Here is a 57,671-nt window from a genome sequence, read left to right as displayed (position 1 = left end):
TTGGCAATGCGCTCAAACATATTTTCAGCTTCATCATTTTTGTTTTGCCCCCAAAGTTCAAAAGCTTTTTGCATGCCATTTTCATAATTCCCTTGTGCAAACGTCATCGTTTGACTCAAAAGGAAAAAGATAAAAATTTTAGTAAGTGTGTTCATAATTTCTACATATTGATTGTTGGGTCAAATATCTGAAGGACTGTTTTGCTTTTAAAAAATTAATCACCGAATTGTATTTTTTGAATGACGAACTGTAATTATTAAAAAAAAGAGTAACTTATTACTATACTTTCCTACTTATCATGTATCAAAACAATCATAAAAAACACGACACGATGAAAAACTTAGTATTTATTTCAACATTATTCTTTTTTGTTTTTGGCCTGAATGCCCAGGACAAGCGGTTGAAAGGCATAGAAAAAGAGCTAAACAAAGTGCTAGAATACACCAATAGCCCAGGCTTCGCAGTAGCTGTAGTTGAAGGTAATAATGTTGTTTATGCCAAAGGTTTTGGTTATAGGGATTACGAAAATAAAGTCCCTGTAGATGCTAATACCTTATTTGCAATTGGTTCAACATCGAAGGCATTTACCTCTGCCATTTTGGGCATTTTACGTGACAAAGACGAACTGTCTTTCGATGATAATCCGAGAAAGTTTATACCTGAGCTTGAGTTTTATAATGATGATATGAATGACCACTTGATTATAAAAGATCTTATGCGACACAGTAGTGGACTCCCGAGACATGACGGTTCTTGGTACTTTTTCCCATCTCACGATAAAGATAGTCTCATTCAACGTTTGAAATATCATGAGCCTTTCACAGGAATCAGACAACAGTGGTATTACAATAACTTTGGCTTTTTAATACAAGGGGTGATAGCTGAAAAAATAACTGGTAAAAGCTGGGAGGAAACTATCAATGATTATTTCTTTGAGCCTCTAAATATGAATAGATCAAATACTTCCATCGCAGAAATGAAATCCAGTTCTAATGCTGCTTTCGGTTATCAATTAAAAGAAAACGATGTTATCAGTAAAATGGATTACTATGATATTGCTGGTATGTCTCCAGCAGGAAGTATTAATAGTAGTGTCAATGATATGTCCAAATGGTTAATTACTTGGATTAACGATGGTAAGTATAATGAACAAGACATCATCCCAGAAAATTATATCAACGAAGCCATGAGTTCGCAAATGATCGTTGGAGGGAACATTCCAGATGATGAATTTCCAGATATTCATTTTGCAAACTATGGTTATGGCTGGATGTTGCAGTCTTATAAAGGTCATTACCGTGTTGAGCATGGCGGAAACATCGATGGTTTTTCCGCCAATGTCGCTTTTTTTCCAAGTGACAAGGTGGGCATCGTAGTTTTGGCAAATCAAAATGGATCGGCAGTACCCTCGTTAGTGCGAAACATCATGGCAGATCGAATGATTGGTGCTGAAAAAACTGATTGGGCTGAACGATACAAGGAACGATTAGACAAAGGCAAAAAAGAACAAGAAGAAGCTAAAAAAGAATCGTCATCTTCAAAGGTCAAAAATACTAAGCCTTCACATATCAACTTAGACTACACAGGTTCTTATAATAATGATGGCTACGGAACGTTTGATATCTATGTTGAAAATGATTCGTTGTTTTCGAAAATCAATAATGATAAGGTGTATTTGCACCATTTTCATTATGATGTTTTTGAACTTGTTGATGTCGTTGAAAACAAAGTAGATACCACACAATATGGTAATGCTATAAAAGTGAACTTTAGCACCAATGATGCTGGTGATATTTCTGATGCTAAAATTAAAATTGAACCAACTTTAGAGGCTATAACATTCAAAAGAACACCAAAAACAATTGATGTCGATTCTAAAACTTTGGAATTATATCCAGGTGATTATGAATTAGCTGGCACCACTATTAAAGTCTACATTAAAGAAGACATACTCTACCTTTTTGTACCTGGCCAACCCGAATATGAGTTGATAGCCACAGATACTCATAAATTTTCATTTAAGACACTGGAAGGATTTAAAGTTGAGTTTATTGAAGCAGACAATGGTGACATTATAGAACTAAAAGCGATCCAACCTAACGGTGCCTTCATCGCAAAAAAGAAATAATGACGACATAAAAACAGATTAAAAAAACACTTCTTGGGAAGTGTTTTTTTAATCTATTTCAGCTAGTACTTTATCGGTCGCCCACTGTATGGCAGTTTCAAGATTATTGAACCTTTTAATTTTTTTATGGAAGAACAAGTTTTCAATGACGACATTGAGAATACTACTTTGCGTGTAACCCACCACTCCATAAGCTTTTAACTCATAACTATTCTTAAAAAAATTAAGCCAATCGTTTGGTTTTACCGAATATGAATGGATACGGTGTGAAATGTATACAAGATCACTACCATCAGTATTTAAGTAAGTGGTCACATCATTAACAATTTGTTTCGCATGATCTTCCCATGTAAAAGTTATACCATCGTTAATTTCAGAAACAACGAAACGCTTAAAAACATAAACATGACCGAAAGAATATTCGAATTCCTTCAAAATGTTCTCATAATAAATAGTATCTCTCAGGCGTAACATATAAACAAGTTAAGAAATAATGTTTAAAAGCAAAGTGTTTTACAAGTTTTCCGCAAGCGATTATTCTTAAGCAATTAAGAGACAAGTCAATGGTAAAACAAAAAAAGAAGCACCAATTAACATGGTGCTTCTGAATCATTATTGAAAGGTGATTTTATTTCACATCCATCAATTCTACATCAAACACTAACGTTGCGTTAGGAGGAATAACGCCACCAGCGCCAGCGGAACCATAGGCTAAATCACTCGGGATGACCAATCGCGCTTTATCACCAACATTTAGTAAACAGATCCCTTCATCCCAGCCTGGAATTACCTGACCTACACCTACTTGAAAATCTAATGGTGCATTACGTTTGTAAGAAGAATCGAATACTGTACCATCGGCTAATTGTCCTTTATAATGTACAGAGACCATTTTGCCAGCTTCAGCTGGTTTTCCATCTCCCTTTTGTATGATTTTATAACGCAACCCGCTTTTGGTTTCTTCAAATCCTGCTACTAATTTATCTAATTCAGCACGAGCGGCTTCACGTTCTGCTGCTACTCTCTTTTCTCGTGCTCCTTCAAAAGTTCTGAATGCCTCAACAGCATTAAAGTTTTCAGCTTCGGTACCTACTCTTACTATTTCTAAAGTTTCAATTTCATCACCTTGAGCGATCGCATCAACAACATCTTGCCCTTCGATAACTTTTCCAAATACGGTATGGTTATTATCCAACCATGGTGTCTCAACATGTGTAATAAAGAATTGACTACCATTAGTCCCTGGTCCTGCATTAGCCATGGACAATACACCAGGACCATCATGCTTCAAATCAGGATGGAATTCATCATCAAATTTATAACCTGGATTTCCGGTTCCAGTGCCTTGAGGACATCCGCCTTGAATCATAAAATCTGGAATGACTCTATGAAATTTTAAGCCATCATAATAAGGGGTTCCCTGAGGTTTAACGGCATTTTCTAAATTTCCTTCAGCTAATGCCACGAAATTACCTACGGTTCCTGGTGTTTTTTGATATTCTAAAGCGACTAATATGTCACCTTTATTGGTGTTGAATTTTGCGTATAATCCGTCTTGCATGGTGTTTTATTTTATTTAGTTTGCAAAGATAGGAAACTCAAAGATAAGAGCGAAGTTTGTTTGCGTATTTGGAATTCGCGAGACTTAAGGTTAGATTTGTCGAAACGTTGAACCTATGAATTTTATCACCAAACTCAAAGCCGCATTTGGAAATCCTGCAGCCATGCAAAAAACTCATGTCGATAATCACACGGAAGCTATTATTAACGATATCGAACATCAACCCTTTGCCTTGTCCGATGACAATGTCTTGTATGCTGGTCTCAATGAACTAGGTGGTTATTTCTTTTTTCAAACGGTCATAGTTGGGACATTCCATACGAAGACAAAAAATGGCGCCACTTTAAAACTTATTGGTAATGATTTTGAATTACTTTTAAATTCAGATATGATGGAATTGGAATCAGACCATTCCAATGTTTCTAATCGCAGTATTTCTAAAATAGATTTTCAGCTTGAAGAAATTGATGTTGTCAAAATCGACAAATCCAAGATTGAGCAACTCATTCTAAATTGCAAAAAGGATACAATTACTTTTGAGAGGTACCACGGTGATGAAGAAGAATAACTTAATTAGCGACTTCACTGATAAATTTGATACGGTATAGGCGTAATTCCTCATCATCATAATCTCCGTCAAACTCCTCTATAGCGACATCAATTTTATCCGTTTCAGACTCCATAAAATAATCGTGGATTTCCTCTTGTTGATCTTCATCCAAAATTTCATCCAACCAATAGTCGATGTTCAGTTTGGTACCAGAATAGACAATAGCCTCCATTTCTTTGATGAAATCCGGCATAGACATGCCTTTGGAAGATGCGATATCTGTTAATGGTAGTTTTCGATCAACATTTTGAATGATATATAATTTGATAGCTGAATTTGACCCAGTACTTTTTACGACGAAATCGTCTGGACGAGCGATGTCGTTATCCTCGACATATTTTGCTATCAGGTCTATAAAATCCTGACCGTATTTTTTAGCTTTTCCATCACCAACGCCATGCACATTACTTAATTCTTCAAGTGAGATTGGGTATTTTAAAGCCATATCTTCCAAGGATGGATCCTGAAATATCACAAAAGGTGGCACACCGAGGCTTTGCGCATTCTTTTTACGTAAATCCTTGAGCATTTTCATCAAGGTTTCATCTGCAACACCACCGCCACCTTTTGCTGCGGTCACGATCGCATCGTCAGACTCCTCATCAAACACGTGATCCTCCGTCATCATAAAGGATTCAGGCGATTTTATATAGTCTTTACCTTCTTTTGATAATCGCAATACACCATAGGTCTCTATATCTTTCTTGAGATAGCCAGCCACCAATAATTGTCGGATCAGCGCCATCCAGTAGCGTTTGTCTTTATCCTTTCCAATGCCAAAAAATGGCTGGGCATCCGTTTTGTGTGACGCAATGAGTGCGTTGGTTTTACCCACCAAAACTTGTACTAAGTCTTTTGATTTATATTTTTCATTGGTTTGCTGCACTGTCTTTAACAATGTCAGCACTTGATCTTGTGCCTCGTGTTGCTTTTTAGGGTTACGAACATTATCGTCCATATCACCTCCTTCACCCGTTTCATTGTCAAATTCCTCACCAAAATAATGTAAAATGAATTTTCTTCTTGAAATAGAGCTCTCCGCAAAAGCCACAACCTCCTGTAAAAGCGCGTGTCCAATTTCTTGTTCAGCCACGGGTTTTCCTGACATAAATTTCTCTAGCTTCTCTATGTCCTTGTAGGCGTAATAAGCGAGGCAATGTCCTTCACCACCATCACGACCTGCTCGTCCCGTTTCTTGATAGTAACTTTCAATACTCTTAGGAATATCATGATGAACTACAAACCGCACATCTGGCTTGTCAATTCCCATTCCGAAGGCTATGGTGGCCACAACCACATCACAATCTTCCATAAGGAACATATCTTGATGCTTTACTCTCGTTTTTGGATCTAAGCCTGCGTGATAAGGAACGGCCTTGATACCGTTGACTTGTAATACTTGAGCTAATTCTTCTACACGTTTACGACTCAAACAATAAACAATACCAGATTTACCCTCATTTTTCTTTATAAATCTAATGATATCAGCATCAACATTTTTAGTTTTAGGACGTATTTCATAATAGAGGTTTGGTCTATTAAAGGACGCTTTAAACGTTTTAGCATTCTGAATGTCCAAACTCTTCAAAATATCCTCTTGAACTTTAGGAGTTGCTGTTGCGGTTAATCCAATGATCGGAATATTTTCACCAATACGCTTGATAATATGTCTTAAATTTCGGTATTCTGGTCTAAAATCGTGTCCCCATTCACTGATACAGTGCGCTTCGTCAACTGCCATAAATGAAATCGTTACAGACCTTAAAAACTCGACATGCTCTTCTTTTGTTAAAGATTCTGGTGCGACGTATAATAACTTGGTCACACCATTTTTAATATCTTCTTTAACACGTTTGACTTCCGTTTTATTAAGTGAAGAATTTAAAACATGCGCTACGCCTTCCTCGTTGGAAACGCCTCTTATAGCGTCCACCTGATTTTTCATCAAAGCAATAAGCGGTGAAACAATAATCGCAGTTCCTTCTTTTATTAGTGCGGGCAATTGGTAACACAAAGATTTCCCACCACCTGTTGGCATAATAACAAATACATCCTCACCTGCAACAACACTTTTTATAACACTCTCTTGAAGTCCTTTAAATTTTGTAAAACCGAAGTATTGTTTAAGAGCAGAATGTATATCAATTTCTTTTATACTCATTAATCCCTATTAGTATTTTTGATACATTTGCACAAGACTAAAGATAACAATTTCTTTAAACCCATCAAACTCAAAAAAAATTAATTTTGAACAGTAAACAATCCATTCTCGATACGGCAAAAAAAACCATAGATTTAGAGAGAGATGCCATTGCTAATTTGAGTGCACTTTTAACCGATGACTTTGCTGAAGCAGTCTCTTTGATGTATGAATCTAAAGGTCGAATTATTATAACAGGAATTGGAAAAAGCGCCATTATTGCTAATAAAATTGTGGCCACTTTAAACTCTACAGGAACACCTGCTGTTTTTATGCATGCCGCAGATGCTATACATGGTGATTTAGGCTTGATTTTAGAAGATGATGTTGTCATCTGTATCTCTAAGAGTGGAAATACGCCTGAGATTAAGGTATTGGTGCCTTTGATAAAGAATGCCCATAATAAAATGATAGCGATCACCGGTAATGATCAATCATTTTTAGCCCAACAATCGGATTATGTTCTCAACACCTTTGTAGAACAAGAGGCTTGTCCGAACAATCTTGCACCTACCACCAGCACCACTGCTCAATTAGTGATGGGAGATGCCTTGGCCGTTTGTTTATTAGAATTAAGAGGGTTTTCTAGTAAGGATTTTGCGAAATACCATCCAGGAGGAGCGCTTGGTAAACGCTTATATTTGCGGGTTAGTGACTTGTCCTCAATAAATCAAAAACCTGCTGTAGCACTCACAACATCTGCCAAAGAGGTTATTGTTGAAATTTCGGAAAAAATGCTTGGTGTTACAGCTGTTGTTGATCAAGATAAAATAGTTGGTATCATCACTGATGGTGATTTAAGGCGAATGCTATCTAAAAGTAACGAATTCATACATTTAACAGCGAAGGACATCATGAGTGAAAACCCTAAGCGTATCGATGAAAATGCCATGGCTATAGATGCTATGGAACTCATGGAAGCCAATGGAATTTCACAATTACTAGTTGAAAAAGACGGCAATTATGCAGGCGTTATCCATATTCATGATTTGATAAAAGAAGGGATCATATAATGGCAAAAAAGAACACAGACGACATGTCATTTTTAGACCATCTTGAAGATTTGAGATGGCACTTGATTAGAATTTGCTTGGGTGTATTGATAAGTGCTACAGTAGCCTTTATCTTTAGTAGATCCATTTTTAAATATATTATTTTAGCACCTAAACAAATGGATTTTCCCACGTATAAGTGGTTATGCAAAGCTTCGGAATATATTGGTATCAATGACACCACGTTTTGTGCTGCTGAATTTCCATTTATCATCCAAAGTAGAGAAATGTCTGGTCAGTTTTCTGCAGATATTTGGACTTCCATTTATGCTGGATTTGTGATTGCTTTTCCTTATGTCATTTACCAATTCTGGAGTTTTATAAGTCCAGGCTTGCATCCAGGAGAGCGAAAACATTCACGAGGTTTTATTATCATCACCTCCATACTCTTTTTTATTGGAGTGCTTTTTGGCTATTACATTGTCACACCATTATCGATAAACTTTTTGGCGAACTACAGTGTGAGTCCGGAGATTTCAAATGAATTCGATATCAGTTCATACATCGCACTCATCCGATCCTCTGCCCTAGCATCTGGATTTGTATTCGAACTGCCAATTATCATTTATTTTCTAACTAAAATAGGATTGGTCACGCCTCAAGGCATGAAAAAATACAGGAAATTTGCCTTGGTCATTGTATTGATTTTATCGGCAATTATCACGCCTCCAGATTTAGCGAGCCAGATTATTGTGGCAATTCCTATATTGGTTCTCTACCAAGTCAGTATTTACATTTCAAAAGTTGTGATTAAAAAACAAAATAAAAAACAAAACGCCCATGTCTGATATCGTTTCTGAATTTAATGCCTATCGTTCTAAAATGAACGAGGCCATCTTGGCTGATAATAACAAAGTTATTAAGCGTATCTTCAATCTTGACACCAATGCTTTTACAGAAGGTGCCTTAGACAAAAAGACCAAAGAGTTATTGGGACTGGTCGCATCTATGGTATTAAGATGTGACGACTGTGTGAAGTATCATTTAGAAGCCAGTTATAAAGCTGGCCTAAGCAAGGAAGAAGTTGTTGAAGCGCTCAGTATTGCGAACCTTATTGGCGGTACTATCGTTATTCCGCATTTAAGAAGAGCCTATGAATACTGGGATGCCTTAGAAAACGAGCGTTAAACTTTTAATAAACTAAAATATAAGTCTTTTGGATTTTATTATTTTAGCAGCCATCAACGTCAGTAATGAAAAGATTAAGAGCCGATAATTTAATGAAGTCCTACAACGGACGAAAAGTGGTTAAGGATGTTTCTTTGGAAGTTAACCAAGGAGAAATCGTTGGACTTCTTGGTCCGAATGGTGCCGGAAAAACAACGTCTTTTTATATGATTGTTGGACTTATCAAACCGAATGGTGGTTCTATCTTTCTAGATGGCACCAACATTACTAGCTACCCGATGTACAAACGCGCCCAAAACGGCATTGGTTATTTAGCACAGGAAGCTTCCGTATTTCGAAAGTTGAGTATTGAAGATAACATATTGAGTGTCCTCCAAATGACAAAGCTTAGTAAAAAAGCGCAACAAAATAAGATGGAGTCTCTGATTGAAGAATTTAGTTTAGGGCATATTAGAAAAAATCGTGGTGATTTATTATCTGGAGGTGAGCGACGTCGTACCGAAATTGCAAGGGCTCTGGCTACAGATCCTGATTTTATTTTGTTGGATGAACCATTTGCTGGCGTAGATCCCGTTGCTGTTGAAGACATTCAAAGAATTGTTGCGCAACTTAAAAAGAAAAATATTGGTATTCTTATTACCGATCACAACGTTCAAGAAACACTTGCCATTACAGACAGGACTTATTTGATGTTTGAAGGAAGTATTCTTAAAGCGGGTGAACCCGAAGAGCTAGCCAGTGATGAAATGGTCCGAAAAGTATATCTCGGTCAGAACTTCGAGCTAAGAAAGAAGAAGTTACACTTTTAAATCCGAGTTGGTGACACCTGCAACGATCAATAGTACACCAATTATTGATACCATCACAGCACCTAAGTAAAGCTTATACCTCCTATCCAATCGTTCTATCTTAACACTTGAAAAACGAAACAGCATTGCTGCAATGACCAATGCCATTATTCCCGACAAGACATAAAAAAGTGCCATGACATCTTTTACTTCTTAACAGCTTCTGCCTGCAACTTTGATTTTCGCTCTTGTTCAGCCAATAGCTTTTTTTGATAACGGCTCTGCACCACATCAACAATCACTAATACAGCTAACACAAAATAAAACGTTGTTTTACTCATTGGTACAATCTCATTTCCGAAGAGCTTTATATGCGCTAAATGACCACCTTCTGTCACTAACATAATACCCACAATAAACAAAATAAAGAGTCCTAAAACCTCATACATTCTATTTTTTGCTAAAAAGGTAGAAATTCTATCCGCCAATAGGAGCATCAATAAACCGCTAAGCACGATGGCAATGGCCATGACAATAAAAGCAGTCGTCTTATTTTCAATATCATTCGTTAAACCTATAGCGGCCAAAATAGAATCAAAGGAAAAGACCAAGTTCATTATCACGATACTTGTGATTACAGCGTTTGCAGATTTGATCCGTTTGCCATTGGTATTAGCCACATCATGAGTCAAATCATGGTTAGAGATCATATGCCATATTTCCTTAATAGCCGTGTAAATTATAAATCCGCCTCCAGCAAGGACAATCAAACTATGACCGTTGAACGCAACATCCACAATATCATCAATCTTACCTGTCAAAAATGAAAACGGTTCTTGAAAGAAATCAATAATCGATACCAAAACGAATAACAGTACGATTCTTAAAGCAATTGCGATCAAAATACCTACTTTCCGAACGCGTTTTTGATCAGATTCTGGTGCCTTTTTGGATTCTAATGAAATATAGAGTAGGTTATCAAATCCTAATACCGCTTGGAGTAACACAAGCATGAGTAATGTAAAAATGACTTCTAACATAAATCGTTACGCTTTTGTAGTTAAATTATCAATGAGTGAAATTAAAATATAGATCAAGATGATCAAAGGAATGGCTGTAAAGTGCAAAATTAGCAATAGTGTTAATGCCAAGGCCAGCAAAATATACCTGTATTTATTCTTATTGAAACTAAAATCCTTGAATTTGAGTGCCAATAATTTAATGTTTGAATTTAATAAATAGCAACTAAGGCAAGTCAAAAAGATCAGAAACCACTGATTGAGAATTATTGCAGTCACCCAGTTTTGATGCTGAAATTCAATAATTAAAGGTAATGACATGATGAGTAAGGCATTCGCAGGTGTTGGTAGCCCTTTGAAATACGTTTGTTGTTCATCATCAATATTAAATTTTGCCAATCGGTAGCCAGAGGCTAATGTGATAAAGAGTCCTACAAAAGCCACGATTGGAATGTAATGATCTAACGGCGCATTCCATTCTTCAACGGTGGCAATTTCCGGTGCATCACTACTGAGTAACAGCAATTTGTACATCACAATTCCGGGCACCAATCCACTCGTCACCATGTCTGCCAAAGAATCTAATTGCACACCTAATTCACTTTGTACATGTAATTTTCTGGCCAACAAGCCATCAAAAAAATCAAAAAATATTCCTAGAAACACAAAGATAGCTGCGTATATAAAATTATTATGAACAGCAAAGATGGCGGCTATACTTCCGCAGAGCAAATTCAGGAGTGTTACAAAATTAGGAATGAATTTTTTTATAGCCATTTGAAAGATTTCTGTAAAAATAGGAAACTATTTACGACTAATGCAAGTCTCATACAATATCTACCCTCTTTTGAAGTTTAATAGGTGAAAAATATTGTGCATCTTTGTAAAAATTTTTGCTATTGAAAAAATATATATTCATTGTTTCGACTTTGATGACTTTTTTTTGTTCTGCTCAAACCAAATATTCTAATGAATTTTTGAATATAGGTGTGGATGCAGCAGCACTCGGTATGAGCAATAGTGTGGTCTCACATACTGCAGACGTGAATTCGGGTTATTGGAATCCAGCTGGATTGGTACACTTAGAAGACAATCAACTAGCCTTATTACATTCAAGTTATTTTGCCAATATTGCTAATTACAATTATATCGCTTTCGCTAAACCATTAGATGACAGAAGCACTGTTGGCTTATCCTTAATTCGATTCGGAGTTGATGACATCCTTGACACCACACAGCTCATTGATGATCAAGGCAACATCAATTACGACCGTATCAGTTTATTCTCTACAGCCGATTACGCACTCACGTTTTCATATGCTCGAAAGTTAGCTTTGGACGGTTTTAGTTATGGTGTTAATGCTAAAGTTGTACGTCGAATTATCGGTGATTTTGCCAATTCTTGGGGATTTGGATTGGATGCTGGTATTCAATTTGAATCCAAAAACAATTGGAAATTTGGTGTGATGGCGCGTGATATCACGACGACTTTCAATGCTTGGTCTTTCGACGAAGATAAACTTGCCGATATCCAAAATGCTATAGAAGGTCAAAATCAAACCGTCCCTGAAAGTACGGAACTCACAATTCCGAAGCTTCAAATTGGCATGTCCAAAAAATTTATTTTTCATTACGATTATTCCTTGTTAGCATCTTTCGACTTAAATCTGCGTTTTGAACAAAATAATGATATCATCTCCACCTCTTTTGCCAGTGTAAATCCTGCTTTGGGATTTGAGTTCGGTTATACCGACTTAGTATTTCTGAGAGGTGGCGTTGGAAACTTTCAAAATGAATTACAACTCGACAATTCTGAAGACCTCACATTTCAACCAAGCCTTGGTTTAGGATTTAAATACAGAGGCATTCAAATTGATTATGCCTTTACAGATATTGGTGACCAAAGTGCTGCTTTGTATTCCAACGTCTTTTCGTTAAAAGTCGATTTTAGTATCTTTAGATAGTGAAGAACATATTACTAGCCTTACTTACCGGAATATTATTGGCAATTGGATGGCCAACTTACGGGTTTCCAATGTTCTTGTTCTTCGGGTTTGTCCCACTGTTATTCGCTGAAAAACAATTGAGAACATCCGAACTCAAAAGGCAAGGACTCCGTGTGTTCGGACTGGCATATCTTGCTTTTTTCGTTTGGAATGTCACAACCACAAGTTGGTTGCGACATGCTAGTTTATTTGGAGCTAGTTTTGCCGTATTTGTCAACACAGGTTTGATGGCATTATTGATATTATTTTATCACAAATATGCTAAACGACAGACACAAAACAGAGCCTTGCTATTTTTAGTGACCTTATGGATTAGTTTTGAAAAGCTTCATTTGTTATGGGAATTTTCTTGGCCATGGCTCAACCTAGGCAATGGCTTTTCTGAATATACAAATTGGGTGCAATGGTATGAATACACAGGTACTTTTGGAGGCACCTTGTGGGTATGGATTCTCAATGTTGTTCTTTTTAAAGGCCTTTTATTATATCGTAAGGATCGTTCTAAATTAAAGCCTATAATTTTCACAACTGCCGGCTGCCTGCTTATCCCAATTATTGTGTCTTTCGTGATTTTAAAGACCTACAAACACGACGGCAAAACGGTGAATGTGATTGCCTTACAACCAAATATTGATCCCTATTCTGAAAAATATAATATGACGAATATTAAATTTTTGGAATTATTTAAAGAACTATCGAATGCAAAGATTACGGATTCCACAGATTTTATTATTGCTCCGGAAACGTTTTTTGCAGAAAGCACGCCTTTAAATCAATTTGATAATTCGCTGTTAAAACACCGATTGCAAAGCTATGCTCGAGAACATTCTAATGTCAATATTATAGCAGGCATATCGTTTATAGATTGGTTTCACGACAAATCTAGGATAAGAAAAGAAACGAATACCTATAAATTCAGACCAGACACTTGGTACGACGATTACAATTCGGCCATACTCATCAATACCTTAGATAGCATACCGCAGTACAACAAATCTAAATTAGTTGTAGGTGTTGAGAACTTTCCTTACCAAAGCATTCTCAAACCCATTATAGGTGATGCCATGATTGACCTTGGTGGTACCATTGCAATGAAAACCACACAAGATTATCGGAGCGTGTTTTCGTCATCTAACGAAGAATTTCAGGCAGCTCCTATTATTTGTTACGAATCTGTTTATGGTGAATTTGTTACTGGTTATGTGAGAAACGGTGCGAATTTTTTAGCGATTGTCACCAATGACGCTTGGTGGAATGAAACACAAGGTCACAAACAGCATTTAAGTTATGCAAAATTGAGAGCGGTTGAAACAAGGCGCGATATTGTGAGGAGTGCTAACACCGGAATTTCGGCAATAATTAATGCGAAAGGGGAAATTACAGATCAATTAGCATACAACGAAAAAGGCGCGCTTTCTGGTCAACTTACTACAAACGAGCAAATGACTTTTTATGTTTTAGCTGGCGATTATATCGCTAGAATCAGTTTTTTTATTTTGATCTTTATTTTCTTAATAGGATTCTTCAGAAGACCGAGAACCACACTTTAAGTGCTTATTGACCTCTATAATACAAAATTGTACTTAAGGTTTTTACAACAATATTGATATCTAGAAAAACACTTCTGTGCTTGATATAGTACAAGTCGTATTGCAATTTGGTAAGACTATCATCAACTGAAGAACCATATCTTGTATTGACTTGCGCCCAACCAGTCAATCCAGGTTTTACGATATGTCGGGTTTCATAAAACGGAATAATTCTAGACAATTCATTTACAAAAAATGGCCGTTCGGGACGCGGACCAATAATACTCATATCACCACGTAAGACATTAATAAACTGCGGAAATTCATCAATTCTTGACCGTCTTAAAAACATCCCGAATTTGGTGATTCTGGTGTCATTCTTCTGTGCCCATTTTGCACCACCCTCTTCAGCGTTCACCACCATACTTCTTAATTTTACAATCTGAAAAAGTTTGCCGTTTTGTCCAACGCGCTCCTGAAAATAGAAAATAGGTCCTTTATTGGCTATGGCATTTCCGAGTATTATCAACGGTAATAGGCAGACACCTATGATTAAACCAAGAATAGAAAAAATGATATCAAAACCTCTTTGGAAGGTTAGATACAAGGTGTTCTGATTGCTTCTACTAAATGGAAAATATTTGTAAAAATCCTTTCCTACGAATTGAATAGGAACTCTATACGTGATTTCCTCGAATACTTGAGTATACTCACGAATCGTAAAACCTTTATCTAATAATGCGATAAGGTCGTGATAAATTTCTGGTGTTATCGTTTCAGAATTATAACTAGCTACTAAGATTTCTGAAATCTTTTCCTCTCTAATGACATCTAATAACTTTGAAGGCTCGAATTCTCTTAACCCTCTAAATTTAATCGGTGAATCTACTTCTGGTTCTGAGTTGATAAATCCTACTATCTTATAATTAGGATCCGATTGATTCAGTGGTTTAATGATATTCTCGATATTGGATATTTCACCTACCAATAGTACTTTCTTATAAAATCTAGGTGTAGATATAAATGCAATATAGGCCCATCTCCAAAAAAAGATCATGACTATAAACACCAAATAAAAATATAGAATCTGTAGTCGTTGTTCTGGAAGAAAAGGCGTTAACACAGGGGTTAACAAGTAAAATAAGACCGTAGTAGAGGCTGTTAATACAATATTTCTAAAGGTCACATCCAATTTACTGGATTTTTGCAAATCGTAAATTTCAAAAATAGTACCAAAAACGGTCATATAAAAGGCCAAAACAATCAATGGACTAGCATTATCACGTTCAATGGTGAGGTAGTCGTAATCTAGAGTCGTTTGAAGAATATACAGTCCTAAAAAAACGACACAGATATCCATGATTCTCAAAAGAATCTTACGTTCAGAAATTTCGAAATGAATATCTTTTTTAAGGCTCATTGGCTTGTTCGGGATCTTGTGTAAATATAATAAGTTATATCATTTTTTAAGAAAAATCATGGTTTAAGATATGTATCCATAAGGGTTTTATATGTTTCCAATCTAATTTTTCTGCCTGATTTCGGGCTGCACTGATCATCGCTTGACGGCTTTCGGAATTTTGCAGGACACCTAAGATGGCATTCGTCATTCCTTCAACATTTTCAGGTTCTACAAGAAGTCCGGTTTGCTGATCTTCTATTAAATAAGGGATGCCACCGACATTAGTTGAAACTATTGGAAAGCCCAAAGCCATAGCCTCTACTACTGATAATGGCATGTTATCAAAATTGGTGGTATTTAAAAATACATTGTAATCTTTTGATAATGCCACCCAATCCTCTTTCGACAATTTACCTGTAAATTTTACACTTAATTTGAGAGTCTCAGCCAACGCCATCACCTCCTTGAGACTTCCATCACTATCCGGTCCAACCATACAAAGTTCTGCATTTTTATAAGTCTTTTTAAGCTGATTAAGAACTTTGACAGCCATACTGGGATTATAGATTTTTGAAAAGGACCGAACCCACAACAATTTTGGCACCACATACGCCTTTTGTTCAAAAGGGTACTTCTTAATTTCAATAGTGTTGGGAATATGTATGAGATTATCAATACCGAAATCCTCAAAAGCACGTTTTATATACAAGGAAGGCGCCACATTAAAATGCGCATTTTCAAAAAGTGACCGAGACTTTTTTGGATGCGATTGTAATCGGGTTGGTAAATTACCTCCATGTAAAATCGTGATATACGGTAATTTTAGATACTGGCATAAGTGACCGATTATCCAAGCGTAATAGAAGTTTTGAGTGCTATAAGTATCAATCAGAACAGCATCGGTTGATTTAGCATGAATGACACATGAGAAGACCATGTCAATTAACCGTCTCAGCTTATTGGTTCTTGAAGAAGCATAGCGTACCGAATAGCCTTCCTTTTCCAATAAAGGACCCAAGACTTGTATTCCAGATGGATTAGACTTGCGGTTCTTTAAGTTGTTTCCTATGTAAAGGATGTTTTTCATTAACGACATTCAAAAGACACAATGCATATATAAAAGCTGGTGCAGCTAAACGCATGGATGAGTGATTTATAGTTAGAAACCAAAAGGTTAAAAATGCATAGAAAAAATAGTTCCGTTTGTTAAAGGATCGTAATTCGAGTGGTTTGAAAATTAAAATAATTAAAATGATAACACCTAACATCCCATGTTCAGCTAGAGTTCTTCCAAACTCGCTATGAGACACGACACCTTGCCCTTCATCTTCAATACGCTGATCTTTCGCACGACTCGATCCAATACCAAAAAAGGGATTGGAAATAAACCCTTCTAATTCTTCTTGTAACAATTCGGATCGACCCGTTGTAATATCTTCTTTTTGCTTGCCTAAATGATCTTTATTAGCATATCGTAAATCAATATAACCATCGGTTTGATTTGAACTGATCACCCAAGTCATAAGCATACTGAAGGCAAATACCATTGACAAAATGAGGACCTGATTTTTTTTTCTTTTAGAAATTACAGAAAAATAGATCAACACAAAGGCAACTATTGTAAGAAGCGCGGTAATGACTCCTCCTCGACTGAACGTCACAATAGCTCGGAATGATATACCGCAAAGAATAATGATATTAACAATTTTTAATCCTAAACTCGTCGATTTCGTAAACAACCTCACTGCTACAAGAAACATTCCCAATCCCAAAATAGTAGAAACCTGATTGGCTCCCCAACCACCAGAGGCGGCTCTATTAGATCCTGTTCCAGATAGTACATCTCTAACACTAGGATTATAAAGAAAAATATAAACCGTATTCGCAACAATAGGTAACAATATGTACAGCAGTATCCTATGAAGCTGCTTCATTGTGATCCGCCGTTCATAACAAAACAAAGCTGCCACTCCCAGGCATACGGGACCACTTAACACAAAAGCTATATTGGTTCTAAAATTGGCATCAAAACTGAGGGTCGTTGAGGCCACAAAAATAGAGGGTATCAGCAACATGAGATACATAAAATACGGATAACCTCTACCTGATATCCCTTTATAAAACATGCCCATAATCATAAATAATATCACCAAATACTTACCAGCCTCATAGGAAATAGAACCTCTGGTCATCCGCAGTAATATTTCAGCTCCAACAAAATAAGCGCAAGCTTTGAGAACTTCAAAGCTTTTCAACTCATTCGGTGACAACACAATTTTATATAGGAAATAGAGTAATGCTGAAAAAAAATAAACCTTTGAAAGGCTTTCATTAAAATAAATAAGCGCCCCAATACCTATGTGAAAAACAACGGCAGTGATATAAGTAAGGTTTGTTTTCAAGAACTTAGTTTGGTTTATGGAACGTTAACGTCTCAATAAAAGTATTCTGTATTACATTGAATAACTTTGTCATTTCAACCCTCAAATATCAAAAAATTTTTCGATAATCATCCAAGGGGAAGCGATAATGATAACTTTTTCCGAGAAGATATAGCATAAAATGAACAACAAAGATCGGTGTTCTTGGAGGCGTTCGGTTCAAATAGTAATCGTAAGTTTTGTTTGAGTAATTACAAATGAGAAACGGTACATTCTCTGGATTTAAGTAATTTTTTTTAATATTCTTTTTATTGGTCTCCTTTTCGTGATTGAAGGACTTGTATGAAATAGGATGGTTTTTTCTATTTAATTGATATAATTCCACTACAGATAACGGTTCATCCTTGCCGTTGTAAAAAAGAATACCGTTAGAGACGTCTATTAACACCCATTTATTGAGTTCTTTTACAAATACCTCATTAAATGAATGGCCGCCATAAGATTTATCGAAAGGTGCCCTAGTATTTCCCCATTCTCTAACCTCGATATTATTTAAAACACAAAAATTATTAAATACTTGCGCCATATCGCTACAAACACCACCTTCTCCAGACAACATAATCTTTAGTGCTTCTGTGCTGGATTCACTGAGACCTCTACCGCCTTTAATGTGATTCTGCAACCATCTACTTAAATGTTTAATAAGTTCGAGGTCAGAATTAAAATCACAATCTTCAAATATCTGGCTATTCACCGTTTTATAATATGCTGGTATGTCTGTCTTTCTATTAACTCTATTATAAGAATAGTTTTGAATATCTTCAATACTAGAGTTTTTAGACAGTAATTTAAACCGTGCTATATATAGAAATGGATGACGTTTAAAAAACCAGGATATCTTTTTTAAAATCATTTAAAACGATTAAATTAATAGCAAGTGCTAAATGTAATTTTTTTTTTAGACCTATTAAACTTTTTTTATTAAATAAAGGACTCAAAACCAATATTTAAAGCAATTATTCCCTCTTAAATAAAGAGAATAACAACTAAGTATGCTGGATCAATTCCTCATTAATGCGCTTATTATAATACGAGTAGGTAAATTTATACTGTTCCAGATTTTGGGTGGAAATCATGTTAGCATATTGGGTATCAGACAAATTTAACATTTTTTTTATCTTAACCATAAGCTCCGCTTTTGTAATAGGAAAGAACAAAAAGCCATTCTCGCCATCTTTAATATAATGTGCCATAGCAGAGATATTTGAAACAATTGGTAAACAGCCATAATTCATAGCTTCAGAGACTACCTTTGGAAAGCCTTCAGACGCTGATGGTAATATAATAGCATGGCACTTCTTATAGATATCATGTACCACTTCTCTACTAATATGACCGTGAAAAATAAAATTTAATGTGCTGTTTTTTACCATAGTCATGCAGGCTTCACGAAAAATGCCATCTCCCACAATATGAATATCATTTATACGGGATTGCTCTTCAGGACTTAATTGCAATAATGATTCAATCATTAAAGCAATTCCTTTCTCTATCTCTAGTCTTCCAACGAAACACATATTCATCTGAGATAAGTTATGACGCTTTTGAAGACGTATGCTGTCACCTTCGGCTACTTCTTTAAGTGTCAAACACGGATTCTCAAATGTCAAACAATGGGTTGGTTGATCTGGCCATTGACCATTAATAGTCACAGGACGCTTTTGTGTTTTCAATAGCCAACGCTGAAAGCGATATGCTAGCGGTGCCTTTTCCTGTTTCCAATTTCCAGCGTATTTAAACCAGCCTTGTTTGGAGCAACAAAAAATTAAATATGGAATCACATAAACGCCAATTCCCGTGGGAGCTCTAAACTGAAAATAATCGGTGTGCTTTAAAGCCTTTCTAACAGTTTTCAGCACTTTCGGAGCGTTTAGTACCAAACGAAACTTATCTTTAGCTTTCGTGCCACCTAAGGCTGGAAGCTCCAAAAGTTTCACTCTATCAGATGTATACGGTAATGCACTAGGAGGTGCAGGAACTTTATGCAACATCGCCACATGAATGATCTCATCAAAAATATCAAGCAAATGATTAATCTCGGTCACCGTAGATCCTAATCCAACAATTTGACCGTCGTCTGTGAGGTAATGCTCTGTATGAGATATGATGGTTAGTTTGCTCATGCTATTAAATTATCATACTGCTTTATAATCATTGACCAATCATGTTCGGCAGCCCATTGTCTCGCTTTTGCACTGTAGTGAGATCTATTAGAGAGTATTTGCTCTAAGGCTTTTAAAACTTCTGTACTATTATCGTAAGTTACTAATTCCCCAGATTGCCCCTCATTAATCGCATCTTCAATGCCACAATTTTTAGATCCAATAGCAGGTACTCCCAAAGCATTCGCCTCCAAGACGGCAATTCCAAATCCTTCCACATCGCCAGTGCTCGTTTCCGAACTTAGCATTAAAAACACATCAGATGCCTTTACCATTTGCTGCAGTACTTTCTGGCTTACTTCGCCGTGGAATGTCACATGAGATTCCACATTTAAGGACTGCGCCAAATTCATAAAACTACGAGCCTCAGAGGGTATTCCGATACAGTGATAATGCAATTCAGGAAATGTTTTAATCAGTATTGGAAGGTGATTAATCACGTTGGCCTGACCTTTCCTTGAACTAACACGCCCAACGGTTGTGAGAACTGGTTGGCCACTTATAGATATATTAGATAATTGGTTTTCGTTCCAATCAGATAAATCTATGCCGTTTGGTATCACCTTTACATCCTTTTCCAAATGAGACACCAATGCTTTAGTATAATTAGAAACGGCAACAATGTCATGCATTTTTTTCAGAGACCAATCTATGGATTTCCTTAGAAAAACAGATTTAAAATTCACTTCACTTCCATGGATCACTGCGAGTGTTTTTACAGAACTAAAATATTGTAATATGGCCACATTCCATAGAGAAAATTTACCTGTTGCAATAACGACGTCTGTATGTTTTAATCCTTGGTATGTTTTTAATAGACGGTTGACATACATGATAGGACGAAAAGAGCGTCGTTTTATACGAACCACTCTAAACGCTTGGTTTTGGTCAAATTGAAATTCTTCGTGACCATTTTTTGAGCGTTGATCAGTAATGACAACAACAAGGTAGTTCAACCCATGAAGATAACGTGCCAAATTATAGGCATGATTTCCGATACCGCCTGGCTGCGGAGGAAATTCTGAAGCTACAATGAGCATATGTTTTTGATTGCTTTTCACTCCAAAGATTTGATTAAAGGTCCTTCTTGAATTTTAGCACTCGCTATATGCCAAGACCTCAAAACTTGATAAAGAACCAATGGTAATATCAATACCGTTACTAAGACTCCCAATAATTGAAGCGGCTTATTTTTTTTGAACTGATAGGGAAACACAGATAACGGGACTGTTCGTAATAATGCTAATTTTGCTGACTTGTTCCCAAAATAGCGTCTGTAAAAATAGAGAACACTAGGAACAGGTCTGGGCGAAAAAAAGTTGGAAGGCCTAAAAGCATCCCAACTCCCCATTTCACGTAAGCCTCCAGAACCTGCCTTGACATCAACACATGATGCCAATGGATTAGAGATACTTTTAATGTTATTCAGGTACACTCGCATGCCAAACTCGCCATCTCCCATTCTTTGTTTTTCAAATTGCCTATCAAACAAACCTGTTTTTTTAAAAACGGATTTGTGCAACATGGCATTACCGGTTGCAAACTGCGTGGATCTCGCAAAAAACGAACGCTCTAAAGGTATTTGTGCACCTTCAGGATAGAAAACACCTGCTGAAACTTGAGCTTTAAAAAAATCGATACATTTTAAATGCGACGACAACCAATTAGGCGCTATCAATACATCGTCTTCCGAAAGCGCAATCCATTCACTCTGAGCATTTTGAATAGCAGTATTTCTCGCTAACCACAGCGCCTTCTCTTCCTGCCTAATTAATTGAATATCAAGTTGAAAGTCATCGTAAAAAGAGGCATCAAATGGCTCTGATTGATCAACTACTATGACGTCAAAATTCGTATAATCCTGTTGCTCTAAATTATTTAAAATAGCTTTTAAATAGTCGTAACGGTTTAATGTCGGAATAACCACGCTGATTTTGGGCGCTTCTAAAAGTAATTCTGACTGAAACGCCTCATAAGCCTTATCATAGAATTTTTTAGATGAAATAGGGACTCGTGAAACGTTTCTCGTTTGAAACCAAGCGCTTACTTCTTTAAAAGGGTTATGCAAGGTTATCAACCGCATCATCAACACATAAAACACCCAAGCATGATGAAAATTCTTCCGAAGAAAACGGTAATTATCTCGAAGTGGCAATTTAGTAAAATCCTGATAGGTTGGTGCATCTCCAATATAACCACTTTGAATCGCTTGCCAAGATAAATCATATGCAATGGCTAAGTCGGTTTGATAATCCTTATCTTCCTTTAATTTACCCAAAATTTCAGCCGGAAGCGCTTCTACTACTGGAAATACCGATGCCTCAGTTTTTCGGTATAACTGAAAATAATGTGTTGGTTGCAAATATTTGAGTAAACAGAATAACATCAAATGGTTTTTGGTAGTGCTGCGTTCTGATCAATGCCTTTTAAATATTCTGGATAAGGTCGTGATTTTGGTAATAATAGCAGGTGACATTTACCTCGATTTTTTGTGACTTCGGAAGCAGTAATTTTTTCACCAGTTTTAAGATACCAAACGTTGTAGTTCTCTTCGTTGCACCAATTGATAATAAGTTGTGTCGCATCTTCCATCGACAAATCTTGCTCATGATGCATTTCTACAAAAAAGGCGCATTGTGATTTTTTAGCTAATAATCGTGCGCCTTCCATGACCATGGTCTCGGCGCCTTCAACATCAATCTTTACAAGGTCAGGCAACACATGATTCTGTGAAAATAAATCATCTAAGGTGACGGTCTTAACTTCTAAAAATGAATTTCTGGAAGCCGCAGTTACGGCATGAGAAGCATACATACTTCCAGCTTCACCAGCACCAACCGTATAAAATTTGACCGTTGAATTTGTAGAATTGCCAACAAAAGCAGACACATAATTCACACGATTGCCAAGAAGGTTTATGATAATATTTTGTGCCGCATTTTTGAGAGCCATAGGATTTGGGTCTACCAAAATCATTTGTTTATCAGGGTCCTGTATCAATGCTAATAGTGCTGTATAGCCTGTATTACAACCAATATCATATATGACTGAATGATCTTTACATAAATGAAACCACCATGCATCATCTTGATCTTCTTTTTCTCGTAAGGTTCCTTCGAGCAAGCGAAGTGGTACACCACAGAGTACCTTATTAACATAGACACCATCTGTTGGGTTCAGTCTGTGCAACAATTTTTTGAGTACTTTCTTTAAACGCATTGGGTCAGCAACTAATTTTTGTGAATGTTACAATATTAATCATTACTAGCTTAACGGCATATTCCTATCTGTAAAAGTTAACAAACTTCTGATGCTGTTGATCCAGATTAAACTCTTGATTGACACGTTGCATTGCACGAGTTCTTATTTGTTGTTTCTCTTCTTCTGTCATCTGTTGTACCTCAATAATTTTGGCCGCTAACAGTGCTGGTTGTCGCTTCTCAATAACCCAACCTGTCTCTTCATGTATGACATTTTCACTCAATCCTTCGGCATTAGACACCAAACATAAAAGCCCCATTGCCTGGGCTTCCAATACGGCATTACAAAAGCCCTCTTGAATGCTGTATTGTAGATACATATCTGCTTGTGACAAATGACGCTTCACCGCTTCATGTGACAATTTACCTGTAAAAGTGACATATTCTAAAACACCTAATTGATGCGCTGCGAAAACTAATCGTTCTTTTTCAATTCCAGTGCCAATAATCGTATACTGAAAATCAACACCTGCCTCTTTTAAATGGGATAAGGCCTCTATCGTATATTCCAAGCCTTTTTTCCAATGCAATCGAGAAACGGTCACCAATTCTAACCTCTTTGTATGCCTGCGTTTTTCATCCGACTTAAAAAAATTAACATCAATGGCAGGTGTTATCACCTCTATCTGGTCTTGTCTAATGTGATGGTCGAGTAAGGTGGTTTTCATTTCTTCAGAAAGCACATGGTATTTCACTGCTTTTTGAAAAAGTATGTCGTAACAACCCTTGTGCACCAAAGGCGATAAATACAAGTCAAACCCTCTAAAACTAACCGCCATTTTAGCTTGCATGGCCTCAGCCACATTCTCTCGTTCTGTGGCTAGCATACCGAAACCAAAATGTAACCAATCGACGTGTTTCTGAAATAAAAACTGACTTAACACAAGGTGCTTGAGTCGCCTTTTTAAAGAAATCCCATCCCTTTTATCAAGTTGATAAAGTCTGTAACTGCGTTTGGGGTTTAAGAAAATGGCTTTCGAAAACTCACCCAATGTGTTTACTAGGGTTTTAAAAATCCCACTTCCGAAGTTTTTAGCGTAAATGACATCACAAGGTATGTCCCCATCATTTTTTTCATGGTATAACACAAATAGCACAACGTCGAAACCATTCTCCTGTAAACCCATAATTTTATTTCTAAAAAAGGTTTCAGAATACTTAGGAACCGTGTATAAAACAAGTCCGACTGTTATTTTTTTATTCATGCTTCTTCCATTCCATTAGAATAAACTTTGATAAAGTGCTTGCATATCTGCTATCAATTGCGATTCATTATGTTGTTCCAAAACGGTTTGATGCCCCAAATCAATCATCTCTTGTTTGCGTTCTTCAGACATGTTTTGAATGTCTAAAATTTTAGCTGCGATGGCCTCAGGATCACGAATGGGCACTAAACATCCATTAACACCATCCTTAATCACTTCTGCCATGCCTCCACAGTTGGTCGACAACACCAAGGTTTTTAAGGCTAGAGCTTCTAAAACAACATTAGCAATACCTTCCTCAACGCTTGGAAGCAATAAGACATCTGCTTGTTGAATCGCTTTCTTTACTTCAGAAAAAGGCAGTTGATCCATAAGACTTACCTGTTTACTAAGGTTCAAATCATGTATTTGATAGGCCAATTCAATATCATGTGCGCCACCAATAATCTTGTACTGGTAGTTGAGATGACTGCGATTTAGTAAGCTGCAAGCGTCCAAAGCATAAACATAACCTTTCTTCCAATGTGGCCTGCCAATTGAAATGATATGTAAGCAATCTTTGTCATTGGAAGTATTATTCACCTGAGGTGCTACTAAATTTAAACCGCTATAAATCACCGTAATTTTTTCTTTATCTGCACCATATTTTTCTGCTTCTTTAGCAATAGCTTTAGAAACGGCATGAAACGCGTCAACTTTAGGAAAGCAAGCTCTATAGGTTGCTGCCAACGCTTGATCGGCTATAGGAGAGTAATTGATGTGTGCCCCTCTCAGGCTTAAGACTAGTTTCATATCAAACGCTTTCACCCAGACCCAATCGTTAATTCCTTTGGCCCATTGCAAATGAAAAACATCTGGGTGGTGCCAAATAACTGGATAATATTTAACCAGATTCTGTAAGGTATACCTATTATCTTTTTTAAGAATAGTATCTAATTTTTTCTTGTCCTTAAATTTAAAAAGTGTCAATAATAACAGGTATTTGACCAAGTAGGCCACTTTAAAAACTCGCCTATTTCTATAGGCGTGAACACGTACAGCACCTTGATATGTGACCGTCTTTTTCTTAAAGCCAAAAAGATGAACGACATGCTTGTGCTGAGACAGCCCACGGATGAGACGCTCTATAAACGTCGTACTTGGAATATCTCCAGAATAAATGGCTATTTTCAAGGGTTTCATCATTGGCTGTTGCTAGCAAGTTGTATTAAGTCTTGGGCAAATTGTTTGCTAGTGGTTTCTCGCCCTTCAGAATTAACATGTAATTCATCATAAAATAGTGCGTTTGTTTGGATGAGATGACTATGATTAATGACTTTATAGTCTGGGTTATCAACCAAAATATTTCTATGCAACATTGGCGACACATAACAAATGAGTTCGATATTATTTTTTCTACATAACTCCTGAATTTTTTCCAAGTAATTGTTTTTGAATTTCAAATGGGTATCCGTTCGCTTTTCCACCTTTTGGTCTTGTCTTTGCACTTTTGGATAGGTGTAATTTCCCTGAGTATCAAAGCGGTTATGCTTTTCTGGAGATATTAAACTGACAATGGATGGGTAAAACAATTCCGCATTATAATACCCAACACCTAACATAGGCAACCATTTTGATGTATATGATAGATTAGCTTCCATTCCAGAAAAGGATTGATAATACCTTGAAACATAATCCCGATTTACATAAGGCATAAACCGATAATCGTTATCACTTAGGTCATCTTTTGCGATATCATAACCCATGGGATTGGGAGCCAACACACAGTACTTCGTAGTTTTTCCTTCAGCTAAAAAATGTTGCAGCATGAGGTATTGACTCGCAATGGCGGTATCATCAATAGATAAATTAACACCGTTGACACCAAGAACCGAATCGATCACCTTCGTATTCAATGTTGTCAGACCTGTACTTGCACCAATGATGATATAATCAAAATCGTCTGCAACCACTTCATTCACGAGATAAGACGGTTTATAAAAAGAGGATTGCCTCAAAGCATATAAGCATCCAGCAGAAATCATCGCTGCTAATATCACAAACGATAAGATGATTAAGCTTATTCTTTTCAAAAACGTATTCATATTTAAAACTGAAAGTATATAAAATCTGACGGGTTTTTAAACACACCCATAAAACAAATTAATAGACAAATACTTATGGCACTCCAGGTTGATAAAGTTACTTCTTTCTTATTATTTTGAACGGCTCTAAGTTCAAATAATAGCAAAATCAAAACGCTCAACAGAATGATAAGACTAAACAATAGCGATTTCGAGGACTTCACAAACAATGCTATCGACGTACCATTAAAACTTAAGATTTCCATGATGAAGTTATAAGCTATAGTCACGGTGTCTGCTCTAAAAAACACCCAAGCCAAGGTCACAAGAATAAAAGTGACCAATACTTGCGGTATTTGCTTCATCTGTAAGTGTGTCTCATTCGTATGCTTCCGATTCACATGAAACAACAGTAAGGGTAAAAATAAAAGTGCGTGAATCAATCCCCAAATTATGAAGGTCCAATTCGCACCATGCCAAAATCCACTGATTAAAAAAACGATTAAGACATTCCGAAGCTGTTGACGCTTCGAACCCTTTGATCCACCAAGAGGAATATAAAGATAATCTCGAAACCACGTAGATAACGAGATATGCCAACGTCGCCAAAATTCTGCAATGTCTCTGGAAAAGTATGGAAACGAAAAATTGGTCATCAATGAAAAGCCAAACAAACGAGAGACACCAATGGCGATATCACTGTAGCCTGAAAAATCCCCGTAGATTTGAAATCCAAACAACACTGCTCCTAGTAATAATTCCATAGACGAAAAATGACCGCTACCATCAAAAATCTGATTGACAAAAAAGGCACAATTATCGGCAATAACCACTTTTTTAAATAATCCCCAAACAATCAAATAAAAACCACTTAGCGCAAATTTCGCATCGAAGTTTCGCCTGATCGCAAACTGCGGTAATAAGTGTGATGCACGTTCTATGGGTCCAGCCACCAACTGTGGAAAGAATGACACGAAGGCAGCAAATTGTATAAGACTGCTTGTAGGACTTATTTTTTTCCTGTAAACATCAATCGTATAACTTAAGGTTTGGAAAGTATAAAATGAAATTCCTACTGGTAAAATAATGTGAAGCGTTGATGCTTCCATATGAATGCCAACTGATTGCCAAGCCTCCAGCCAACTTTCAATGAAAAAATTAAAGTATTTAAAAAAGGCCAACATCCCTAAATTAAATACCAAACTAATCATAAGTAATTGCCGTCGGAAAGCCTTGCTTTGTGCTTTTTTGAGCTGTTTCGCTACAACATAATCCACCAGCGTACTTAAAATTATAAGCAGCAAAAATCTGTAATCCCACCAGGCGTAGAAGACATAACTTGCAATGACAATAAAGGCATTTTGAAAATCTAATTTCCCTTTTAAGACAAACCAGTATACAACAAATACAATGGGTAGAAATATTGCAAATTCGAATGAATTAAATAGCATAATTTTGGTTAGGACAATTCGAGGAACAAGTTAATTATATTTTATGATATGAGGTGCATGTCTTTTTACCGAAACGACAGACTGAGTTATTAGCTAAACATCAAAATAATCTAAGAGTCCTAGTTTCACAGTTTCATCGAGATGTCTGAACATAATCGGATGGGTACAAGTTGGTTTTGAATACAGCTAATAAATGCTTTATGGCAGACATTTCAGAATTAGTCAAACTCAAATGCGATACCTCTTTTCTCATGATGCTGCTTTGCGGATGTGTTTTCGATGATGGTGTTTTATAATAGTGTTCGAGATGCTTTATGGGTTCTAATTCAAATTCATCACATAGCTGTTTAAACGCATCAATATCTGCAATCAATTCTTCATATTTAATGACTACAGACTTTTCTTTATAAGGTTCTAAGACCTCCAATGGGATGACATTCTCAATACACCAGCGTAAACAAAGGATTTCTATCGCTTTCAGTGATTTATAATTTGTAATGTCATAGTTAAATTGCTCTTTAATTAGAGCGACTAATTGCTGCTGCGACACAAAGTGGTCGAGATCATACAGCCAAGGAAATTTCACGCGTTGTTGTGATTGTATGACATCATACGGATTACGAATCAAATGAATCACAGGGATTTTAAAATGTTCATTCACGTATTTCGCCAATAAATTACCACGAACAAACTTTATGATAAATTTTTTGGGCAGGAACGGCCATAAGTGTCGCTTAAAAGTCCGATTGCTATTTTGGGCAATCCAATCACAATCCACTTTATTGCCAAAAACCCGTTGCAAATACGTATGTGCTTCTTCACGACCCTTTTGAGACGCGATCCATTGGTCACATAGTAAGTAACCGCGTTTTGTTCGGGTTTCCTGCTCTGGCTCAAAAAGCATCCGGTAGCGATGCTGTCTGGCTATTGTTTCACTCAACCAACTGGTACCGCTTCTTGCGGTGCCTACAATAACAATATGCTTATTAAATGTTGCCATTAATTCTTTAACTCCTGATATAATAATTCATGTGCCTCAACAAAGGCTTCCACCGTATAATGAGCGACACAATAATCACGTAGTGATGTTCCCAATTGCGCTCTTTTTTCACGCGTCATTTTTTGAATGCTAAGGATGCGTTCTGTAAGCTGCTGAACATTACCAGGTTCAAACAGTAACTCTTTAAAATCTCGAAGCACATAGTTGATCCCAGAAATATCAGAACCTAATAAGGGGATACCCATACTCATGGCTTCCACTAAGGCCATTGGCATGCCTTCTTTTCGCCCTTGATCTAAGGTTGGTATCACATAAAGATCTGAATGAGCCATGTCTGGCCTAACGTCTATTTTTTTTCCTAAAAAATGTACTTGTTTCTCCAATTGTAATTCTCGCACTAAGGCTTTCAATTTTTCAGCATATTCATTGGTATCATCACCCAGCACATCCAGTTGAATATCGGTGTCGTTTATGTCGTTTAGAGCCTTTATCAAGATCTCTATCCCTTTAACCGGAACAAGGTTTGCCACGGTTATGATTTTAAACGTTTCCGGCGTGTGATTCACTTCTGCGAATGTAGCACTCGGACTATAATAATCGGTATCTAATCCCAATGGTATTAATTGTTGTTGCTGCTTATTTGGAAAATAATGACGCATTTCATCATTAATAGTGATGATATAATCTGCTAACCGACTTTTAATCTTCCAATGTCGGCTTTCAAATCCCATGGCCTTTTTAGTATAAATCCATTTAACTCCCGCAAATTTGGCCGCCAATGCTTCCGTCCAATCACTACTCCATTGCCATGAATGTATGATATCATATTGCTGTTCCTTAAAAAATCTCGAGATTTTTTTTACACGTGAAAACAGATTGTAATACGGTCTGTAATTTGTTTTGGTTTCTATAATATGAATCGGGAGATTCAAAGACTGAACGGTTTTAAATAATTCGCCAGTATCAGCTTCACAGGCAATTTCCACATCAAATTTGGAAGCATCTAAACCCTTGGCAAGATCATAAACGACTTTGCCACTGCCTGCCGTATCAAAATTAGGAATCGTAAAAAGCACACGAATCTTTTTATTCATGATCTAGATTTCGAATTACTTTAGCTGGATTTCCTGCTACCACAGAATAAGAAGGTACGTCTTTAACAACCACAGAACCTGCACCAATGGTCACATGGTCACCAATGTTGATATTTCCAATGATAACAACATTAGCACCTACCGTTACGTGGCTTCCAATCGTAGGCAATAACGAATTGTCATTTCGTTTATTCCCAATGGTGAGACTGTTTCTAAATTGAAAATTCTCTCCTATGGATTTTGCATTAATAACCGTTGCAAATGGATGGTGACAAATTAATCCACCGCCAATTTTTGTACTCATAAAAATTTTCGTCTGAAAATCTCTGGTAAACAAATAACGCCATCTATAATGAGGTAAATTCGCTCTCCAGAAAAATATAAAAGCAAATTCTGGATAATACAACATGACGTGTTTGAATTGATCCTTCAGCAGATCAGAACCAACCGTACAATTTTTCATGGTAATGGTTCGCTCAATATCCTTTGCCACGAGTTGATTACCAACCACATATTTACGATATAGCTGACTGATAAGAATTCTTCTAAAAATGTGCTTGATGTACCTCATCATATTGGGAACTCCGTAAGTAAAATTATATTTTTTTTACAATATAAGGTACTAAATAATAACCATAAAACTTAATCACATAGGAATATGGTAAAACCGTCAAAATATTTAAGTAGGAACGGATGACCAAGGGTAATTTTATACCCTGCAATTCAGCGATCAATTTATTGCGTAAGGCGCGACGTTTCTTATAAGGTTTGGTGTAATACAACTGTTTACCCATAGCTTGAAACAACTGACTAAACAACAACTTTTTGAAGGTTTCATCATGCTGATGTTCTAAATGAAACGGCACATGTTCATGGATGAGTCTTGGCCATATCATGAATGCTCTCGGCATTTTGCGCTTCGATTGTTCTATTGTAGAATCTGGATGTTTGAAATAAAGGTACACGTACATATCCAAGAACGCAATGTCACAGGTCATGCCCAATTTGATATCCAAGGCTGTATCCTCATTATTCTTTATAGCTTCATTATACATGCCAATTTTGGAAAACACACGTTTACGATACAAAAATCCTGGTGGTCCAACTACTGTTTTCAAACTTGAAAACCACAAATGTCCCCAATAGGGCTTCTCCTTTAATATCACCTTTCCTGTCGTGTCTTCAGGTTGTTCAGTTTTATCAATTCCTACATCAGATTTGACCATTCTTCCAAAAACAGCATCCAAGCGCTCATTTTGCACTAAGACATTGATCATGGTATTCAAGGCATTCGGATAAATTTCATCATCCACGTCAAAGACATAAATATAATCACCTTTGGCCTTTGTAATACCTAAATTTCTCGCAGGTGCCGCTCCTTGTTTTTTCTGAATATATAACTTGACGCGCTCATCCTTTGCCACATAAGTCTCAATATGTTTGACGGAATCATCCGTAGAATTATTATCTACATAAATAATTTCAAAATCATCCACATTTTGACCTATGATAGAATTGTAGGATTTCTGAATAAACTCAGCGCCATTATAAACCGGAATAACAACAGATAAGGTCATAAATTAAAAGGCGTTTTTATTTTGATTCCAGACGGATAATGTCAATAACATACTCAAGGCATGGGAATAAGCAACGGCATCCTCTGTTTTGAATTTTTCAAGCGCCGTTTCCACAATCGCTTTGGGCACTAATTCATTAAAACCATCAGATAATATAAAACGTTTGAGTTCGGCTTCGTTATCCTTACCCAAAAATTGCAGCTCCCAATTTCGCTGAATAAACGGATTTCCTAACCAGGCATTCACGCTCCTTTTGAGCTTGCTTTTTACTCTAAAAGGCAAATTATATGGGCTTCTATTCTTATGATAATTTAAAATGTTGAACGGCCTATTCTCATGCCAAGTTATGGAAGCTAGGGTTTTATGCTGTTTCAAATGTGCCAGCTGTAATTTCCGATCGGCTAAATGTGTTTCTGGGGTTCGACAGACAAATTGACAAACTTGATCATCATAGAATGGTAGAGTTATAGGATGGGCTGCCTTAAAAATACTCAAGTTGGTGGTGGTCCATCGATGCGCCCATTGCGTGGTTTTAAACGCCCTTACCTTCGCACTAACATGATCAATTTGAATCTTTGATAAGGCCGTTTCAATGCGCGAGATTAAATAGCTTTTAAAATCACCATCCAATGCCCAAGTGTCCCACAATTGATTAGCCAATTCTAATCCTGATTTTTTTACCATTTTCTTAAACAGTAACGGAACAATATCATGCTGCTGCGTCCCTTCTGGAGCACCACGATCAAAAAAAACATCGCCCCAATGCCCTAAAGAAAAAACGCCTTCATACTGTTTCAATGCTTTTAAAACAGCCATTTGTCTTGGATGCGTAAACTCCGAATAACACTGATTTATTTTTGAAAGTTCAGAAATTTGATCCCACAAATACCCTTTCTGGATGGTAAAAGATTGAAATCCAAAACCACAAACCTCAGCAATTTGTTTACTGATCTTATGCTCTGGATAACCACCTTGAAAGCTATAGCTATAACTGTGAACCTCATTATCCAAGTCTTTTAAAAACAAGGCTTGCGACCGGCTATCCAATCCGCCAGACAAAGGCAATATCACATCCTTGTCTCCTATTTGCGATTTGATAGTTGACGTCATTAATTGTATATAGGCTTCTAGAGTGTCTTCAAATGAGCTATCTTCTGGCTCGTAACTCCAATGAAACCATGGCTTCTTGTCTACAAAAAAGCCGTTATCATCCATGTGGTATATATGACCAGGCGATAAACATTTTTGATCTTTCCAGTAAGTATCATCATCCATAAAAAACCCTGTGGCTATAAAAACACAGATGGCTTCAAGATGCATTTGATGTTCCTTTTGAAGCTTAACAAATTGATGTTCTGTAGGTAATATGGCTGTTTGAATCGTTTTCATAAAATGATGCTCAATATAGCAATATTTAAAAGTATGACCTTATTATTTCTGAAAGAAATTACATGTCATTCACATGAATCGAACGCCACTTTTGCCAAGCATACAAATGCCAAACACCCCAAACGTCTTCATGCTTTTTCGCATAAAAGTCTCTTACAAAGTTCTTAAAAAACGATTCGTCAAAAATGTCATTGCCATAAAAAGGACGCTCCAAGGTGTGATGGATGACGTCGTCTTTTAATTGATGGTGTAACCACTCTAACAGTGGCACCGAGAATCCCATCTTTTTCTGATTGATAATGCTTTTTGGTACCTTACGAGATAAGGCTTGTTTGAGTTCTTTTTTAAGATCTGAAGGCTTTTCTAAGACACCTGGCAATTGCCATGCATAGTCAATACTTGCCTTATCTAGAAATGGGACACGAACTTCCAAACTGTGTTTCATGCTGGCGCGATCTACCTTCACAAGCACCCGTTGTAAATGCGCGTAAAATTCGTTATATCGCAATTCATAAAGTAGTTCCTGTTTTGAGTGATTTTTAAATCGGTATAATTTTTTAATCGCATCAGAATGCTCTGTATGTTTAAAGGCCTTGTCTAATACCATCGCTGGCACATGCCTTTGTTTATTCATTATAAACGCATCTAAACTTTTAAAATAAGGTGCCCAAGTTTTTGTAATACCCAAAGTATTTGTGATTTTCGCGAGCGATTTTCGGATGAGCAATGGCATTTTAAACCACAGCCGCTTATCTAAAACATCTAACATTCTCGGATACCCGAAGAATAATTCGTCACCACCATCTCCTGAGAGCATGACGGTGTGGTATTTTTTGGCTTCCTTGGTGATCACATATGTTGGAATACTGGAATAATCACCAAAAGGTTCCGAATACGCATGAAAATGAACTTCCACTTCCTTCAGCAGGTCTGAAGCCTTTACTGAAATGATGTGTTGTTTGATACCGAGATGATCTGCATAAGATTTAGCAACGTCGCTTTCGTTTAAATTGGGATGATCTACTTTTAAGGTAAAGGCCTCGATGTCATCCTTTTCGCCTTTCGCAAAAGCACTAATTAACGGACTATCAATACCACCACTTAAAAATGTAGCGACCGACACATCACTTACCAATTGCCGTTTAATTACCGACGTTAATACCTCATCTACTGTAGCCTTTGACCCAGAGGACGCCTGTACTTGACTGGGAGGATACGCTTTGATGAGCTCATGGGTTTTTGTGCCATCAGTAGTGATGGTTATAAGTTCACCAGGTGTGACTTGATAGATATTTTTATAGATGGTATTTGGAGCTTGCATATAGCCAAACCCGAAGTAGTCCTTTACAGCTTCTGGCCATAACGCCAGTTGCGATGCCAACCACTCGTGCTTATAAACTTGATCAAATTGAGAGGCAACAACACAGCCAAACTCAGAAAGCCCATAGAACAACGGTTTGATTCCTGCAAAATCACGCGCTAAATAAACGCGGTTGTCCACCGTATCGTAAATAGCAATGGCAAACATCCCGTTGAGTTGAGCGACGGTTTCCTTAACGCCTAATATATCCAGTAAACTCACAAGTACTTCAGAATCTGATGTAGATCGTAAGGCTTGAAGATTATAAGTGGCCTCTAAATCTTTGTAGTTGTAAATTTCACCATTAAAGACCATGTGATAACGGCTGGAAGGACTTCGTTTCGGTTGATTTCCTTTTTCAGATATATCTAAAATAGCCAACCTGTTAAATCCTAATTGGTATTGTGGCTCACTTACAATTTCCGTAGCGTCTGGCCCTCGATGCTTTGATAGCGCCAAGAGGTTCTTAAAGTGCGCATGAGACGTAATGGCATGAGACGCAAAGCAAAATTCACCTAATAAGCCGCACATAATTAGTTTTTTTCAAAAATAGCGACTATTGATGACGAGAAAAAACGTGAAGGATGTTTTTCTAAATAGGCATTACCAATCTTTTTAAAAAAGCGACGATGTATTTGATAAATGACTTTCTGAATGAACGTCAGTTTTTGATGAACACCAAATGGAAACCCACCAAAATAACTGAGATAATTTATTTTTAAATCGTTGCGTTCCGCAAAATCTCTAAAGACTTTTAAGCGCATCGATTTTAAATTGTGAATGGTTAGATTTTGATAATCTACGAGGTATTTATAGAACTTGATATAGCCTCGCATGTTTGGAATCATCACCAATAATTTAGCATCATCTTTCATATAGGGCACATGATGATCCAAAATGCTATCAAAATTCTCAAAATGTTCAATAAAACCATTGGAAAGCACATAATCGTAAGTCGATTCCGGTTGGTACTGCGTAAAATCCTCTTGTAGGATGTGGTAGGTATCTACTCCCATCAACTTAAAAGTTGCCTCCAATTGCGTATAATCTGAATTGTAATCCAAGCTGGTAGGCACCAACTGGTAACGTTGCGCCAAATAACCTAAATAGCGTCCGGGAAATCCACCTATTTCAATAATGGTTTGCTCCTTATCCTTTCGCGTGATAAATTGTTCCCAATACATGTCGTACCTAGAACATACCGCTTCAATATGCGCCTTATCGGCATGGTTGTTTTTATAATAGGATTCCCAGTAACTTTGTGTGGTTAGTTTGTCGTTCAAGGCGTCGGTTGTTTGGTCATGTATTAAGAAAACTATCTAAAAAATAAAGATACAAAATAGAATCCTTCTCTGGGATTGGCGATTACAATCTTGATCATCAATTGCCATTTTTTCCAAAATCCAGGACAATGGTTTCTCATCAATTTCAAATAGCGTTTTTTTTCGGCGTTTCGGATCGTCACCCAATCCTGTTTTGAAAAGCGCTCTTTTCCCCAAAGTTTCAGCGCCTGTATCACTTTTTTATAACGTTGGTATTGTTCAAAAGGCTCTGTTGTGACAATATTTGACGTGTTCTCTGGATGCCTTCTCACTAGCGCTAACACATCATCCAAGGCATAAAACTCATAGTAATAACTCACGCGCAAATAAAACTCCCAATCTTCAAAAATTCTAATAGACTCATTAAAATTTCCAACTTTGTCAAACACCTCACGTTTTAGAATGGGTGTGATAGCCGTCGTTCTATTTTTTAGGAGCATATTTTCAAAAACCTGTCCGTGATTTAAACGCTTATGCGATTGCACGCGACCTGTCCGTTCACCATCGGCTTCAACATATTCAAAATTACAAGTCACGAGGGCTATTTCAGGATGCTGATGGAAGATGGCCATTTGTGTTTCCAATTTGTGTTCCAACCAAAAATCATCATCATCACAAAAAGCGATAAAGGCACCTTTACTTTGCTTCAAACCGAAATTTCTACAGCCATTTGGGCCTTTCAAGTGATCTGAAGACCTTTGAACATATTTAAAACGCTTGTCTTTTTCAGTGTAGGCCTTTAGGACTTCCGAAGTAGCATCCGTACTGCCATCATCAACCACCAAACATTCCCAATGCTCATAAGTTTGTGCTTTCATACTATCCAATGTTTCAAGTACGAGATGCGCACGATTGAAGGTGGGAATAATAATAGAAACTAAGGGTTGTGTCATAGCCTAAAAATGAGATTCCTGTAATTTTTCGTTAGGCACCCAAGATCTTATAAATTGATAATGCTGCCTTCTTTCGCGATGCGAAAAAAGCACCAGTTTAAAATCCCTGAAATAGGCCTTAGCGGCTTCCTTTTCTCTATAATTTCCAAAGCCTAACTTATACATTTTTTTTAGGAATTGCTGTTTCAATTTCTGTTGCATAGTTTTCCATTTGGAAGGTGATTTTCCTTGTAATACCAGCCTGTAGGTATGAATCACAAAATTTGAGTAGGCCATGGCCTTACGGAGTCTTGACAAATACGACAAATTTAGGCGACCGCTTGCCATAAAATGCTTGAATTTCAGTTCATCATCATACCAAATACGATAGCCGAGCAAGCGTAAAGCGTAACAATATTCGGTATCACCTCCAGAACTCAAGGCGTTCCCTTTTCTGCAGCTTAAAAGATGTTCAAAACCCAAGGTTTTTAATTCTAACCAATGTGATTTTCGAACCATCATACCTGCTCCATACAAATAGCCTTCCTTTTCCGTGATATCTCCAGAATTAGGCGATTGTTTACCAACGGCATAGAAATTAGCATAGGTATCGAACCAAGGTGGTGCTTCCTTTTCAAAAACCGCTTCGCTACAACCACCAATAGCACCAATATCAGGATGTGTTTGCATGGTATCATAAGCGCGTTGCACATAATCGGCATCCAACCAATTATCATCATCACAAATCAACAAACACTCGTAATTGGCGTGTTCATAAGCCAAATCTTGCGCATAGGATTTCCCAGGAATAGGTTGTGACAACGATCTGTAAGTGATCTTGTCATTACCATGAGTATCCCACCAGTTATCGGCAAAAGCTTTGGTTCCATCGGTACTGGCATTATCCACCAAAATAAGCTCACAAGGCATGCTTAGCTTTTGTTTTGCCAAATGCTCTAAGGTTGGTGGTAGCAAGTGCTTACCATTATAGGTACACAAGGTAATGGAAACGCCTTTTTTTAATGCCATTGGCTATTGCTTGGTTTTTAAATGAGTGGATGGCGCATGCATGTCACTCAGTAATTCTCGATACCTATTTTTTAACAAATAGGTTCTTAGTTTCGTACTCTTACCCAGCAAAAATAACAGATAGAATTTAAAATAGTCTATGGCGCTTATAAAAGGTTTTAAATCGGACTCAAAAAATAAACTGACGGGTCGCCATAAGTGCCCTTGTCGCAAATTAAAAGCTATGAATCGTCTCAATAACAATTTCCGCATGGCTTTTTGAACGGGTTCTGAAATGCGTTGTTGTTGTAGTTGATGTACGATGCCCTTAATAGCTTGCTCCACGGCTTCGGCATATTCTGAATTTTGGTGTTTACTTGCAATACCCGATTGGGTCATATAACGGTAATAATTATCTGGGGTTTCCGATATGCATACGTTTGGAGCTGCCAGTAACGCTCTACAATGAAGCTCCCAATCTTGCCACGCTTTTAAGCGTTCATCCCAAATTCCGAAGGATTCAAAAAAGGACCTCGACCAGGTCACACCATTGGTTTGCCAAGGCATATCGGTATTTAAAAATCGTACAAGCGCTTGTTCATTCGACATGCGTTCAGGTAGGCTATTCCATAAAAGGTCGGAATCACCGGGTTGCGACTTAAAAACTAAGGTTGGATGGATACAGCAATCGTAGGCATCACGCTGTAAACAGGCTTGACGATTTGCCAAGGCCTCAGCCATTAATTGATCATCGGAATCTAAAAAAATCACATAATCGCCTTTAGAGTTCTCAAAGCCATAATTTCTAGCAGCATTCCCACCTTTGGGACGTGTGATAGGACGATGATACAAGGTGATATTGGCATGTCGAGACGCATAACTCTCTACAATACTGACCGTCTTATCAGTACTTCCATCATCTACAACGAGACATTCCCAAGCGGTATAGGTTTGCTGAAGCACACTTTCTAAGGTGTCACTGATATAAGCCTCACGATTGTAAACAGGAATAATAATGGAAATAAGTGGTGTCTTCAATATCGTTTGGGTTTATGTCGCTACAGCTTCCAGTAAGGTATTTAAAACATGGATATGTCTTTCGAGCGTATAATGCGTTAGGATGTGCTTCTTTCCGTTGGCTCCCATTTGCTTGGCTTTTTCTATATCGTCTAAAACATCAGCCATATACTGTGCCATGGTAGCCACATCTTGTTCTTCACAAAGTAATCCTGTTTCACCATGAACAATCACATCTGGAATCCCAGCATGACGGGTGGATATAACAGGAAGACCAGCCACACTCGCTTCTAATATTGCTAACGGTGTACCTTCCATATCTCCTGAACTTGCTGTAATGGAATGCTGGACATAAGCGATGGAGGTTTCCAATAGCTCGCGGTACGCTTCTGGTGTGATGACCCCTAAAAACTGAACTTGATTTTCTAGCTTAAAATGTGTTACTAAATTTTGACAAGCATTCAATAGTTCACCTTGGCCTGCCATCAGTAATTGTGCTTCGGGAAAACGATGCGCGATTTTCTGAAAGGCCATAATGGTAAAATAAGGCGCTTTTTTATCGGTAAACCGTCCAACAAATACCAATTGCTGTTTGGTGAATTTAGGGCTTACAGATTCGAATGCCGTTTGCGGTCCGTAGACATTATAAACCAACTTGTCTTTAGGACATCCCAAATGGCGGAGCATGTCTTCCATACGTTTGGAAACCGCAATCACTTTAGATGCGTGTTGAAAGACCTCTTGATAGCGATTGGTGTTTTCAATCACTTGATGTACACTGGCATCATAGCCATGAAAATGGACGACAAAAGGGATGTTTAAGGCTGTAAGCACCGGTAATAATTGATGTGCGTGCGTGCCGTATTCAATGAGGATGACCTCAATCTTGTTTCGGTCTAGCGACTGCAAAAGGCGTTGGGTAGCGAGCCATTTATTCGATTTATTTAAAAGTTTTTTCTTTAGACGCAACGCCAGGTCCTTTGTGTTTGAAACCAAAGACGTTTCACCCTCTAACTGCATTTGGTGTAAAGCGCCATAATAATAGAAGACCTCACCTTTTAGATACAATTTATGGGCTTGAATAAATGTTTCTGAATAGGGATTTCTGTTCGGCGAAAAAATGGCTATTTTCATAAGCAGCTTAAGTTAGTTTTCGCTTGATCTTCTTTAAGGTCTTAACTACAGAATTATCTTCTTTTTGCAATTCAAAATCTAAGCCTAATCGGGAATTTACACGTGATATTCTTTCATTTATGCTTTCAACCTTTGAATGTCGTACTTTAATTTCACCTCTAACCTCTTGATATTGAGGTTTAATTTCAATAATAGTATAAAAATAATCATTGGTCTTCCATATCGTTTGATATTCAAAAAATATCACTTCACCGTCTATATCTTTCGCTAATTTTGCGATGTCATTGATATCAACATCTTCATCTACAGGTTGTAATCCCGCTGGATTATGCTCTCTTAGGAAATCTTGATGAAATTTTGAAGGACAAGCTAAAATTAAACGACCATTTAAGTTAAGACAGTTCTTTATGGCATCATGAAATTTATCTCTATCAGAAATTGGTATATGCTCATAAACATCAATCAAAACAATAGCATCGAACTGTCCTTCTGGAAAGGTTCTAGTTAAGTCTATGCTTTTAAAGATTAAGTTTTCCTCCGTCCCAAACAACTTCTCCGCAGTTTCAATTAAAACAGGACTTAAATCAACACCCAAAACTTTTGTAGAAGAAAAAGTTCGAGCAAATTCGTAAGAGCTCCACCCAAGACCACATCCAATGTCTAAGATATTTTTAGATTGATCGGGTATATAAGCACTAAGAATTTCAATAGCTTTAACTATTCTCTTATTGCCAAACACATAATCATTGATAAGTTTTTTATCAAATTTGTTATAAAATTCAAGTGATTCTTGCATTAAATTTTAATTTGAAATTCTGGATAATAAGATACCAATTGATGGATTTTATCCAACTGACTCTTACTAAAGTCATATTTAACTCGCTTGGTATCTTTGTTATATCTCAATGTATCTTTTTTATCGTAAGATTTTTTAAGTCCTTCCGTAATAAGCGCTTCATCAAAGTCTAAATTATAGAACTCCAAAATTCTCCTAATTGTACTTTCATTGTTGTCAACAAATTCTTGATAATCCAATTCGAAAATATCTAGTTCATTTTTCGCTATTTCCAGTTGCCATGAAGTTAAAAAATTTATATACCAAGGCACGACTAAATCTATTAAAAAATCAAACTGTTTTTCAATATCCCAATCTTTAAAATCTCTTGCTACAGTAAACATGAACCATTGATCATTTTCATTCAAAATGTGATTGTAAAATGATTTCAATGAAGATGTTATATCTCTATACAGAAACACAATTTTAATTTGATGTTCAACAAAATAAAGCCTGTTTGAATCATTAGGCTTAATATGTAATTGCGTAACTGTATTCTTGTTGAGACTTGATAAAAAAACGCCTGGATCTAAATTATGATCATTAGTTCCACGTACAGGTTGAAATTGAATGAAATCAAAATTTGTCGTATTAACTAAAGCATTGGCTAAAAAAGTACTTCCCGACTTCGGAAGACATGCAATAAACACGTGTTCTTTTTTAACTTTATTTCTAGAAACAAGATAATTATAATACGATTTTAAAGAAACTCGGTTTAAAATTATTTCTTTTATTATGCTTTTCACTAATAACTAATTTTTTAATTGATTAACTGATTTTTGCTTCTAAAATTGCAGAAGGTTTTATTCTGTTCAGATGACCAACTTGATAAAAGTCCCCTTGTAATACTTGTAAATAAAATGCCATTTCAATTCGATCAACATGATTGGATTCGTTGGTCGATGACTCCGATAACAAAACAGTTGCGTTGTAATTTCCACCTCGCAATGAAAATTTATCAAAGACAACATCTATGTATCCTCTTGAAATATACGAGTTTATCGAGACACGCATTTCATCGGTTGCTAACATCGCTTTAATCGTATTATCGCTATCCTTAAAAGATAAGGCTAAGACCAAATCATTTTCAATTTCTTCGCGAATAGAATAATGTAGTCGCAGTTTTAAATATTCTCCTGAAATTACACTATCATAAAGCTTCTCTTCTAAATCTAAAAACTCAACGTGAGACAAAATAGCCTTTCCATTGCCACTTCTATCTTTTCGATCTATTAAATCTAAACTACTTTGGGTTTTATTTTTTTCGAGATAAAGTCCTACAGCATCATTTGTTTCTCCTTCAAAAACCACAGTTCCATGCTCGAGGACAATAGCTCTCGTACATAAACTTTTTACGGCCGCCATGTTATGACTTACAAATAATACCGTGCGTCCTTCACCTTGACTGATATCTTGCATTTTGCCAACAGCCTTTTTTTGAAACTCGGCATCTCCCACCGCTAATACCTCATCAATCACCAGTATATCTGGTTCTAAAAAGGCAGCCACGGCAAAGGCCAATCTTACACGCATACCCGAACTGTACCGTTTTACAGGTGTATCTACATAACGCTCGCAACCACTAAAACTGATAATCTCTTGTTCCTTCGATTTAATTTCAGACTTGGTCATTCCTAGAATGGCACCGTTTAAATAGATATTTTCCCTACCTGTTAATTCCGGATGAAATCCAGTTCCTACTTCCAGTAAAGAAGCAATACGACCCTTCGTTTTGATCTCGCCTGTGGTAGGTGTGGTAACTCTTGACAATATTTTTAAAAGGGTCGATTTTCCTGCACCATTTTTACCGATAATCCCTAAAACCTCGCCGCGTTTTACCTCAAAATTAATATCTTGAAGTGCCCAAACATAATCACTGTCGCTCGATGTACTTCTATCATTTACTTCCCCAATTTTTAAGAAGGGATCTTCCTTACCTCTTAGCTTACACCACCAACGCTTTAAATCGTCACTAATGGTTCCTGTACCAATGACGCCTAATCGGTATTGCTTGCTGATATTTGATACTTTTAAAATGGTGCTTGACATATTATACCGTATCTACAAAGGTTTTTTCCGTTCGATTAAATATGATGATTCCCAATAAAAGGACGACCAATGTGATGCCAACTGTATAGAGAATGCCAAAGGATGCGACCTTGCCTTCTCCTAACAACATCAATCTCGAGGTTTCAACAATATAGGCCAACGGATTGTATTCTACTAACCACGCGACTTTTGGGAATTTTTCGCGCATAAGTGCCAACGGATACATTACTGCAGACAAATACATGAGTAATTGTATCCCGAAGTCTAGTAAAAATTTTAGATCTCTGTACTTGGTCACCATGGAAGAAATAATCATTCCCAATCCCAAGCCTAACAAGCCCATTAATAATACCACGAATGGGAAATACACAATACTGTTGTCAAACTGTACCTGAGCATCTTGAAGGACATAGTAGACATAAAAGCCGATAAATATGAGCAATTGAATAGCGAATTTCACCAAATTGGAAATAATAATTGATAAGGGCAATATCATTCTAGGAAAATAGACCTTACTAAAAATGGCTTCGTTCTTTTTAAAAGTATCTGAGGTCGCCGTTAAACAGGTTTTGAAATAATTCCAAATAGATATTCCTGCCAAGTTGAATAAAAATGGCGGGACGCTTCCTGTATCAATATTGGCAACTTTATTAAAAATAAGTGTAAATGTAAGTGCCGTAAACAATGGCTGAATCAAATACCATAACGGTCCTAAAATGGTTTGCTTATAAACCGTAACCACATCACGCTTAACGAAAAGAAACAACAAATCTCTATACCGCCAAATTTCCTTAAAATTAAAATCAATCAATTTTCGTTTTGAGGAAATCGTATATAACCACGCATCTTCAGTTTCAGTGTTCAATAGTCTAGCTTTTGATTTGGCTAATATAAGAAATCAAGAACAGAATTTGAACCTCTTGTTATTGAGAAAAAAGCCTATTTGACTATTTTTTTAATTTCAAATTTTATGGGTAATGATATTCTTGAGTTCAGCGAAAGCGAAAACATCACGATTCATTTTAAACCTTAGGCTTTTTTACCAACAACAATCGTGGACAATCCTGCACGGTTAAGTAGTACTTTATCAATGACTTTAAACATGGGCACGAAGGTATTGTAGAGTGCCATTTGTCCGCTAGGAATGGTCTCCTTTTTAAGTAAGCTCCCAGTGACATACCAGCCAAAAATACCTATAAAATTGAAGTATTGTTTATGAATGATTTTAAAATGATTCTTTTGAAAGACCTCACGCAACAAGGGTATAGTATAGCGCCTGTAATGCCCTAATTCCTTATCAAAGCCATTGTACAGTTTTTGATAGGATGGCACCAAAACAATGAGTTGTCCTCCTTGCTTTAATAACTTCTTACAATTCGCTACGGCCAGCACATCGTCATAAATATGCTCAATCACATTAAGCGCAAATACGGTATCATATTGGCCCAAGTGTTTTGCAAACTTTTGATCAAAATTGGGATCGGTCAAATCCATGACTTCCGTTCCTAAAAAGCATGGATGTTGTTTAAAGGTAGCTTCTAAGGTCTTACAGTAGCCTTTTCGAATATCTGTTAATAGAATTTCGAATTGATCTTGCATAAAAAAGCGAGAAATATTCCCGATGCCACTCCCTATTTCAAGGACCTTTCCTCGACAATACGGTTTGATGGTTTGGTACATCCATTGATTAAACTTGTCGGCCTTGGCAATCACTTCCAGTGTTGAGGCACCTACCTCGTCTTGCTCTTCAAATTTTAGCTCGCCTGGCACAACCTTGTTTTCCATGCTATTTAGAAAATAGATTATACTTGAAAATACACCAAATGGCTCTTACGCCATCTTTCCAACCAATTTTTTTCCCCTCTTCGTAGGTTCTTCCGTAGTAAGAAATACCTACTTCATAAATTCTGATTTTCTTTATTCTTGAAACTTTAGCCGTGACTTCAGGTTCAAATCCAAAGCGCTGTTCCTTCAACTGAATACTTTGAATGATATCCGTTTTGAATAGCTTATAACAGGTTTCCATATCGGTAATATTGATATTGGTAAACATATTGGAAAGCGTCGTTAAAAACTTATTCCCTATGGTATGCCAAAAGAAGAGCACGCGATGTGGATTGCCACCAATAAACCGCGATCCGTAGACCACATCTGCCGCACCACTCAACATAGGTTTGAGCAGTAAATTATACTCGTTTGGATCGTATTCTAAATCGGCATCCTGAATGATTAAATAGTGACCCGTAGCCTCTTTAATACCCGTATGTAATGCCGCACCTTTGCCTTTATTTTTGTCGTGGACCAATAATTTTAAGGGGAAATTGGGATGTGCTTCTTGGTATTTTAAAATGGCGGACTGGGTATCGTCACTCGAGCAATCGTCCACAATGAGCACTTCCTTCTCTAAATCGCCATCCAATGTTACTTTCCGAACCAAATCCAAGATAAGATGCACTGTATCTTGTTCGTTATATACAGGAATGACAATAGAAAGCGTTGTTTTCATATGTTGACCATCTAGGAACTAAAAGCTTGGCTACAAATTAATCATTTATTGATTAAAATAATCCCAAGTAATTTTTAGACCTTGCTTTACAGTGTATTGTGGTGTGTAATTCAACAATTCTTCAGCTTTAGAAATATCTGCTAAAGAATCTCGAACGTCACCTTGTCGTGGTGGTCCATGTACGGCTTCCACCTCAGAATTTGCTGATTCTTTTAAAGAATTCCACAAGTAATTAATACTGATACGTTCGCCACAAGCCACATTGAACACTTCATTTTTAGCCTTTTCAGACGCGAAAAATCCGCGTATATTCGCTTGAACCGCATTATCGACAAAGGTAAAATCCCTAGTTTGCTCACCATCACCATTTATTTTTGGTGATGTTTGGTCTTTTAAGGCTTGCATAAACAATGGAATTACGGCAGCATAGGCTCCATCAGGACTTTGCTTTGGACCAAAGACATTGAAATATCTCAAGCCAATCACATCGGTATCGTATGTTTTTCCGAAGACATCGGCATACAACTCATTAACGTACTTTGTGACAGCGTATGGTGATAAAGGTTTACCTATCTGAGGCTCTACTTTTGGCAAACTTTTACTATCGCCATAAGTTGAACTCGATGCGGCATACACCATGCGCTTCACTGAAGCTGATTCCTTTAAGGCAATCATCATATTTAAAAACCCAGTAATGTTTACATCGTTCGTGGTTGCCGGATCATTGATAGAGCGTGGCACAGAACCTAAAGCCGCCTGATGAGAGACATAGTCGATGTCTTTCATCGCATTTTTACAGGTTTGTAAGTCCCTAATATCACCTTCTAGCAATTCAAAAGCTGGGTTGTCGTGAAACTCTTCGAGATTCTTGCGATGTCCGTTCGAAAAGTTGTCCAGCACACGGACTTTTTTAGCATTATATTTCAGTAAGTATTCAACGATATTCGATCCAATAAATCCGCCACCACCTGTAATGAGAAATGACAGTTCGCTTAAATCTTGGTTGTGGTATTGTTTGTCGTACATTATAATCTAGCGTCTACAGTATGTTTAGGAAGTAAGGATTTCACGTCAAAGATCACACCGATATCCGATTTTAAACTCTGAAGATCCATTTTCAAGAATTCTTTGTGTGACACGGCTAAAACAATCGCATCATAATCGTGCTTTAATTGGGCTGCGTCGTCAAGTAAATCAAAACCGTACTCGTGTTTCACTTCTTCCTTAGAAGCCCAAGGGTCATACACATCCACATTCACATTATACGTTTCGAATTCCTCGATAATGTCAATAACTCTTGAGTTTCTAATATCAGGGCAATTTTCTTTAAAGGTAATTCCAAGTACGAGTACATTAGAATCTTTAATTCTCGCGCCTTTTTTTATCATCATTTTCACGGTCTCTTGCGCCACATAACCTCCCATACTGTCGTTCATTTTTCGACCAGCTAATATGATTTCTGGGTTATAGCCAGACTCGATGGCTTTTTGTGCTAAATAATAAGGATCAACACCAATGCAGTGACCACCAACAAGGCCAGGAGAAAAATTTATAAAGTTCCATTTGGTGCCAGCAGCTTCCAAGACGGCTTTGGTATCGATGTCTAGTAATCTAAATATTTTAGACAATTCGTTCACAAAGGCAATATTGATGTCACGCTGGGAGTTCTCTATCACTTTAGCAGCTTCTGCCACTTTAATTGAAGGGGCTGAGTGTGTACCTGCCACAATAATCGATTTATACAAATCGTCTACCACTTTCGCTATTTCTGGTGTGGAGCCAGACGTGACCTTTAAAATTTTAGTCACCGTATGTTTCTTGTCACCTGGATTGATACGTTCAGGCGAGTAACCAGCATAAAAATCTGTATTGAAGGTCAAGCCAGAGTTTTTCTCTAGAATAGGCACACAAATATCTTCAGTAACACCAGGATACACCGTAGATTCGTAAATCACGATATCGTCTTTTTTAAGCACTTTAGCAACACTTTCACTCGCTTTAATCAATGGCGTAAAAACCGGTCGTTTTAACTCATCGGTTGGCGTTGGTACGGTCACTATATACACATTAGAATTGGCGGTATCATCCGTTTGATTTGAAATAAACAAGCCTTTCTCTGCATTGGGATTTGTAGTTAACACCGATTTCAAATGATCATCTTCAACCTCTAAGGTTTTATCAACCCCAGATTTCAGTTCATTTATGCGTTTTTCATTAATATCAAATCCGATGACCATATACTTCTTAGCGAACTCAACAGCTAGGGGCAATCCTACATAGCCAAGACCTAAAATGGTTATTTTTTTATCAGTATTCATTTTCAGTTAAGTATAGATTTTAAAATAAAGTTCAAATCTAAAGAAAAACTCCAATTCTGAACGTATTTTTTATTGATTTCAACCTTATCAGGCCAAATAATCGTCCTATTGTAGGTTTCAGGGTCAAGTTGCTTGGAGAGGAGCGTTTCTTCATCTTTATATTTTAAGGTGGCAGGTCCTGTAATTCCTGGTTTCACCTTTAATATGATTCGATCTTCACCTTTTAAGGTATCAGCAAATCCTGGTAAATCTGGTCTTGGACCTACAAAACTCATATCGCCAATCAAGACATTCCACAATTGTGGTAGTTCATCTAGTTTTGAATTTCTAAAGAATTGCCCTAGGCGTGTCGCACTTTTATTTAAATGTCCAAGTTGGTGTTTCTCGGCTTTTAAGGTTCGAAGTTTGTAAATTCTAAAAAGGCGACCGTGTTGGCCCACCCTTAATTGTGAAAATACACCATATTTACGGGTATCGATGCTTGCCATCATAATCAAAAGAATTATGGGAATTACAAAGATTGGCAACAATAGTATTGCTAATGCCATATCAAAAAGGCGTTTGACCAAAAGTTGGTTTGCCGTGATCAAACTAGATCCGTTTAAAGAAACGTCCGATACGTTTAAAAATAGTATCGTTATCACGCTCATGGTAGGCATTTCCATAAACCCCATAACCGTAGCCGTAGCCATAGCCATAACCGTAGCCATAACCGTAATTATGATTGGTTTTATGTTTATAGAAATTGAGCACGAAACTGATATTCTTAACTTCACCCGTACGATATTTCGCATTAATCAATGCTAACATCCCTTTCTTCGTGTAATCTAAACGCACCATAAAAATGGTCGCATCGGCATATTGTGTCAATTCTAAAGCATCGGTCACTAAGCCAAGAGGTGGTGTATCCAAAACAATCATATCGTATTCTTGTCGTAGCTTCGCTATCAAGAGTTTCATTTGATCGCTCATTAATAATTCCGATGGGTTGGGTGGCACAGGACCTGAAGGCACAATATCTAGGTTCTCAATATGCGACTGGTATTTTACGTCTTCAAAAGTGTTTTCACCAATGAGATAGTTGACAACACCTTTATCGTTTTCAATATTAAAATCACCAAATATTTTAGGCTTTCGTAAATCCAGTCCAAGCAGAATGGTTTTTTTACCAGATAAGGCATACACGGTAGAAATGTTAATAGAACAAAAGGTTTTCCCTTCACCACTTACCGACGAGGTAATCATCAAGGTTTTACCTTCTGTCTTACCCATCTTTTTGTAGATAAATTGTAAGCTCGATCGAATGGATCTAAAAGATTCTGCAACGGCTGATTTTGGTTTTTCAAATACAATTAAATTGTTTTTGTAATTGTATTTCCCAATCAGACCTAAGATTGGAATTTTTGATAATTGCTCTATTTCATCAGAACCATGAATGGTGTTATCTAATAAAAAGATGACAAAAATTAAGAACATCGGCACAAAAAAGCCCATCATCACAGCCATCATATAATTTAATGACTTGTTGGGACCAATGAGTCCACCTCCAATATCCTTCGCTTCATCAATCACTGTGATATCTGATATGTTCGCGGCTTTAACAATAGCTGCTTCACTGCGCTTTTCTTGATAGACATCGTAAGCCTCTTGACTGATATCCAATTTCCTTTGAATTTTTAAAAATTCTTGTTGGTCTTCGGGCAAGTCGGTGAGCTTCGCCTCTAAATTGGCTATATTTCGATTAATCGTATTGAGTTGTATCCCAATGGTTCTCTTGGTAGCATCAATGGTTTCTAAGAGGACGTTCTTTTCAGAATCGATTTGGTTATCAATATCCTTGAACAATACCGATCCTTCTTTGGTCGTGTATTCCAGATTTTGACGTTCAGCCGCCAGAGCAATAATTTTAGAAACACTATTTAAAATATTGCCTTCCTCAATTCCTACAGATGTTGGTGCGGCAATTTTAGTATAATCGGTTTTGGTATTCAGGTAGGTTTCTAGATTATTGAGGTAATTCAACTTCGCCTGTTCTTCTTCTTTCGCTAAATCGTATCCACGTAACTGACCAGAAATTTGAGCAATTTCAGCCGTCACATCAAACACTTTATTCTTTTTTCTGAATTCATTCATCTCATCGGTCACGTCCTTAAGATTCAAGTCCACGGCTTGTAGTGTGCTATCGATAAAGCGAATCGTATTAGTCGCGTAGAGGTTTTTTCGTTCTAATTCTGTCCGACTCAAAATATCAGAAGTGGCATTTAGAAAGTCTACAATCTTCGCTTTATTGTTTCCTGCTAATTGCAGTCGCAATACGGAAGAGGCTTCAGAAAATGGATTGATGATAATCCTTTCTTTATAATTATTGACAACAATATCAAAATTTTTAAATTCGATAAAATACTCAGATCCTGGCTTTACCCTTAAATTGGGCTTTACATTCAAAACCCCATTGATAAAAGGCAGATTCACCTCATCGCCGTTTTTGAATTTTTTTGAATAAGGACCTGTAGGCACTTGAGCATTAGACAGGGATTTATCACTGTACTTTTGGGTTCGCACACCAGACCCTTCAAAATTGGTGAATACTTCAAATTCGTTATTGTCCAAAAACCGAATACCAATGGGTCTGTTTAAGGCTTGAAATTTCGTAAGGTCTGGACTAAACTCAAAAGGTGCACGTTTATAAATATCTACTTTTCGGTATTTGCCTTCTTGCAGATAGGACATGTAAAACTTTAATGAATCCACCACCTTTTCGTTATGACTTCGGGTTTTGATGGCTGTAATAATCTTTCCTACCTTTCCTGAAACACCTCCCCAATTAAACGAAATACTCGTATTAGCCGTAAAGAATGGATTTTGGTCATTTTCGATAGAAATTAATGAGTCCAGTTTGTAGACATTTTGTTTTCTAACATTGATGAGATAAGCAACAATCAAAGCTACGCCTACACACAATAAGACAAATTTCCATAAGTTCAGCGCCTTAAATAGATAACCTTTAAAATCAAAGGCGATTCTACTAGACTCCATGTTTTCTATTTCATGATCTTCAACGTAAGCCATAGGTTATCGATTTAGCAATAAAACAGTTGTCGTAATGATTCCAAGTACTGATACGAGGGTCTGTACCGTTTCTCGACCGTTGTTCCCAAAGCCCCACGTTTTTTGTTTGATGGGTTTTACATAAATGATATCGTTGGGCTGAATGTAGTAATACGGAGAATTCAAGACCTCTCGATCGGTCAAATCTAAAGCATGTATTTGCTGCCCTTGCGGATATTGCCTGATAATCTGTACTTCTTTCATATTACCTGTTGTAGGAATGTCCCCTGCATTGGCAATCGCTTCAAATATATTGACCCGTTCTTTAAAGATAATTTTTGTTCCTGGACTTCCTATTTCACCACTAGCCGTATAACTTAAACCAGCCAACTTCACGGTTACAAAAATATTGGCGGTCGTTTTAAATTGCTCATCCAATAATTTGGTCTCAATCATTTTCTCTATCTCCTCTGTAGTATATCCCAAAACATTTATTTCTCCTAAGGTTGGGATTCTAATATTTCCGTGTACATCCACGGTAAACCCATCAAAATAAGCACGCTCAGCACTACTGGCATTTAAATTTTCATCACCTGCCGGATTTAAGATGGATACGGTCTCTTGGTCTAAAGCCTTCACTCTTACGTTTAAAATGTCATTTATTTGAACACGATAAGGTTTTTGTTGCTCCACCATCACCTGAGTAGAATCTGTTGCTGTGTTTTTATTCTGGAGATACACAATATCTTTATGTGGGATACAGGAAGTAGATATGATACATAGCAATAATCCTGTGAGCAATACTAGTCTCTTCATTGTAACGTTGCTTGTTGCTTCACAAATATAGCTTATCACTATTAATATCAAAACTATTCATCATTTTTTTGAGCGTCTCCTAACCTTCTTTAAATTTAATATCGCTTACTTTGTAAAAAAATTGTTTTGAATTACCTCACTGTAGAGAACATATCAAAATCTTATGGCGAACTAGAGCTCTTCAGAGATCTCTCCTTTAGTATTCATAAAGATGACAAAATTGCCTTTGTAGCAAAAAATGGGAGTGGCAAAACTTCGATTCTGAATATTTTATCTGGTGATGACACACCCGATTCAGGACAAGTGATTATGCGCAACGGATTGCGTGTGTCTTTTTTATCCCAGTCACCAAAGTTCGATCCCAATCTTACATTAAATCAGACTATTTTTAACTCGGAATCACCGCAGTTAAAAATTATAGAAAATTATGAAAGAGCCCTTCAAAATCCTGAAGATACAGAAGCCTATCAAAAGGCCTTTGAGCAAATGGACATTCATAATGCTTGGGAATTTGAATTACAATTTAAACAGATACTTTCACAATTAAAACTAGACAACCTCGAGCAGAAAATCAACACCATGTCTGGAGGGCAGCTCAAACGTTTGGCCTTAGCCGAAGCACTCATAAGCAATCCTGATTTATTAGTTCTCGATGAACCTACCAACCACTTGGACCTAGAAATGATTGAGTGGTTAGAACAGTATTTTGCCAAAGCGCAGTTAACGTTGTTCATGGTGACACACGACCGGTATTTTTTAGAGCGTGTTTGTAATGAAATCATTGAGTTGGACCATGGCAAACTCTACACCTATAAAGGGAATTACTCCTATTATCTTGAAAATAAAGAAGCGCGTATTGCCCAAGACGAGGTAGAAACCAATAAGGCGAAACAGTTATTTAAGAAAGAACTAGACTGGATGCGTCGTCAACCTAAAGCGCGTACCACAAAATCTAAATCTCGAATTGACGATTTTTCAGAGATTAAAAAACGGGCACACCAGCGTCGTAAAGATCATCAAGTGCAGCTAGAAATTAATATGGAACGCTTGGGAAGTAAGATTGTAGAATTCCATAATGTGTCGAAAGCCTTCAAAGACAAGGTTATTTTAGATGGTTTTGAGTATGTTTTTAAACGTGGTGAACGTATCGGAATTATAGGAAAGAACGGCACAGGGAAAACCACCTTCCTCAATATGCTTACCCGTAGCTTAGAGCCGGATACCGGAAAAATAATCATTGGTGATACGGTGAAATTTGGATATTACACGCAAGGTGGAATCTCTGTGAAGCCCGAACAAAAAGTCATTGATGTGATCAAGGCTTTCGGTGAATTTATACCCTTAACTAAAGGGCGACAAATTAGCGCGAAACAATTGCTGGAACGTTTTTTATTTGATGGTAAAAAGCAACATGATTATGTAGAAAAATTAAGTGGTGGTGAACAAAAGCGACTTTATCTCTGTACGGTATTGATCCAAAACCCAAATTTTCTGATTTTAGATGAACCTACCAACGATTTGGATATTGTAACCTTGAACGTTCTCGAGGAATTCCTACTTGATTTTCCTGGCTGCTTGCTCGTTGTTTCTCACGACCGTTACTTTATGGACAAGATTGTGGATCACTTGTTTGTATTTAAAGGCAAAGGCGAGGTACAAGATTTTCCTGGCAACTATTCCGATTATCGCGACTATGCCTCTAATTTACCTAGCGAAACAACGCCTGAAGTTCCCACCGACATTTCAGAGGAAAAAGAAGCGCAAAACAAGGCACAAAAATTGTCTTATAACGAACAAAAAGAATACAAAAATTTGGAGAGTAAGATTCGTTCTTTAGAGTTGGACAAAAAAGCATTGGAGGAAAAGTTCACAGATACGTCGTTAACTCAAGATGCCATTAACGACCTCTCCTTAAAGTTGCAAAAAATTATCGATGAGATTGAAACGAAGGAACTTCGTTGGTTTGAATTATCGGAAAAGTTTGAATCCTAAACATGTTTCAAATTTTAGAATACATAACATTTTTATTCAAATCTTCCAATCAACATGGTGTGCATTCGCCTTTTGTCTATGACCTAGTCACTCAATGTTTCTATGACAAAACCAATTATCCTGACTATCAACAATTAAAAGCTTACCGAAGTAGCTTACTAAAAAATAAACAACGCATCCATATTACTGATTTCGGTTCGGGTTCCAGAGTGTTCAAATCTAACGAAAGACAAGTTGCCCATATGGCTAAAACGTCTGGAACCACACTAAAACGCGCTCAGCTTCTTTACAGACTCGTTCGTTATTTCGAACCGAATACCTCCTTAGAATTAGGTACCAACTTAGGCATTGGAACACAAGCTATGGCTTTGGGATCTCAACAGAACCAGGTGACTACTATAGAAGGTTGCCCGAACACGGCTGCCCTAGCAGAACACTATTTAAAACAATTTCAAACACCTAATGTCACCATCAACATGGGCACCTTTGAAGCCGTTCTCCAGCAACTCGACCATAGCGTTTTCGACCTGATTTTTGTGGATGGTCATCACGATAAAGAGGCGACACTTTCCTATTTTGAGCTTTTGCTCAATCATGTTCATAATGATTCCGTAGTCATCTTCGACGATATTCATTGGTCCAAAGACATGGTATCTGCATGGGAATGCATCAAACAACACCCAAAAGTCTCCGTAACGGTAGACAGCTTTTTCTGGGGTTTTGTTTTTTTCAGAAAAGAACAGGCTAAGGAAAATTTCATTATTAGATTGTAACACCAAGCACGATTTAGCGTCATATTGTTTATATTGCATTCACATCAATTAAACCCAACGTTGTAATGAGTAACGTCATTGAAATTAGAGACATCATTCGTGATTTTCAACTCGGACAAGAGACCGTCCATGTATTAAAAGGTATTGATTTAGATATCGAAAAAGGCGATTATGTGGCCATTATGGGACCTTCAGGCTCAGGAAAATCGACGCTCATGAACCTTCTGGGTTGTTTAGACACACCAACGGCTGGGACCTATGTACTCAACGGCCAAGATGTGAGTCAAATGAGTGATGACGAGTTGGCTGAAATTCGAAATACTGAAATTGGCTTTGTGTTTCAAACCTTTAATTTATTACCTAGAACAACCGCTTTAGATAATGTGGCTCTACCGATGGTTTACGCTGGCAAATCTAAATCTGAACGTAATGAACGTGCTGCTGAGGTACTCACCGATGTAGGATTAGCAGACCGTATGGATCACAAACCTAATCAGCTTTCAGGAGGGCAACGACAGCGTGTTGCGGTAGGTCGCGCATTGGTGAATCGACCGTCCATTATTCTCGCTGATGAGCCTACAGGAAATTTGGATTCCAAAACTGGGCATGAGATTATGGCTTTATTTGATGCCATTCACAAAGCTGGAAACACGGTGATTATGGTCACCCATGAAGAAGATATTGCAGCGCATGCGAGTCGCGTCATTAGACTTCGAGATGGTATCATTGAAAGTGATACCAGAAATTAAAGAAATTATGTTACTTTACATCATCCTTATCGTATTGATTTTGGCCTTTGTGGGTGGTGTGCTTAAATCTAAAAGATCGCATTACAAAGACCGATACGAGCGTAAAAAAAATCGGCGCACACTAAATTAGCAGCTATGATTTATATCATTGGTATTTTAGCGTTTCTGTATATGCTTATTCGTCTTTTATCCAAACGGCAACAACGGCATAGACATTTGAAGCGCAAACGCTCCATGTTTGACAAGAGCCGATTCGATCGGTAATTAATTTTACGATTCTTTTTCACTTTTAAATGCTAAGACGTAACTTGCGTCTATGAAGATTTACACCAAAACAGGAGATAAAGGAACCACAGCCTTATTTGGAGGCACCAGAGTTCCGAAGCACCATATCCGTATTGATAGCTACGGAACCGTAGATGAACTCAATTCCCATATCGGACTGATTAGAGACCAGGACATAAATGTCCATTACAAGGACATCCTCATCAATATTCAAGATAAATTATTCACAGTTGGTGCCATATTGGCTACCGATCCAGAGAAAGCGACGCTGAAGAATGGTAAGGAGCGACTTAATATCCCTAAAATTTCCGATGACGATATTGCCCTTTTGGAACAGGAAATGGATCGTATGAATGAGGAATTACCACCCATGACACATTTTGTGCTACCTGGAGGCCATCAAACTGTGTCATTCTGTCACATTGCACGCTGTGTCTGCCGTAGAGCGGAACGATTGGCGAGTGCTCTCAATGATTTGGAACCCTTTCAACCCGAAAGCTTAGTCTATCTCAACCGACTTTCTGACTACCTGTTTGTATTGGCACGGAAATTGACTTATGACTTGCAAGCCGAAGAAGTAAAATGGATTCCGAAAAAAGAATCCTAAAGTACCACTTTGCGGAATAAGTTATCAGTTCTACTTGGCTTAAAATCAGTTAAAATTAAACGTTCTTTAAATTATTTTTTAATTAATTCATTTTTTTCTTGACTTTATGAACTATAATTTTATTTTTGCAAAAAAATAAACCTATAACAAATGTATTGGACATTAGAATTAGCATCCTATTTAAGTGATGCACCTTGGCCAGCAACGAAAGACGAATTAATTGACTACGCTATTAGAACAGGAGCTCCTCTGGAAGTTGTTGAAAATCTACAAGCGATAGAAGACGAAGGCGACTCTTACGATTCCATCGAAGAAATCTGGTCTGATTACCCGACCGATGAAGATTATCTCTGGAACGAAGATGAATATTAAATTGTACTGTAATACCATTACAGCAAATACAAAATAAACGTTAAAAAGTCTCATCAAGAGACTTTTTTTGTGCCTAATCTTCGTTAGAAACTAACACAAATCTTATCTTTGATATGGCAAATTTCGAAGATAAAACACGCTTTACAGCGTTCTAAATAACATAAATAAACACCAATGAGTTTTTTAAATTCAGTATTAAAAGTATTTGTAGGAGACAAAGCCAAACAAGATGTGAAGGCGCTATCTCCTATTGTAGAAAAAGTAAAGGCCTTTGAAAGTGCCTTGGAGCAGTTGTCGCATGATGAACTAAGAGCAAAAACTGACGAATTCAGACAAAAAATCGCTGAGGCCAGGCAGCCTCTAAAAGAAAAAATAGATCAATTACTATTAGATGCCGAAGCAACCGACGATATTGACCATCGCGAGGACATTTATCTTGAGATTGACAAAATAGAAGATGAGGTTTACGAAGCTACTGAAGCCGTTCTTAATGATATCATGGCGGAAGCTTTTGCCGTGGTAAAAGAAACGGCGAAGCGTTTTGTTCATAACACGGAAATAACTGTAACGGCAAATGAGTTCGACCGTATGGTTTCTGGTGGAAAAGACTACGTGACCTTACAGGACGATAAAGCTGTTTGGTCAAATTCTTGGGATGCGGCTGGGAAGCCAATTACTTGGGATATGATTCATTATGATGTTCAGCTTATTGGTGGTGCGGCGATGCACCAAGGAAAAATTGCTGAAATGCAAACTGGTGAAGGTAAGACCTTAGTAGCCACATTGCCTGTCTATTTAAATGCCTTGGCAGGAAAAGGTGTGCATCTCGTCACTGTAAATGATTACTTAGCAAAACGTGATAGTGCCTGGATGGCGCCAATTTTTGAGTTCCATGGCATGAGTGTCGATTGTATTGACTATCACCAACCCAATTCAGAAGCACGTCGTAAAGCATATAAAGCTGATATCACCTACGGAACAAACAACGAGTTTGGTTTTGATTACCTAAGGGATAATATGGCGCATTCGCCAGATGATTTAGTCCAGCGTCCGCACCACTATGCGATTGTGGATGAGGTCGATTCCGTTTTAGTTGATGATGCACGAACACCTTTGATTATCTCCGGACCTATTCCTCAAGGTGATCGTCACGAATTTGTTGAATTAAAACCAAAGGTTGACGATATTGTTAGTGTACAACGCAAGTATTTGACAGGTGTTTTAGCAGAAGCTAAAAAATTAATTGCCGAAGGCGACACCAAAGAAGGTGGCTTCCAATTGTTGCGTGTTTATAGAGGTATGCCAAAGAATAAGGCATTAATCAAGTTCTTGAGTGAAGAAGGCGTTAAACAATTGCTTCAGAAAACTGAAAACTTCTACATGCAAGATAATAATAGAGAGATGCCAAAAATTGATGCAGAACTTTATTATGTCATTGAAGAAAAAAATAATCAAGTTGAACTCACCGATAAAGGTGTCGATTACCTTTCTGGTAAAGACCAACCTGATTTCTTTGTGATGCCAGAAATTGGTGTGGAAATAG

At 37.2% G+C, this 57,671-nt stretch carries 55 protein-coding genes (2 of these 55 running past the window's edge); 14 read left to right on the top strand and 41 right to left on the bottom strand.

The window, feature by feature from the left end; all coding sequences use genetic code 11:
- A protein-coding gene (locus ACU8DI_RS09875) for a hypothetical protein (RefSeq protein WP_447112609.1) crosses the window boundary here: on the bottom strand, nucleotides 1-155 show its start. It extends 475 nt beyond the left edge of the window; only the first 155 of its 630 coding nucleotides appear in the window; the start codon lies at nucleotides 153-155; its stop codon lies off the left edge, out of view.
- Between the two features lie 176 nt (nucleotides 156-331).
- On the opposite strand from ACU8DI_RS09875, the gene ACU8DI_RS09870 reads away from it, so the two are divergent.
- Nucleotides 332-2,128 (top strand): serine hydrolase, encoded by a 1,797-nt coding sequence (locus tag ACU8DI_RS09870; RefSeq protein ID WP_447112608.1) that lies wholly within the window; start codon nucleotides 332-334, stop codon nucleotides 2,126-2,128.
- Between the two features lie 48 nt (nucleotides 2,129-2,176).
- Here the strand turns inward: ACU8DI_RS09870 and ACU8DI_RS09865 are convergent, their stop codons facing one another.
- Both ACU8DI_RS09865 and ACU8DI_RS09860 read right to left on the bottom strand, forming a co-directional pair.
- Nucleotides 2,177-2,602 carry a hypothetical protein gene (locus ACU8DI_RS09865; RefSeq protein ID WP_447112607.1) on the bottom strand — a complete coding sequence of 142 codons (426 nt, stop codon included), beginning with the start codon at nucleotides 2,600-2,602 and terminating at the stop codon, nucleotides 2,177-2,179.
- 154 nt (nucleotides 2,603-2,756) lie between these two features.
- On the bottom strand, nucleotides 2,757-3,689 hold the full coding sequence (locus ACU8DI_RS09860; RefSeq protein ID WP_447112606.1) for a peptidylprolyl isomerase: 933 nt from the start codon (nucleotides 3,687-3,689) through the stop codon (nucleotides 2,757-2,759).
- Nucleotides 3,690-3,804: 115 nt separating this feature from the next.
- Between ACU8DI_RS09860 and ACU8DI_RS09855 the strand changes: the two genes are divergently transcribed.
- A complete protein-coding gene (locus ACU8DI_RS09855) occupies nucleotides 3,805-4,257 on the top strand; it encodes a hypothetical protein (protein WP_447112605.1) in 453 nt (150 codons plus the stop codon).
- Between the two features lies 1 nt (nucleotide 4,258).
- Here the strand turns inward: ACU8DI_RS09855 and recQ are convergent, their stop codons facing one another.
- Entirely contained in the window at nucleotides 4,259-6,460 is a 2,202-nt protein-coding gene (recQ, locus tag ACU8DI_RS09850) for a DNA helicase RecQ (protein WP_447112604.1), read from the bottom strand.
- 86 nt (nucleotides 6,461-6,546) lie between these two features.
- Between recQ and ACU8DI_RS09845 the strand changes: the two genes are divergently transcribed.
- The 4 genes from ACU8DI_RS09845 to lptB all read left to right on the top strand — a co-directional run bounded on the left by ACU8DI_RS09845 (nucleotide 6,547) and on the right by lptB (nucleotide 9,488).
- A complete protein-coding gene (locus ACU8DI_RS09845) occupies nucleotides 6,547-7,512 on the top strand; it encodes a KpsF/GutQ family sugar-phosphate isomerase (protein ID WP_447112603.1) in 966 nt (321 codons plus the stop codon).
- Nucleotides 7,512-8,339 (top strand): twin-arginine translocase subunit TatC, encoded by an 828-nt coding sequence (gene tatC, locus ACU8DI_RS09840; RefSeq protein ID WP_447112602.1) that lies wholly within the window; start codon nucleotides 7,512-7,514, stop codon nucleotides 8,337-8,339. The genes ACU8DI_RS09845 and tatC overlap by 1 nt, the downstream gene beginning before the upstream one ends.
- Complete coding sequence (locus ACU8DI_RS09835) at nucleotides 8,332-8,679, top strand: carboxymuconolactone decarboxylase family protein (protein WP_447112601.1); 348 nt, start codon at nucleotides 8,332-8,334, stop codon at nucleotides 8,677-8,679. The genes tatC and ACU8DI_RS09835 overlap by 8 nt, the downstream gene beginning before the upstream one ends.
- 65 nt (nucleotides 8,680-8,744) lie before the next feature.
- Nucleotides 8,745-9,488 (top strand): LPS export ABC transporter ATP-binding protein, encoded by a 744-nt coding sequence (gene lptB / locus ACU8DI_RS09830; protein ID WP_447112600.1) that lies wholly within the window; start codon nucleotides 8,745-8,747, stop codon nucleotides 9,486-9,488.
- On the opposite strand, the gene ACU8DI_RS09825 is transcribed toward lptB, so the two are convergent.
- Genes ACU8DI_RS09825 through ACU8DI_RS09815 form a run of 3 tightly spaced genes read right to left on the bottom strand, consistent with a single transcriptional unit; the run spans nucleotide 9,477 to nucleotide 11,263 of the window.
- On the bottom strand, nucleotides 9,477-9,665 hold the full coding sequence (locus tag ACU8DI_RS09825) for a hypothetical protein (RefSeq protein WP_447112599.1): 189 nt from the start codon (nucleotides 9,663-9,665) through the stop codon (nucleotides 9,477-9,479). The genes lptB and ACU8DI_RS09825 overlap by 12 nt on opposite strands.
- Before the next feature lie 8 nt (nucleotides 9,666-9,673).
- Nucleotides 9,674-10,507, bottom strand: coding sequence for a TerC family protein (locus ACU8DI_RS09820; RefSeq protein ID WP_447112598.1), 834 nt, complete (start codon nucleotides 10,505-10,507; stop codon nucleotides 9,674-9,676).
- A 6-nt stretch (nucleotides 10,508-10,513) separates the two neighbouring features.
- Nucleotides 10,514-11,263 (bottom strand): CDP-alcohol phosphatidyltransferase family protein, encoded by a 750-nt coding sequence (locus ACU8DI_RS09815; RefSeq protein ID WP_447112597.1) that lies wholly within the window; start codon nucleotides 11,261-11,263, stop codon nucleotides 10,514-10,516.
- A gap of 122 nt (nucleotides 11,264-11,385) precedes the next feature.
- On the opposite strand from ACU8DI_RS09815, the gene ACU8DI_RS09810 reads away from it, so the two are divergent.
- Nucleotides 11,386-12,450 (top strand): putative type IX sorting system protein PorV2, encoded by a 1,065-nt coding sequence (locus tag ACU8DI_RS09810; protein WP_447112596.1) that lies wholly within the window; start codon nucleotides 11,386-11,388, stop codon nucleotides 12,448-12,450.
- A complete protein-coding gene (gene lnt, locus ACU8DI_RS09805; RefSeq protein WP_447112595.1) occupies nucleotides 12,450-14,042 on the top strand; it encodes an apolipoprotein N-acyltransferase in 1,593 nt (530 codons plus the stop codon). Before ACU8DI_RS09810 ends, lnt begins: the two co-directional genes overlap by 1 nt.
- Before the next feature lie 4 nt (nucleotides 14,043-14,046).
- On the opposite strand, the gene ACU8DI_RS09800 is transcribed toward lnt, so the two are convergent.
- The 34 genes from ACU8DI_RS09800 to ACU8DI_RS09635 form a co-directional block, all read right to left on the bottom strand.
- The gene (locus ACU8DI_RS09800) at nucleotides 14,047-15,441 is read right to left on the bottom strand and encodes a sugar transferase (RefSeq protein ID WP_447112594.1); all 1,395 of its coding nucleotides are present in this window, start codon (nucleotides 15,439-15,441) and stop codon (nucleotides 14,047-14,049) included.
- A 46-nt stretch (nucleotides 15,442-15,487) separates the two neighbouring features.
- Nucleotides 15,488-16,510, bottom strand: a complete 1,023-nt coding sequence (locus tag ACU8DI_RS09795; RefSeq protein ID WP_447112593.1) for a glycosyltransferase family 4 protein — start codon at nucleotides 16,508-16,510, stop codon at nucleotides 15,488-15,490.
- Entirely contained in the window at nucleotides 16,461-17,825 is a 1,365-nt protein-coding gene (locus tag ACU8DI_RS09790) for an O-antigen ligase family protein (protein WP_447112592.1), read from the bottom strand. Before ACU8DI_RS09790 ends, ACU8DI_RS09795 begins: the two co-directional genes overlap by 50 nt.
- An 88-nt stretch (nucleotides 17,826-17,913) precedes the next feature.
- Nucleotides 17,914-18,717, bottom strand: a complete 804-nt coding sequence (locus tag ACU8DI_RS09785) for a transglutaminase domain-containing protein (protein WP_447112591.1) — start codon at nucleotides 18,715-18,717, stop codon at nucleotides 17,914-17,916.
- 133 nt (nucleotides 18,718-18,850) lie between these two features.
- Nucleotides 18,851-19,987, bottom strand: coding sequence for a glycosyltransferase (locus tag ACU8DI_RS09780; RefSeq protein ID WP_447112590.1), 1,137 nt, complete (start codon nucleotides 19,985-19,987; stop codon nucleotides 18,851-18,853).
- Nucleotides 19,984-21,087, bottom strand: a complete 1,104-nt coding sequence (locus ACU8DI_RS09775; protein ID WP_447112589.1) for a glycosyltransferase family 4 protein — start codon at nucleotides 21,085-21,087, stop codon at nucleotides 19,984-19,986. Before ACU8DI_RS09775 ends, ACU8DI_RS09780 begins: the two co-directional genes overlap by 4 nt.
- Complete coding sequence (locus ACU8DI_RS09770; RefSeq protein ID WP_447112588.1) at nucleotides 21,084-22,412, bottom strand: glycosyltransferase family 2 protein; 1,329 nt, start codon at nucleotides 22,410-22,412, stop codon at nucleotides 21,084-21,086. Before ACU8DI_RS09770 ends, ACU8DI_RS09775 begins: the two co-directional genes overlap by 4 nt.
- Nucleotides 22,412-23,245 (bottom strand): FkbM family methyltransferase, encoded by an 834-nt coding sequence (locus ACU8DI_RS09765; protein WP_447112587.1) that lies wholly within the window; start codon nucleotides 23,243-23,245, stop codon nucleotides 22,412-22,414. Before ACU8DI_RS09765 ends, ACU8DI_RS09770 begins: the two co-directional genes overlap by 1 nt.
- A 64-nt stretch (nucleotides 23,246-23,309) precedes the next feature.
- Nucleotides 23,310-24,491: a glycosyltransferase family 4 protein gene (locus ACU8DI_RS09760; RefSeq protein WP_447112586.1), complete on the bottom strand. Its 1,182-nt coding sequence runs from the start codon at nucleotides 24,489-24,491 to the stop codon at nucleotides 23,310-23,312.
- Between the two features lie 15 nt (nucleotides 24,492-24,506).
- Nucleotides 24,507-25,676 (bottom strand): glycosyltransferase family 4 protein, encoded by a 1,170-nt coding sequence (locus tag ACU8DI_RS09755; protein ID WP_447112585.1) that lies wholly within the window; start codon nucleotides 25,674-25,676, stop codon nucleotides 24,507-24,509.
- Nucleotides 25,673-26,563, bottom strand: coding sequence for a hypothetical protein (locus ACU8DI_RS09750; RefSeq protein ID WP_447112584.1), 891 nt, complete (start codon nucleotides 26,561-26,563; stop codon nucleotides 25,673-25,675). Before ACU8DI_RS09750 ends, ACU8DI_RS09755 begins: the two co-directional genes overlap by 4 nt.
- Before the next feature lie 14 nt (nucleotides 26,564-26,577).
- A complete protein-coding gene (locus ACU8DI_RS09745) occupies nucleotides 26,578-28,005 on the bottom strand; it encodes an MBOAT family O-acyltransferase (protein ID WP_447112583.1) in 1,428 nt (475 codons plus the stop codon).
- A gap of 133 nt (nucleotides 28,006-28,138) precedes the next feature.
- Complete coding sequence (locus tag ACU8DI_RS09740; RefSeq protein WP_447112582.1) at nucleotides 28,139-29,005, bottom strand: sulfotransferase family protein; 867 nt, start codon at nucleotides 29,003-29,005, stop codon at nucleotides 28,139-28,141.
- Nucleotides 29,005-30,099, bottom strand: a complete 1,095-nt coding sequence (locus ACU8DI_RS09735; protein ID WP_447112581.1) for a glycosyltransferase family 4 protein — start codon at nucleotides 30,097-30,099, stop codon at nucleotides 29,005-29,007. Before ACU8DI_RS09735 ends, ACU8DI_RS09740 begins: the two co-directional genes overlap by 1 nt.
- Complete coding sequence (locus tag ACU8DI_RS09730; protein ID WP_447112580.1) at nucleotides 30,092-30,673, bottom strand: serine acetyltransferase; 582 nt, start codon at nucleotides 30,671-30,673, stop codon at nucleotides 30,092-30,094. The genes ACU8DI_RS09735 and ACU8DI_RS09730 overlap by 8 nt, the downstream gene beginning before the upstream one ends.
- A 22-nt stretch (nucleotides 30,674-30,695) precedes the next feature.
- Nucleotides 30,696-31,676 carry a glycosyltransferase family 2 protein gene (locus ACU8DI_RS09725; RefSeq protein WP_447112579.1) on the bottom strand — a complete coding sequence of 327 codons (981 nt, stop codon included), beginning with the start codon at nucleotides 31,674-31,676 and terminating at the stop codon, nucleotides 30,696-30,698.
- A gap of 3 nt (nucleotides 31,677-31,679) precedes the next feature.
- Nucleotides 31,680-33,065 (bottom strand): asparagine synthase-related protein, encoded by a 1,386-nt coding sequence (locus tag ACU8DI_RS09720; RefSeq protein ID WP_447112578.1) that lies wholly within the window; start codon nucleotides 33,063-33,065, stop codon nucleotides 31,680-31,682.
- Nucleotides 33,066-33,123: 58 nt separating this feature from the next.
- On the bottom strand, nucleotides 33,124-34,956 hold the full coding sequence (gene asnB, locus ACU8DI_RS09715; RefSeq protein ID WP_447112577.1) for an asparagine synthase (glutamine-hydrolyzing): 1,833 nt from the start codon (nucleotides 34,954-34,956) through the stop codon (nucleotides 33,124-33,126).
- A 2-nt stretch (nucleotides 34,957-34,958) separates the two neighbouring features.
- The gene (locus tag ACU8DI_RS09710) at nucleotides 34,959-35,708 is read right to left on the bottom strand and encodes a class I SAM-dependent methyltransferase (RefSeq protein WP_447112576.1); all 750 of its coding nucleotides are present in this window, start codon (nucleotides 35,706-35,708) and stop codon (nucleotides 34,959-34,961) included.
- A 32-nt stretch (nucleotides 35,709-35,740) separates the two neighbouring features.
- The gene (locus ACU8DI_RS09705; RefSeq protein ID WP_447112575.1) at nucleotides 35,741-36,640 is read right to left on the bottom strand and encodes a glycosyltransferase family 2 protein; all 900 of its coding nucleotides are present in this window, start codon (nucleotides 36,638-36,640) and stop codon (nucleotides 35,741-35,743) included.
- Between the two features lie 3 nt (nucleotides 36,641-36,643).
- The gene (locus tag ACU8DI_RS09700) at nucleotides 36,644-37,648 is read right to left on the bottom strand and encodes a glycosyltransferase (RefSeq protein ID WP_447112574.1); all 1,005 of its coding nucleotides are present in this window, start codon (nucleotides 37,646-37,648) and stop codon (nucleotides 36,644-36,646) included.
- A gap of 3 nt (nucleotides 37,649-37,651) precedes the next feature.
- Complete coding sequence (locus ACU8DI_RS09695; RefSeq protein WP_447112573.1) at nucleotides 37,652-38,665, bottom strand: glycosyltransferase family 2 protein; 1,014 nt, start codon at nucleotides 38,663-38,665, stop codon at nucleotides 37,652-37,654.
- A 12-nt stretch (nucleotides 38,666-38,677) separates the two neighbouring features.
- Complete coding sequence (locus tag ACU8DI_RS09690; protein WP_447112572.1) at nucleotides 38,678-39,778, bottom strand: glycosyltransferase; 1,101 nt, start codon at nucleotides 39,776-39,778, stop codon at nucleotides 38,678-38,680.
- A gap of 7 nt (nucleotides 39,779-39,785) precedes the next feature.
- Entirely contained in the window at nucleotides 39,786-40,574 is a 789-nt protein-coding gene (locus tag ACU8DI_RS09685) for a class I SAM-dependent methyltransferase (RefSeq protein WP_447112571.1), read from the bottom strand.
- Nucleotides 40,574-41,359: a sulfotransferase domain-containing protein gene (locus ACU8DI_RS09680; RefSeq protein WP_447112570.1), complete on the bottom strand. Its 786-nt coding sequence runs from the start codon at nucleotides 41,357-41,359 to the stop codon at nucleotides 40,574-40,576. Before ACU8DI_RS09680 ends, ACU8DI_RS09685 begins: the two co-directional genes overlap by 1 nt.
- Nucleotides 41,360-41,381: 22 nt before the next feature.
- Nucleotides 41,382-42,662, bottom strand: coding sequence for an ABC transporter ATP-binding protein (locus ACU8DI_RS09675; protein ID WP_447112569.1), 1,281 nt, complete (start codon nucleotides 42,660-42,662; stop codon nucleotides 41,382-41,384).
- Nucleotide 42,663: 1 nt separating this feature from the next.
- Nucleotides 42,664-43,527, bottom strand: coding sequence for an ABC transporter permease (locus tag ACU8DI_RS09670; RefSeq protein ID WP_447112568.1), 864 nt, complete (start codon nucleotides 43,525-43,527; stop codon nucleotides 42,664-42,666).
- A gap of 164 nt (nucleotides 43,528-43,691) precedes the next feature.
- A complete protein-coding gene (locus ACU8DI_RS09665) occupies nucleotides 43,692-44,447 on the bottom strand; it encodes a class I SAM-dependent methyltransferase (RefSeq protein ID WP_447112567.1) in 756 nt (251 codons plus the stop codon).
- 1 nt (nucleotide 44,448) lies between these two features.
- Nucleotides 44,449-45,168 (bottom strand): glycosyltransferase family 2 protein, encoded by a 720-nt coding sequence (locus tag ACU8DI_RS09660; protein ID WP_447112566.1) that lies wholly within the window; start codon nucleotides 45,166-45,168, stop codon nucleotides 44,449-44,451.
- A 45-nt stretch (nucleotides 45,169-45,213) separates the two neighbouring features.
- Nucleotides 45,214-46,194, bottom strand: a complete 981-nt coding sequence (locus tag ACU8DI_RS09655) for an SDR family oxidoreductase (protein ID WP_447112565.1) — start codon at nucleotides 46,192-46,194, stop codon at nucleotides 45,214-45,216.
- On the bottom strand, nucleotides 46,194-47,486 hold the full coding sequence (locus ACU8DI_RS09650) for a nucleotide sugar dehydrogenase (RefSeq protein ID WP_447112564.1): 1,293 nt from the start codon (nucleotides 47,484-47,486) through the stop codon (nucleotides 46,194-46,196). The genes ACU8DI_RS09655 and ACU8DI_RS09650 overlap by 1 nt, the downstream gene beginning before the upstream one ends.
- A 2-nt stretch (nucleotides 47,487-47,488) precedes the next feature.
- The gene (locus tag ACU8DI_RS09645; protein ID WP_447112864.1) at nucleotides 47,489-48,055 is read right to left on the bottom strand and encodes a sugar transferase; all 567 of its coding nucleotides are present in this window, start codon (nucleotides 48,053-48,055) and stop codon (nucleotides 47,489-47,491) included.
- Nucleotides 48,056-48,077: 22 nt separating this feature from the next.
- Nucleotides 48,078-50,555 carry a polysaccharide biosynthesis tyrosine autokinase gene (locus ACU8DI_RS09640; RefSeq protein WP_447112563.1) on the bottom strand — a complete coding sequence of 826 codons (2,478 nt, stop codon included), beginning with the start codon at nucleotides 50,553-50,555 and terminating at the stop codon, nucleotides 48,078-48,080.
- A gap of 3 nt (nucleotides 50,556-50,558) precedes the next feature.
- Complete coding sequence (locus ACU8DI_RS09635) at nucleotides 50,559-51,350, bottom strand: polysaccharide biosynthesis/export family protein (RefSeq protein ID WP_447112562.1); 792 nt, start codon at nucleotides 51,348-51,350, stop codon at nucleotides 50,559-50,561.
- A gap of 126 nt (nucleotides 51,351-51,476) precedes the next feature.
- On the opposite strand from ACU8DI_RS09635, the gene ACU8DI_RS09630 reads away from it, so the two are divergent.
- The 6 genes from ACU8DI_RS09630 to secA all read left to right on the top strand — a co-directional run.
- Entirely contained in the window at nucleotides 51,477-53,342 is a 1,866-nt protein-coding gene (locus tag ACU8DI_RS09630; protein ID WP_447112561.1) for an ABC-F family ATP-binding cassette domain-containing protein, read from the top strand.
- 2 nt (nucleotides 53,343-53,344) lie between these two features.
- Nucleotides 53,345-54,115, top strand: coding sequence for an O-methyltransferase (locus ACU8DI_RS09625; protein WP_447112560.1), 771 nt, complete (start codon nucleotides 53,345-53,347; stop codon nucleotides 54,113-54,115).
- Between the two features lie 65 nt (nucleotides 54,116-54,180).
- Complete coding sequence (locus ACU8DI_RS09620) at nucleotides 54,181-54,864, top strand: ABC transporter ATP-binding protein (protein ID WP_447112559.1); 684 nt, start codon at nucleotides 54,181-54,183, stop codon at nucleotides 54,862-54,864.
- Between the two features lie 316 nt (nucleotides 54,865-55,180).
- Nucleotides 55,181-55,756, top strand: a complete 576-nt coding sequence (locus ACU8DI_RS09615; RefSeq protein ID WP_447112558.1) for a cob(I)yrinic acid a,c-diamide adenosyltransferase — start codon at nucleotides 55,181-55,183, stop codon at nucleotides 55,754-55,756.
- A 150-nt stretch (nucleotides 55,757-55,906) separates the two neighbouring features.
- On the top strand, nucleotides 55,907-56,128 hold the full coding sequence (locus ACU8DI_RS09610) for a DUF2795 domain-containing protein (RefSeq protein WP_010177336.1): 222 nt from the start codon (nucleotides 55,907-55,909) through the stop codon (nucleotides 56,126-56,128).
- A 174-nt stretch (nucleotides 56,129-56,302) separates the two neighbouring features.
- Nucleotides 56,303-57,671: the 5' portion of a preprotein translocase subunit SecA gene (gene secA / locus ACU8DI_RS09605; protein ID WP_447112557.1), read on the top strand. 1,988 nt of this gene lie beyond the right edge of the window; the window shows 1,369 of its 3,357 coding nt (coding positions 1-1,369); the start codon lies at nucleotides 56,303-56,305; the stop codon falls past the right edge of the window.

It is taken from the genome of Psychroserpens sp. BH13MA-6 (assembly GCF_052983595.1).
Note: the sequence above shows the minus strand (reverse complement) of the source record. Positions and strands in the feature narration are given on the sequence as shown.

Coding starts and splice junctions, on each gene's coding strand:
- ACU8DI_RS09870 (WP_447112608.1), top strand. CDS start 332: ATGAAAAACTTAGTATTTATTTCAACATTATTCTTTTTTGTTTTTGGC.
- ACU8DI_RS09865 (WP_447112607.1), bottom strand. CDS start 2,602: ATGTTACGCCTGAGAGATACTATTTATTATGAGAACATTTTGAAGGAA.
- ACU8DI_RS09860 (WP_447112606.1), bottom strand. CDS start 3,689: ATGCAAGACGGATTATACGCAAAATTCAACACCAATAAAGGTGACATA.
- ACU8DI_RS09855 (WP_447112605.1), top strand. CDS start 3,805: ATGAATTTTATCACCAAACTCAAAGCCGCATTTGGAAATCCTGCAGCC.
- recQ (WP_447112604.1), bottom strand. CDS start 6,460: ATGAGTATAAAAGAAATTGATATACATTCTGCTCTTAAACAATACTTC.
- tatC (WP_447112602.1), top strand. CDS start 7,512: ATGGCAAAAAAGAACACAGACGACATGTCATTTTTAGACCATCTTGAA.
- ACU8DI_RS09835 (WP_447112601.1), top strand. CDS start 8,332: ATGTCTGATATCGTTTCTGAATTTAATGCCTATCGTTCTAAAATGAAC.
- lptB (WP_447112600.1), top strand. CDS start 8,745: ATGAAAAGATTAAGAGCCGATAATTTAATGAAGTCCTACAACGGACGA.
- ACU8DI_RS09825 (WP_447112599.1), bottom strand. CDS start 9,665: ATGGCACTTTTTTATGTCTTGTCGGGAATAATGGCATTGGTCATTGCA.
- ACU8DI_RS09820 (WP_447112598.1), bottom strand. CDS start 10,507: ATGTTAGAAGTCATTTTTACATTACTCATGCTTGTGTTACTCCAAGCG.
- ACU8DI_RS09815 (WP_447112597.1), bottom strand. CDS start 11,263: ATGGCTATAAAAAAATTCATTCCTAATTTTGTAACACTCCTGAATTTG.
- ACU8DI_RS09800 (WP_447112594.1), bottom strand. CDS start 15,441: ATGAGCCTTAAAAAAGATATTCATTTCGAAATTTCTGAACGTAAGATT.
- ACU8DI_RS09795 (WP_447112593.1), bottom strand. CDS start 16,510: ATGAAAAACATCCTTTACATAGGAAACAACTTAAAGAACCGCAAGTCT.
- ACU8DI_RS09785 (WP_447112591.1), bottom strand. CDS start 18,717: ATGATTTTAAAAAAGATATCCTGGTTTTTTAAACGTCATCCATTTCTA.
- ACU8DI_RS09780 (WP_447112590.1), bottom strand. CDS start 19,987: ATGAGCAAACTAACCATCATATCTCATACAGAGCATTACCTCACAGAC.
- ACU8DI_RS09770 (WP_447112588.1), bottom strand. CDS start 22,412: ATGTTATTCTGTTTACTCAAATATTTGCAACCAACACATTATTTTCAG.
- ACU8DI_RS09765 (WP_447112587.1), bottom strand. CDS start 23,245: ATGCGTTTAAAGAAAGTACTCAAAAAATTGTTGCACAGACTGAACCCA.
- ACU8DI_RS09760 (WP_447112586.1), bottom strand. CDS start 24,491: ATGAATAAAAAAATAACAGTCGGACTTGTTTTATACACGGTTCCTAAG.
- ACU8DI_RS09755 (WP_447112585.1), bottom strand. CDS start 25,676: ATGATGAAACCCTTGAAAATAGCCATTTATTCTGGAGATATTCCAAGT.
- ACU8DI_RS09745 (WP_447112583.1), bottom strand. CDS start 28,005: ATGCTATTTAATTCATTCGAATTTGCAATATTTCTACCCATTGTATTT.
- ACU8DI_RS09740 (WP_447112582.1), bottom strand. CDS start 29,005: ATGGCAACATTTAATAAGCATATTGTTATTGTAGGCACCGCAAGAAGC.
- ACU8DI_RS09735 (WP_447112581.1), bottom strand. CDS start 30,099: ATGAATAAAAAGATTCGTGTGCTTTTTACGATTCCTAATTTTGATACG.
- ACU8DI_RS09730 (WP_447112580.1), bottom strand. CDS start 30,673: ATGATGAGGTACATCAAGCACATTTTTAGAAGAATTCTTATCAGTCAG.
- ACU8DI_RS09725 (WP_447112579.1), bottom strand. CDS start 31,676: ATGACCTTATCTGTTGTTATTCCGGTTTATAATGGCGCTGAGTTTATT.
- ACU8DI_RS09720 (WP_447112578.1), bottom strand. CDS start 33,065: ATGAAAACGATTCAAACAGCCATATTACCTACAGAACATCAATTTGTT.
- asnB (WP_447112577.1), bottom strand. CDS start 34,956: ATGTGCGGCTTATTAGGTGAATTTTGCTTTGCGTCTCATGCCATTACG.
- ACU8DI_RS09705 (WP_447112575.1), bottom strand. CDS start 36,640: ATGACACAACCCTTAGTTTCTATTATTATTCCCACCTTCAATCGTGCG.
- ACU8DI_RS09700 (WP_447112574.1), bottom strand. CDS start 37,648: ATGGCATTAAAAAAAGGCGTTTCCATTACCTTGTGTACCTATAATGGT.
- ACU8DI_RS09690 (WP_447112572.1), bottom strand. CDS start 39,778: ATGAAAATAGCCATTTTTTCGCCGAACAGAAATCCCTATTCAGAAACA.
- ACU8DI_RS09685 (WP_447112571.1), bottom strand. CDS start 40,574: ATGCAAGAATCACTTGAATTTTATAACAAATTTGATAAAAAACTTATC.
- ACU8DI_RS09675 (WP_447112569.1), bottom strand. CDS start 42,662: ATGTCAAGCACCATTTTAAAAGTATCAAATATCAGCAAGCAATACCGA.
- ACU8DI_RS09665 (WP_447112567.1), bottom strand. CDS start 44,447: ATGGAAAACAAGGTTGTGCCAGGCGAGCTAAAATTTGAAGAGCAAGAC.
- ACU8DI_RS09660 (WP_447112566.1), bottom strand. CDS start 45,168: ATGAAAACAACGCTTTCTATTGTCATTCCTGTATATAACGAACAAGAT.
- ACU8DI_RS09655 (WP_447112565.1), bottom strand. CDS start 46,194: ATGTACGACAAACAATACCACAACCAAGATTTAAGCGAACTGTCATTT.
- ACU8DI_RS09650 (WP_447112564.1), bottom strand. CDS start 47,486: ATGAATACTGATAAAAAAATAACCATTTTAGGTCTTGGCTATGTAGGA.
- ACU8DI_RS09640 (WP_447112563.1), bottom strand. CDS start 50,555: ATGGCTTACGTTGAAGATCATGAAATAGAAAACATGGAGTCTAGTAGA.
- ACU8DI_RS09635 (WP_447112562.1), bottom strand. CDS start 51,350: ATGAAGAGACTAGTATTGCTCACAGGATTATTGCTATGTATCATATCT.
- ACU8DI_RS09625 (WP_447112560.1), top strand. CDS start 53,345: ATGTTTCAAATTTTAGAATACATAACATTTTTATTCAAATCTTCCAAT.
- ACU8DI_RS09620 (WP_447112559.1), top strand. CDS start 54,181: ATGAGTAACGTCATTGAAATTAGAGACATCATTCGTGATTTTCAACTC.
- ACU8DI_RS09615 (WP_447112558.1), top strand. CDS start 55,181: ATGAAGATTTACACCAAAACAGGAGATAAAGGAACCACAGCCTTATTT.
- ACU8DI_RS09610 (WP_010177336.1), top strand. CDS start 55,907: ATGTATTGGACATTAGAATTAGCATCCTATTTAAGTGATGCACCTTGG.